We start from the raw sequence: 57,671 nt of genomic DNA on the forward strand, positions 1-57,671 counted from the left end.
GCCACCAGTTCACGCCCCGGCCGATACGGCTTGCGATGATGCCAGGCAGCCTCGACCAGCAGTCGGCGTACGTGAGCATTGCCGGTTTTGCTGACACCGCCCTGCGACCGGGATTCACCGGAAGAATGCTCGGTCGGGATCAACCCGACGAACGCACCGATCGAGCGGCCGGTCAACCGGTCCCACTCACCGATCTCCGTCGCCAAACCGAACGCTGTCAACGTCGCCACCCCACGAAGGCACCCCAGCCGGGTCACCACCGGAGTGAACGACGAATGCGCAGCCATGTCCGCGATGGCGGTATCGAGACGATTCCGGCGTTCGGTGGTGGCGATGACGGTCTCGTAGGCGGTGTCGTAGGTGATCTGCAGTGCACGTGAATCGAACCGCTGGCGACGTAACCACAGATCGTGGGCTGCGGTCCAGGGTTTGCCGCCGCTGTAGATGATCCCTTGACGCAGCAGCACATGTGTCAGGCGATGCTGTGCGGACACCAGATCGCCGCGGCAGTCCTCCCTTGCTCGCACCAGATCACGAGCGGACTCCTGCTCGGTACTCGGAATCAGAACCGGCACAATAGAACTCAAATGAAGCAACCGAGCCAAATGCCGGGCATCACGGGCATCGGTCTTGATGCGGTCACCAGGGGGACGCTGAATTTTCGACGGTGCCGCCACCACACAATCGACACCGGCGGCCAACAGAAAACGGGCCAGACCGAAACCGGTCGGGCCCGCCTCGTAGACGACATGCACCAGTCCTGGCAGCGAACGAATCCACTCCAGGATTTCTTTGTGATCAGGCGACATGCGACGCTCGAACAACTCGCCCGTCTCGCCATCCAAACCGCACGCCACCACCGATCGTGCGTGCACATCCAAACCAACACTCGTACGATGATTCTTCACTGGGGCCTCCCACATCTGTGGCTCTACCGGCCAGGACCCACTCCTGTCGGCAACCCACGCTTACATGCGGAGGGGCCCCAGCCAAGACCTCCATACCGTCTACTCGGGAACAGAGCTGACGGTGAACGGCTCGACCGGTTCTCCCCCACGCTTGTCGAACTGGCTGTTGACCACCAGTAGTCGATCATCCACTGCTGCAACGGTTGTGGGGTAGGCAAACGATGGGTCCGTAATTTCGCCGGTGACGGATCCGCGCCGGCCATCATCGTCGAGGTCGACCTTCGAGATCAGACCGTCGCGATTGCGGACGACATACACCGTGTCGTCGTCCATCTCCATGCCATCGCCGTTCATGAGCGTCGCCCCACCGAGGTCGACCTGGGTGACCTCTTTCGAGGTCTTGTCGATCCGATACAGATTTCCGGTGCTGGACTGCACAACGATCAGCGCCGATTCGTCGTCGTTCTCGACGATGCCGTTGGCATTGAAGCCCTCCCCGTAGACGAACGGGCTGCCGTCGAAGTTCACGAACGTCTCCATCGGAGCGTCCTGCGTCCCAGCCACGATTTGGTCGAACGGAATGCGGTACAGCGCCGGGCTGCGTGAATCCGTCACGAAGGCATCGCCGTTGTCGGCAATCGCAACGTCGTTGAGGAACGTCGCGTCGGTGCCGAGACCGTTGGTGAACGTGGCTACCAAATCACCGGAGTTGGCGTCGTACACCCACACCTTGCCTGTCGCCCCTCCGGCGATCACCAAGTAGTCGGGCCGATCGTCGTCATCGAGCACGTCGAGTCCGGCAGCACCCGTGCGTCCATCCGCGCCTCCGGGCAGAAACACCGACACGTCCGGCGATCCGACGGTTCCGCGGAACACGGCACCGTCGGAAGTGGAGGTGACGTAGAACGTGTCGTCGGCGGCGGTGATGCCTTCGGGGAAGACTCCTGTGCCCGGCAAGTTGTAGACGCCGGCGTTCGATGGGCCGGACGACGACGGAGCTGACGACGCCGGAGCTGACGATTCAGTGGCAGCGGAAGCGGGGGTCGGCTCCGGATCGGAGGACCCGCAGGCACCCAACAGGAGTGTGGCGGCGGCAACAACGGGCAGTACCTGGGGGGCTCGTTTCACCCTCGCAAGTGTTCCATATGTCTCAATTTCTTGGCATTTCTCCTGGTGAGCAGATTTTCGGTCGAGACGTTTCGTACAGTCGTAGTCATGAGTGAGCTCTCCACCCTTGCCGCGACCAGCACTGAACTCGGCGGAATCGCCGGGTGGGCGGTGAGTTTGATGGAGGCGATCGGCGGTCCCGGTGCCGGTATTGCCGTCGCTGCGGAGAACTTTTTCCCGCCGCTTCCCAGCGAGATCATCCTGCCGTTGGCGGGCTTCACCGCATCTCAGGGCGGGATGACGCTCTTCGGTGCGTTGTTCTGGACGACGGCCGGATCGGTGCTCGGCGCTCTGGTTCTCTACTGGCTGGGCATCAAACTCGGACGTGACCGGATGTACGCCATTGTCGAGAAGATGCCGTTCGTCGGAACCGAGGATCTGACGAAGGCCGAGGACTGGTTCACCAGACACGGTCGGTCGGCGGTGTTCTTCGGCCGCATGATCCCGGTGGTTCGCTCGGGCATCTCGATTCCGGCCGGTGTGTCACGGATGCCGGTACTGCAGTTCACGTTGTACACCACGCTCGGCAGCCTGATCTGGAACTCGATCTTCGTGCTGGCCGGATACTTCCTCGGCGAGAACTGGCACTATGTGGAGAACTACGCCTCCGTGTTCCAGTACATCGTCATCGGCATCGTTGTGGCGCTGATCGCGTGGTTCGTGGTGAAGAAAATGAAGTCGAGGCGCGTCGAGGTCGAGTGAACCTCACAGATCATCGATATCGATGAAGCCGTCCTGCAGAGCCCTCGCCAACAATGCCGCTTTGGTGGGTGCCGTGCGCCCCACCGCGGAGTACTTGGCTCGGATCCGGGACAAGTGGGTGTTCACAGTTCCCATCGACAGATAGAGCGCACGCGACGCCTCCGACTTGGAGTCGGACACCAGCCATGTGGTGAGCACTTCGATTTCACGAGCGCTGAGCCGCGGATCGGGACCTTCGTGGATGCGGATGTCGAGAACTGTCATGAAAATCCTTGATATCGGGCACCACCGCTGTCCCGGCGGCGCGAACACAGCACATAACACCGCACTCTTTCCGTTGGGTCACTCCGACTGATGACCGAGGTCGCTCTCACCCGAGAGTGAGTACTGTCACCGGCACCGTCACGGTCGGTCTCACCTCGGTGCAGTCCGTCCCCATGAACGAGCTCGACGCGACTGCCACCCATTTCGTCGAGGCGGCCGTCACATTGTTGGTCGCGGATCCTCGACGAATTCTCGACCGGGGTATGCGCATCGAGGACGTCGTCCACGCATCCGACTCGTCGACAGCGACGTTCTTCCGCAAGTTCAGCACCAAGGCCGACTTTCTCGACAAGGTGGTCGAGCAGCTGGCCCGGACCTCGCTGCCCACCGACGTCCACGAAACAGTTCGCAGCCAGGTGACGAACAGCGGTGCATCGATTCGCGCAACGGTGTCGGCGCTCGTTGCGCAGCACTTCCCGGCAATCGTCGACCGGAAGAGCATCACCGAGTCTCTTCTGGACCACGTTTTCGGCGGACCGTCGTCCCCGGCCCTGATAAGTGAGTACCGCGTCCGAGACGAAGCCGTACTGGGCGCGTTCGAGGCACTGTTCGACCCCGACGGTGGGGCCTTTCGCCGTCCCTTCACAGCCCGAACGTTCGCAGTGACGGTCAACGCAATCATCGATGGATTCCGCCTCCGCAGTCAGGCGGACGCCGCGTCCGTATCGGCCGAGGTGATGTCCGACGCGGTGCTTGCCTTCCTCGGGGCCGTCGTCGACACGTCCGGACGTCATCAGCACCTCGATGATGTGGGAGCAGTCGATTCACCGATCGAGGAACGCCCGCTTCCGCGTGATCCTCGCGCTGCGATCGTCACAGCTGCGCGCGACGAATTCGGAAAGCGTGGCTATTTCATGACGCGGATGGACGACGTCGCCGACATCGCAGGAGTGCCGAGGACGGCCTGCAAGACGCTGTTTCCGACCAAGCCGTCCGTCATCGTTGCAGCCCTGCAGAATCGAGTCGATCATCTTCGCGAGTCGGTAGCCGACGACCAGTTGCTGGGGCTCGACGAGCTCACGATTCTGCGACATCACATGCTGCGGTGCGCGCAGCTCGCCGCCGACGAACTCGAATTCATGGATGCACTCCTCGTCGCCGTCGCACACGACACGTACGGCGAGCCGGAGGGGTTGATCTCGATCAAGGAGAAACTCAACCTTCCGGCAATCATCGGGCCGGTCATCGCGCGGGGTCAGGACAGCGGGGTGTTCCGAAAGAGCTCGAGCCCAGTCGATCTCGCAGCAGGCATCACCAATACGCTGCTGATGCGATGCTTCACACGAAGACAGAACAGCCCGCAGGACAACGCGAACTTCGTCGCTGAACTCCTCCTCGACGGTCTCGGTGTGCACTGAGCATCGACCGAGTGCGTGTTATCGGACCCGCCGGATGCCGTCCGCGAAGTCGTCGAGAGCGGCAAGTATCTCCTCGGCCTGCCACACCCTGTTTCGTCGCCCCTTCGACGTCTGGTGCACAATTCCCACCTCGGTCAGCTTGTCGATTGCCCGCTGAGCCGCAATCTCGCTGACGGCGAATGTGTTTCGTACGTAGGCGTTGTCGACGACCGGTTGCGCTACCAGCGCGTCGAGTAGTTTCCACACAACCGAGTCGCTGCGTGCGACGACGCGATCGGTGTACTCGGTTCTGACGTCGGACAGCTCGTCTACCAATCGCCGCCCACCTTCGACGGCGTGGAACGTGGCAGCGGTGAGGCTTCGCACGATCGCCTCGACATCCCCGGCGCGGTAGGCATCCAGACTTCGGAAGTAGCCTGCGGTGTCCGTGAGGAGCCCAGCAGACAGTGGAACCGTCACTCGCTCCGTCACTTCTGCCCTCCGCAGCATCGCGTGGACTATGGCTCGGCCCGTTCGCCCGTTTCCGTCCGTGAACGGGTGAAGCGTTTCGAATTGCGCATGCGTGACGGCGATATGCGGGATGACGGGCAAGTCCGAACGAGCTGCGAACTCGAACAGGTCGGCAAGTGCACCCGGAAGCCGGTCGTGGTGCGGTGGAACGAAAGCGGCACGGTGCGGGCCTATATCCGATCCCCCGATCCAGACTTGCTGAGTTCGCCATTGCCCCGGGAACGGATCGCCGTTGGACTCCATCAGCGATCGGTGCATCTGAAGCACGCTTGCTTCTCCGATCGATGATCCGACCTCGAGTGCTGCTTCCATCGCACGGACGTTTGCCGACACGATCGAGGCGTTCCGCGTTGTGGGCGCACCCAATTCGGCGAGTGCAAGTGCCCTGGCTCCCACGGTCAGATTCTCGATCTGAGAGGACGCCGAGCTTTCCGTCCGCAACAGAATCGAACTCATGGGTGCAAGTTCCACCGATGAACCGAGCCGCTCAGAGGCATAGTGGTCGAATCGAACGATCTCACGGAGGGCGTCCTCCGACTCCGCGATCAGCTGCGCAGGCAGGTTCAGCTCTACCTCTGCAATACGCGGCGGTACAGCTGCTCGATAGTCACCCTGATGCAGCCGCCTCTGGGCGCGCGACATGCACGAATCGGCGACACGCCACGGCCGGCTCTCGAACTCCACCGCAGGCCAGGATGCACCGGCCTCACCGTCTGCCATTATGTGACCATACCAAACCTTATTTGTATATGGTTTGGTATGGCCTGCTCAACCGTACGATCGGTGCGTTCGGACAATGTCGAGATGCAGGTCGACCTCGCCGATGGCAGCTACCTTTTACAGTCAGGCTCGAAATTGGCCATGTTGCAACCACTCCCCTGACTCAGTCCTTCGGAATACGGTATCGACTGCCGATGAACGCGAAGGCCGCATATCCCAGAATCACCACCACATAAAGCACAGTCGGCACCACGAACACCCACGCGCTCACCGACGCACCTGTAGTCGTGCCCGCAACGACGCAGATCCAGGCGAACAGCAGTGCGGAGGCGACTCCGATCCAGTCGAGGTCCTCGGAAATCTTGCGGTTCAGTTCGGGCCGATTCTCGGGGGCAGTCCAGTACTCGTGCAGTCGTCGACTCGGCAGGTTCACCAGCTGGGCCGGGACCTTCGGCAGCCACCACCCGACGCTGACGAACAACCCGATCATGACGAACCCGGTACCACCCATCGTGAGGAGGAAAGAGAGCTTCGAGTCCATCCGATCCACCTGACCGGATCCGTCGAAATGAGCGGGTATCTCGTCGCCCGCGGTGACGGCGACCCAGACGAGAACACCGATGAAGACGAGACTGGACAGCAGTAGGGCAGCGCGCGAAAGCTTCATCCCAGTCAACATTAGCGCCTGCGGCAGTGGTGTGGTGCTGAGCCTCTGGGTCGCTCCGCAGGCTATGCTCCTGTGCCACAGACGGCACCTATCCGCACCACTGCCGGAGGCATCGATGCCCAACAACGAGTTCGGAGACTTTCAGACTCCGACCGAGTTGGCGCGCGCGTTGGTCAACGCCCTGCCTCGTCGCGAATGGACCCGCGTCCTCGAACCCACCTGCGGTGTCGGGAACTTCCTGTCGGTGATGGCCCGGACTCACCCTGAAACAGAGCGCGTCGGGATCGAGGTGCAGCCCGAGTATGCCTCGTCAGCAGCACAATTCGGCAGGATTATCACAGCGTCGATCTTCGACTTCGATCTGGCCCGAGATATCGAGTGGAGTTCGCGGCCCGGCGCGACCCTCGTGATCGGCAACCCACCGTGGGTCACCAACTCGCAACTGTCGGTGCTCGATTCCGCCAATCGACCCGCCCGCACGAACACGAAGAACGCCCGCGGCATCGACGCCATCACCGGCAGCTCCAACTTCGATATCGCAGAGTTCATTTGGATCAAGTTGCTCACCGAATTCGCAGATCGACCCGCAACCATCGCGATGATCTGCAAGACCCAGGTAGCTCGAAACGTTCTGCTGCACTGTGCTCGGCATCAGCTTCCGGTGACCGGTTCGAGCCTACGAATGATCGATGCGAAAAAGTGGTTCGACGCAGGGGTCGATGCCTGCTGGTTCCTTGTCGAACTCGGGCCGGGCCAGACCGACTACACCGCAGAGACATTTCCGAGCATCGATGCGTCGCAGCCGGACAACAGAATCGGAGTCGTCGACGGCCGACTGGTCGCGAACGTCGATGCATATCAGCGCAGCAAGCACTTCGACGGCACCAGCCCTCTGGTGTGGCGGCAAGGCATCAAGCACGACACCACCGCGGTGATGGAGTTGGCCGAGAATGGCGGCCCACGAACCAAACTGGGAACCGGCGTGGACATCGAAGCCGACTACCTGTTCCCACTCTTCAAGTGCACCGATGTCTACCGCGACAAGCTGGACTCGGTGTCCAGGTGGATGATCGTGCCGCAGTCGCATACCGGTGACGACACCGAGCAGTTGGCGCACACCGCACCGAAGTTGTGGGCATACCTCAACGCCAACGCCGCGGCGCTCGACGGGCGGAAGTCGTCGATCTATCGCAATAGAGCCCGGTTCTGCATCTTCGGTGTAGGCCCGTACACGTTCGCGCCGTACAAGATTGCGATTTCCGGGTTCCACAAGATTCCACAATTCAGGATGGTCGGTCCCTACGACGGCAAACCAGCGGTGTTCGACGATGCCACCTATCTGCTCCCTTTCGAGGACCCCGCAGCCTGCTCCGTCGCCCACGCGTTACTGACCGGGCCCGAAGCTACCGATCTCATTGCTGCTCTGGCCTTCTGGGACAGCAAGCGACCCGTGACGAAGAAGCTCCTACAACGCATCGATCTCGCGGCGATCGCCCGGGCGACCGACCCCGTCGTACTGAGTGAGCGTTCCGCAGCGGCGGCAGCTGCGCACGGTCTAGTGTTCGAGGCAGCATCGCTCACTCACGCGGTGGATCTCGCGAGAGGCAAAAAGCTGTGACGGTTGATCCTCCTCAGCGACAGCCCATTCCAGAGCTGGTCCTCTTTTTCATCGGCGGTGGCATGTTCGTGGTGGCTACCGTGGCGAAGTGGAGCGCGTTGATCTTCGTGTCTATCTTCCTCTGCGTATTCGCCGGTTTCGCAGCCCTCATTTCGACATGGCTGGCCCGTCAGAGTCGGCGCATCATCGCACTGTCCGGCATCATCAACCTGCTGGCAGGCCACATACAGAGGTCGCGCCGACGCAGTGGAGACGTCACAGATCGGTCTTGATCGTTTCGGCCAATCGGTCGAGGTAGTCGGCGTTGCGTTTGTAGTGCACCCAGGGCCCGATTTTGGTGCTGGTCACCAGGTGGGCGCGTTGTAGCACCGCCATGTATTGCGAAGCAGTCGACTGTGAGACGCCCGCTCTGGATTGAATGTGCTTGAGGCACACCCCTACCAGTTCGGCCGGCTCGAGCTGCGGCGGAAAGTCGCTCGGATCCTTGAGCCATTGCATGATCGCCAATCGCGCCGGATTACTGAGAGCACCGAACACTGCCGCAAGCTCCGCAGGACTCAGTTCGTCAGCCACCCTCGAAGCGTACTCCAATATCGCAATACCGCGATGTGTGGTCTACTTACCCATACATCGCAATATCGCGATATTCAGATAAGGAGAAGTTGATGAAGTCAGCAGTAGTCGTGGGGGCCAACGGCGTGATCGGCGGAAATCTGGTCGAACATCTGCAGCGGACCGGGGATTGGAACATCATCGGCCTGTCCCGCCGCGGCGGTATCGACAGCAAAGGCGTCCAGCACACTGCGGTGGACCTGCTCGACGGCGACGAGACTCGACGCCGACTCTCGCACCTGACAGACGTCACGCACATCTTCTACGCCGCGTACCAGGAACGCCCCACGTGGGCCGAGCTGGTGCCTCCCAATCTGGCGATGCTCGTCAACGTGGTCACCGTGATCGAAGACAGTTCTCCCGATCTGGAACACGTCAGCCTGATGCAGGGATACAAGGTGTACGGCGCGCACCTTGGCCCGTTCAAAACCCCTGCGCGCGAATCCGATCCACCACACATGCCGCCCGAGTTCAACGTCGACCAACAACAGTTCCTCGAAAGCCTTCAGGTCGGAAAGAGGTGGTCCTGGTCGGCTATCCGGCCATCCGTGGTGTGCGGTGTAGCGCTGGGAAATCCGATGAATCTGGCCACCGTCATCTCTGTCTACGCCACCATGTGCAAGAAGCTGGGCGTACCCATGCGATTCCCGGGCAAGCCCGGTGCTTTCGGATCTCTGCTGGAAATGACCGACGCATCGTTGCTCGCCGAAGCGACCGTCTGGGCCGCAACTACGCCGGCGTGCGCGAACCAGGCATTCAACATCACCAACGGAGACCTGTTCCGCTGGAACGACATGTAGCCGCGCATCGCGGACATCTTCGGCTTGGACACTGCCACCCCACTGCCCATGTCACTGGCCGACGTCATGGCCGACAAAGAGCCGCTGTGGAATTCGATCGTTGCCGAACACGAGCTGAAGCCCACTCCGTACCGCGATGTGTCGTCCTGGGCGTTCGGCGACTTCGTGTTCTCCTGGGACTACGACGTCATATCCGACGGCTCCAAGGCCCGCCGTATGGGTTTTCATCGTTTCGTGGACACCGAGGCGATGTTCGCCGGCATCGTCACAGATCTCCGGCGGCAACGAATCATTCCCTGAGCGAATCGGGCTCGGTGGTTCCGCACCCGGTAGCTGTGGAGGCATAGGCTTTTCGACGCACGCCCCCGACAAGGAGATCGCCATGTCAGTGAAGTCCGAATCGACGTCCACTCGGCACGTGATGCCCAAGAAGCAACTACTCGCAGTCAGTATCGGCAATGCCGTCGAGTGGTACGACTGGACGGTCTATGCGACATTCTCGATCTACTTCGCGACCCAGATCTTCTCCGGTGACAACCCGGCTGTGGCTCTGTTGAGCACCTTGGCGACGTACTCGGTGGCGTTCTTCTTCAGGCCGCTCGGGGGCTTGCTGATCGGACGTTTTTCCGATCTCAGAGGGCGACGTCAGGCAATGATCCTGACGATCGCGATGATGTCGGGTGGGTCGTTCGCGATCGCGGTCCTCCCCACGTTTTCCGTGGCAGGGTGGATCGCTCCGATTCTGCTGTTGCTGGCCCGGATTGTCCAGGGCATGTCGATGGGCGGTGAAGTCTCCAATGCCTCGGCCTACCTCGCCGAGATCGCCCCGAACGACAGGCGGGGCCGATACTCGTCGTTCTACTACATCTCCACCGGCACGGCCATTCTCCTTGCCTCACTACTCGGCGCGTACCTGACGTTCGTGCTCGACGACGACCAACTGAGCTCGTGGGGCTGGCGCGTACCGTTCGTCATCGGCGGGCTGCTCGGAGTAGTGGGACTCTGGATGCGACGCGGCATGGCCGAAGCCGACAACCAGGAACGCAACGCAGTGAAGGCGAAGGCCGTGCGAAACCCGTTGTGGATGACCATGAAGCACCATCCTCGTGCCGTCCTGCAAGTCGTGGGATTCGTTCTCCTCGCCACTCTCGCCTACTACACGTTCTTCTCCGCGATGACGCCCTACGCCGTCAAGCAACGCGGAGCGGAGGCCAACGACGTGTTCGTGGCCTTGTCGATTGCGACAGCGATGTTCGTCGCGTTGCAGTACCCCATGGGCGCTCTCGCGGACCGCATCGGCCGCAAGCCGCAATTGTTCACCTACGCTGCACTGTTCGCGATTCTGATCATCCCGCTCTCCAAGCTGATCGGGCCGTCGTTCGTCAAACTGCTGATCGTCTTCTGCGTCGGCCTGCTGCTGTTCGCGATGTGCTCGGCCATCATTCCTGCCGTTCTGGCCGAAGCCTTCCCGGCAGAGCTTCGAGGTGTCGGTATCGGGGCCTGGTACAACCTCACGGTTGCGTTGTTCGGTGGCACCGCTCCCCTACTGGTCAATGCCTTGTCCGACGCAGGCCACGCCGACTGGTTCTTCTACTATCTCGCTGCAGCAGCCGTGATCTCGTTCTTGACGATGGTGTGGATGCCGGAGAAGCGTGGCCAGGACCTGGACTGATTATCGGCGACACTACGATCGGATGGCACACCGTCCGAGGCCGTAGGAGAGTCAATGCACCCGTTCGACGCAGCAGTCGCACTCGAGAGTGTCGGCGAGGGCACGTACGCCGGACGTACGTCGCCGTCGTACAACAACATGGTCGGCCCGTTCGGCGGAATCACTGCTGCATCGTTCGTCCGGGCCATCGAGCTCCATCCCGACTGCCAGGGAACACCGGTCTCGTTGACGGTGAACTTCGCCGGTCCTGTCGCCGAGGGCGATTTCGAGATCTCGGCTCGCCCTGTGCGGACCAACCGAAGCAACCAGCACTGGTATCTCGAACTGACTCAGAACGGTGCGGTGGCGACGACCGCGACCGCGGTGTTCGGTTCGCGTCGTGAGACCTGGGACAACATCGAGGCGACGGTCCCTGACGTTCCCTCCCCCGCCGACACGAAGCAGGGCGGTCTTCCCGACGCCATCGCGTGGGCACAGAACTACGAGATGCGTTTCGTGCACGGCGCACTGAGCGATCAGGAGTCCGCTGACTCGACCGAAACTCTGTGGATCCGCGATACACCACCGCGGCCGATGGACTTCGCGGCCCTGACCTCGCTGAGCGATGTGTTCTATCCGCGGATCTTCCAGCGGCTCGGCAAGTATGTTCCGGCTGGGACGATCTCGTTGACTACCCATTACTTCGCTACGCCCGAGGATCTCGAGCAGCATTCCGACGGATACGTCCTCGGCACCGCGCGGGCACGCCGATTTCACCAGGGCTACTTCGACCAGACTGCCGAATTGTGGACCGAGGGCGGGATTTTGCTGGCCACCAGTCACCAGATGGTCTACTACAAGGTGTGACTCACCGACGACTGTTCGACCAGTCGTCGTACCGCGCCCCTCGCACCGTTGTCCTGCAGCGAACGCTTGGCTCGCTGGTACGCACCTCGTAGTCGCGGGCTAACCGAGAGGTCCCCGAACACTGCGCGATTGGTCAGGAATGCTCCGGGATTGTCGTGGTCTTCCCACGACAGTCGCTGCAGACGCTCCGCATCGACGTCGATCATGGGCACGTCTCCACGCTCGTACACCCCACACCATCCGGCGAGTATCAACGCGCAATGATCGACGGTCCGATCGTGCGCCAACCGATCTCGCAGTACCGGCAGCACGAATTTCGGGATTCGCGCGGAGGCGTCGACGATCTGACGTTCGAGGGTGTCTCGAACGGCCAGACTCGAAAATCGTTGCAGCAGTTGCTCTATGTAGGTGTCGAGGTCGATCCCCGGCACCGGCGCGAGCGTCGGGGCAGCCTCCGCACGCATGTACGATGCGACGAATTCACGCATGTCCGGATCCGCCATCACCTCGTGAACGTGGGTGTATCCGGCGAGGATGCCGAGGTAGCTCATGGCCTGGTGGGATCCATTGAGCAGCCGAAGTTTCATGTGCTCGTACGGTGCGACATCGGAGACGAGTTGCACTCCTACTTCGTCGAACGGTGGCCGCCCGAACGAGAAGGTGTCTTCGAGTACCCACTGCGAGAACGATTCCGACTGGACGGGCCACCGATCGTCGATGCCGAAGTCACGTCGAGCATCCTCGATGACGGTCGACGTCGTTGCCGGCGTGATGCGGTCGACCATCGAATTGGGGAACGCGGTCGTGGCATCGATCCAGTCGGCCAAGTCGCTGTCGTGGTGGCGCGCGAAGGACGTCAGCGCGGTGCGGGTGACCGCGCCGTTGTGAACGATGTTGTCGCACGACATCACGGTGAACGGCGGAACTCCGTGGAATCGACGGGTGGCGAGAGCCACGGTCAGAAAACCGAAGACGCTCTTCGGTATGGCGAGATCCTCGAGATCCGCCAGCACCGACGGGTCGGTGGGCTCGAATGCGCCCGTGAGATCGTCGACGCCGTAACCGCCTTCGGTGATGGTCAGGGACACGATCATCGTGGACGGTGAACTCAGCACATCGATGACGGCCTGCGGATCGTCGGGTGCGAAGACGAAATCGGCGACGGAGCCGACGATTCGGGCGTCATGTATGCCGTCGGGGTCGACGGTCACGACTGTGTAGAGGTAGTCCTGGGCGTCTAGGACCTCTCCGATTCTCTTGTCCTGGGGCAGCACTCCTACCCCGCACAGCGCCCAGTCCAGGTGCCCGGCCGCGAGCAATCGGTCGAAGTAGACCGCTTGATGTGCGCGGTGAAACGCACCGACACCGAAATGAACCACACCGCAGTGCAGTTCGTCCGCGTCGTACGCGGGCCTCGCGACGGTCGCCGGTAGGTCTTCCAACGTGGTGCGACGAAGCTCGGTCATGACTTCGGTCCTCGAGTCGGCTGAAGATGAAACGGACGTGGTGAGCGGTGGCGCTCCCGGGCAGGTTCTGCCACCAGGAGCACCACCGCAGTTCAGGGGTGAATCAGCAGGACGACTTGTAGACGTACTGTGCGCCTTCGCCGTCGATGTTGTCGGCGGTGATGACGTGGAAACCGGTGGAGATCTCGGCGGTGACCGGCTTGTCGTCGATGGCCGCCATGGCCTGCTCGACGCCATCGGTGCCGATGGTGCCGGGCTGCTGAGCGATCAGTGCTTGCACCGTTCCCTCACGAAGCTGCTTGACCTGCGCCGGGCCCGCATCGAAGCCGACGATCTTGACCTGATCCTGCTTGCCCGCCTGCCGAACTCCGGTTGCGGTGCCTTCGGCCGCAAAGGTGTTGGCAGCGAAGATGCCGACGATGTCGGGGTCCTTGGCCAGTGCGGCCGAGACCAGACGGGCTGCTTCGGCCGGATCGTTGTGGCTGTACTGCACGCCCAGGTAATCGAAGGCCGAGTTCGCTCCGACGGCTTCCTCGAAGCCTTCCACTCGGGCGTCGGCGGTGGAGACTCCCGGATCGGTCGAGATCACCAGTACCTTGCCGCCTGCCGGGCTGAGCCGCTCGATGGCGCTGAATGCCTCTGCGCCACCGCCCTTGTTGTCGGACGAGATGGAGGAGACCGCGATGGACGGATCTTCGAGAGTGGTGTCGACGAGGACGACCTTGATACCGGCCTTCGAGGCTGCCTCGAGGGGTGCCTGCATGGCGGCGACGTCGGTGGGCGCGATGAGAATGGCCGACGGCCGTGATGCCACAACCGAATCCACGATCGGCTTCTGCAGCGTCGGGTCGAACTTCACCGGCCCCTGGGTGTCGACGGTGACGCCTGCGTCCTTGGCCGCGGCCTCGATTCCGCACTGCATGCTGATGTAGAACTCGTCGCCGCTGACGCCCTGGATGAAGGCGATCTTGCCGCTGCCGCCACCGCTTCCGGAGTCGGACGAACAACCCGCCAGGAACATGGCGGAGACCGAAGCGACACTCAGTGCAACGACGGCGGTGCGTGATGTGATCATGGTCGACTTTCTTGTAAAGGGTTGCGAGTGAGGGAGTTCAGGGCCGGTCCGAAGCTAGGGACTTCGAGACCAGAGTCTCTTGAGGGAGCTGGGCGATTGGCCTCGACTTGCAGCGTCGCGTCGACGTTGGTCGAAGTACACCGCGGCGATGAGAACGGCACCGACAGCTACCTGCTGCCAGAAGGGCTGTACTCCGACGATGACGAAGCCGTTCTGCAGTACGGCCGGAATGAACAAACCGACGACGGTGCCGAACATGGTGCCGATGCCGCCGAACAGGCTGGTTCCACCGATGACCACTGCCGCAATGACATTGAGGTTGGTCTGGGACTGGCCGGCGATCGCGGTGGTGCCGTACTGAGACAGCGACAGTATGCCCGCCAATCCGGCGAGGGTGCCGGAGAGCGCGTAGATCTTGACCAGATGCATGTCCACCTTGATGCCGACGCGGCGAGCGGATTGCTCCTTGGAGCCGACGGCAAAGGTGTAGAGGCCGAACTTGGTGCGGTGCAGAACGATTCCGAAGATAACGACCAGCACCAAGGCGATGCTCGAGATCAACGGGATGGTGGTGGCAGGCAGGTTTCCGTAGCCGATCGTGTCGACGAGAACCGGTGGTACGTCGCGGATGTCGACGCCGCCGGTGATGACCTGCGACAGACCGAGCGCCCCGCCCAGTGTGCCGAGTGTGACGATCAGCGGAGGCACTTTCGCCTTACCGATCAGAAATCCGTTCAGCAGACCCCAGCACAGGCCACATCCCAGCGCCACCACGATGCCGACGGCCGCCACTCCCCAGCCGTCGCCGCCGATCGCGGCCATCGTCTTCGCCGACACGACGCCGGAGAAGACGAGCACCGAGCCGACCGAGAGGTCGATGCCGCTGGTGACGATCACGAACGTCATGCCGATCCCGAGGACGGCCAGGATGGAGACGTTCTGGATGATCTGCCGGATGTTGCCCCATTCGGGGAAGCTGCCGGGGGCCATGATCGAGAACACCAGGCAGATCGCTGCCAGCACCAGCACGATCTGAAAAACCTGGACTCGCGCCAATTTTCCGAGCGACTCGACGAGATCGAACGTGTGCCGTGACGGCCTGTCGCCGGGAGGCAACGGCTCGAGCGATGGGGAGATGGTCTGGTTGCTCATCGTGTTGCTCCGGTGGTTGCGCCGGTCATCGCACCGACGAGTTCTTCCATGGTCGTGTTCTTGGCGTCGAGGGTGGCCACGCGCTTGCCCATCCGCAGCACCTGGACGCGGTCGGCTACTTCCATCACGTGCGGCATGGAGTGGCTGATGAACACCACGGCCACTCCCCTGTCAGCGACCCGACGGATGGTGTCGAGGACGTTGCGCGTCTGCACCACACCGAGGGCGGCGGTCGGTTCGTCGAGAAAGACGACGCCCTTGGCCCAGGCGACGGCACGCGCGATGGCGATTGCCTGTTGCTGGCCGCCGGACATCGATCCCACCGGGACGGTGAGGCTGCGGACGGTGGCACCGAGTTCGTCGAGCGCATCCTGTGATTGCTTGCGCATCGTGGAGACGTCGAGGAAACCGAGGCGGCCGAGCGGCCCCTTGGCCGGCAGTTCGCGTCCGAGAAACATGTTCTGTTGCGCGTTGAGATGCGGAGCGAGCGCGAGATCCTGGAACACCGTCTCGATTCCGAGCTCTGCCGCCACCGTCGGACTGTCGAGATCGACTGCTGTGCAGTCGAACAGGATCTCTCCGGTGTCGACGGCCAGGCTGCCCGAAAGAGCCTTGACCATCGTGGACTTGCCTGCGCCGTTGTCGCCGATGAGGGCGACGACCTCACCCGGGTAGATGTCGAAGTCTGCGTCGTCGAGGGCGCGCACGTTTCCGAAGCTCCTCGACAATCCCCTCGCTTCGAGGATCGGTGTCGCAGCAGGTGCAACGGTGGCCATGGGTACTCCTCGGTCGAATGGAAACGTTCGGGTGTGGGACAGGACGCCCCCGCCGACGCCGGTGCAGCACGGTTCGAGAACTGGGCCTGCGCGGCATGTCGAGCTCCCTGCGGGGCTCGCTGTGTTAACGAGTGTGACCCACACAACTCGCATTGTCACGTGTTTCGCGAAAATTCATGTCACCGGTGACATGGGCTGCCGGCCCGGCAGTCATTCCGCCGCAGTACGAGGCCGATATCCGACCACGGAGTACCGTCTCTGAACTGGACAAATGGACGATCTACACCGTTTTCGCGACGGGAACGACGCGCTACGGTACCGTCCATGACACCGATGACATACGCGTCCACTCCGGGACGGATGACACCGATGACATGACCACTCGGAACAGTGAAGGTAGACCCCCATGAAGTTCGACGGCCGCAAGATCTTGGTGACAGGTGCCAGCGGAGGCATCGGCTCGGCAACAGTTCGGCGCTTGGTGGCCGACGGTGCCGACGTCGTCGCGGCGGGCCAGTCGGTGGACGCGCTCGACAAGCTGGCCGACGAAACCGGGGCAACGCCCCTCGCGTTCGATCTGACGTCCGAGGACAGTGTTCGCGACGCCGTCGCCGGCCTCGAGCTGTACGGCGTCGTCAACTGCGCCGGATTCGGCGGCGAGATCGCCACGCCACAGGACACCGACATCTCGATCTTCGACAAGGTCATCGCCATCAATGCGCGCGGCGCACTGTTGGTCATCAAGTACACCGTCCCCGCCATGATCGCCGCGGGCACCGGAGCCATCGTCAACGTCTCGAGCCAGGCCAGTCTCGTCGCTCTGACCGGACACATCTCCTACGGATCCTCGAAAGCAGCCTTGGACAACATCACTCGGGTCTCGGCACTCGAACTCGGCCGCCACGGCATCCGCGTGAACGGTGTGAACCCGACGGTCGTCATGACGGAGATGTCTGCGTTCTACTGGGGTCGCCCGGAGATCGAGGAGCCGTTCCTGGCGCAGATGCCGCTGGGACGCTGGGCCACCGAAGACGAGATTGCCGCGCCGATTGCCTTCTTGCTGAGCGATGATGCTTCCATGGTGACCGGAGTGTCGTTGCCGGTGGACGGCGGCTACACCAGTCGCTGACGGGACGAGGACGAGCAGACGGGGTAGATCATGACCACCATGCAAGACGTCGCGGCGCTGGCCAAGGTCAGTGCCAAGACCGTCTCACGGGTGTACAACAACGACCCGCACGTCGATCCCGATACTCGTGCCCGCGTTGCCGAAGCGCTCGAGTCGCTCAACTATGTGCCGAACACGATGGCGACCTCCTTTCGCAACGGCCAGACGGCGGCCATCGGTGTCGCCGTCCCGGATATCGACGACCCCTTCTTCTCCTCCATCGCACGCGCAGTGGAGGAACGGGCCCGCCAGGACGACATGGCAGTTCTCGTCACCAGCCTCGGTCACGACGGAGATCAGGAACAGGCGTTGGTGGAGTCGCTGCTGCGTAGACAGTTGAGCGGCTTGATCATCGCGCCGACGGGTGCGGACCACGCATATCTGGAGCGCTGGATCGACAAGACTCCGACGGTGTTCGTCGACCGCGCACCCGACGGCCTCAAAGCCGACAGCTTCGTCGACGACGATCACGGCGGGGCGGTGTTGGCCACCGATCATCTCCTCGATCTGGGTCATACCCGCATCGCCGTGATCGGCGACAGTGCCGGGATTCCGACCAGCCGCAATCGCTTGGCCGGATATCGAGAGTCGTTGCAGGCCCGGGGAATCGAATTCGACGAGGCCCTCGTCGCTCTGGGTGTGCTGGACCGCGAGGACGCCCGTGTGGCACTGACCGACTTGACCGCACTCGACAGTCCCCCTACTGCACTGTTCCTGTCGAACGCGCGAGTGGCAATGGCCTGCGTGCCTGTTCTACAGCAGATGAACTTGCTGCATCTGGCGTTCGTCGGATTCGGCGACTTTCCCCTCGCCGACGCAGTGATGCCACCGGTGACGGTGATCGATCAGAACCCGGCTCGACTCGGCCATCTGGCCATCGAACGACTGTTGGGTCGAATCGAGAATCCCGGGCGCCGTTACAAACGGCGCAACATCCTCGGCGTCGAGTTGATCGAGCGCGAATCCTGCACTCCCGGAACCACTCACACCATCAGCTGAGCCCGAGTTCTCGGGCCACGAGATCGGCTTGCTGCGCGGTCGTCAGTTCGGCGTCGACGCGTAGGTGCGGAATGCGCGGCGTCCGTACGGGCGGATCCACCGGCCGGTGGGCATCGCGATCCGCCCCACGAGCGGCCCGGCGTCGCGCCAGGAGCTCCGGCGATCCGTCGACGTGGATCACCTTCGTTGCAGCTGGGGACAATTCGTTCACGAGTAGCGTCCATTCTGGCGCGCCCGTCAATTCGCGGGTGAAGGGCGCAACGAGGACGGGCCGCTGACCGAGCTGTACGAGATCCCGGGCAGCGGCGCGCACCACGGCGTAGCGCCCGGCGCGAATCCGCTCCGAATGTGGTCCGGCACTGTTCCAGTGCGGGCCTTCGATCAGCGAATCCAGTTCGTCCAGTAGCAGATTGGTGAGGGTGTCCAGGTCGAGCAGAGCAGTACCGAGACGGCGCGCCAGCTCCCTACCCAGCGTCGTTTTGCCACTCCCCGCCGCGCCGGCAATCACCAGGACCGGCAGGGATTCCCGTTCGATTCCGAGGACGTCTTGACAGACATGAGGCATAGCGGGAATCATACAAGACAACGTTGTCTCGCATACGTGCTACAGCGACACACTTCCTCCGATCGAGAGTTCACGTGACCGAGCGCGCCAGCATCAAAGACGTCGCCGCCTTGGCGGGCGTCAGCTTCAAGACCGTCTCACGCGTCGTCAACGGCGTGGATACGGTCCTGCCGGAGCTGCGCGAGCGGGTCGAGGCTGCGGTGCAGACACTGAACTACGTTCCGAACTCCGCCGCCAGGTCGCTGAAATCGGGGTCGGGCAACACCATCGGGATCGTCGTCGACTCCATCGACGACGTCTTCTTCGCATCCTTGGTCAGTGCCGTCGAAGATCGCGCTCTCGAACACGGGCTCGCCGTCATCGTCGGCAGCACCGGCTTCGATGCCCAGCGCGAACGGGATCAGCTGGCCCTCCTGGCCGGACAACACGTGCGGGGCATCATCCTCGCGCCGGTCGGCGACCACAGTGACTTCCTCGTACCTCGGCGTCGCACACTGCCCACGGTCACCATCGACCGCTCGATCACCGGTTTCGATTCTGTCATCGTGGACGATTACGGTGCCGCCAAGCGAGCCGTCGAGAAGTTGGTGGCAAGCGGGCACACGCGAATTGCTCTGCTCGGCTTCGACGATCGCCTGCAGACCGCGCAGTTGCGCAGGCAGGCGTACCTCGACGTTCTCGCCGATCTCGGCCAAGAGCCGGAGTCCGCGCTCGCCCCTCCGGTATCCCACGCCGCAGATTCGGTGCGGCCGGTGGTGAAGACGCTACTGGCGCAGCGCAATCCACCGACTGCATTCTTCGTCGCCAACGCACGACACGCGACCGCTGTGGTGTCGGTTCTGCACGAGATCGGTCGCACCGATGTAGCCATGGTGTCGTTCGGTAATTTCTCGCTCGCCGACGCCGTCAGCCCGTCGGTGACCTGTATCGACCAAGATCCGTATCGCATCGGCACCCTCGCATTCGACCGCCTGGTGCAGAGGTTCGACGATCCCTATCTCGAACCCGAGCAGCAGATTGCGCCGACCACTCTCGTGGAACGACTTTCACATGCACTCCCCCTACCTGTAGAGAAATGAGAACTACTCCGTGAACCCCAGACTTGTTGCGGGACTGGACCTCGGGAGCACCGGCGTCAAAGTACTCGTCACCGACGATGCAGGCACCGAGCTGCTCATCGAGCAGAGTCCCACACCGTGGCGGCACGGACCGGGCGGAACCACCGACCTGGCCGCCGAGGATCTGTTGTCCACCATCGGACACCTACTCGGTGCGGTCGCTCGCCGGCTGCCCGAGGCAACCGGTGACCCAGCCGCCTGCATCGACGCCATCGCGGTGTCCGGGATGGGTGAGACGGGCTTTCTTCTCGATGAAGACAACGTTGTCCGGGCATCGGCCTTCGCGTGGTTCGACCCGCGTGGTCAGCAGCAGGTCGACAACCTGCCGGCCGAATTGCGCGACCAGTTCGCCGGCAAGACCGGACTTCCCGTCGGCGTTCAGGTCTCCGTCGTCAAGATTGCCCACCTACGAGACAACGGACTGAGCCTCGACGGGCTTCGCTGGTTCAATCTGCCGGAGTTCGTCGTCCTGTCCCTCGGCGGTCGTGCCGTGGCCGACTACTCGCTGAGTTCGCGCACCGGACTACTCGATCAGGACAGCGGCGAGCCGTGGTCGGAGATGTTGGCGCACCTGGGTGTCGGAGCCGACTTCATGCCGCCGTTGGTCGACGCCGGAACGGACCTCGGAACTGCCGACGCTTCAACACTTCCCGAGTCCATCGCCGGCGCTCGTCTGACTGTGGCCGGTCACGATCATCTCGTGTCCGCGGTGTCCGGCGGAGCTATCCCGCCCGACCGATACCACGTGTCGATGGGCACTGCCGAGGTTTTGCTGCGGGTGCTCGACACTCCGTTGACCACCGACGCGCGGAGCAGGCTGGCCGAACACCTCATCAACTCGGTGCGCCACGTGGTTCCGGGCCAACATGTGCTCGTCGCGGGAGTGAAGACCGGCTTGCTGATGCGACGGGCGTTGCAGCTGTGCGACATCAGCGATCGTGCCGGTCGCGACCTACTGGACCAGCGAGTGTGCGCACTGCCTGCAGGCGGACCGTTCACCGACGGCGGTATCGACATCGCTGGTGCCCGCAACGACGACGGCGTTCTGTCCATCACGGTTCGGACCGACGGGATCGATTCGGCCGAGCTGTTCCGTTCGATTCTGTTGCACGGCAACAACGAAGTGGCTCGCCTTATCGACGCACTCGATGCCGAGGTGCCGCCCGCCAGGACGACATTGCTCACCGGCGGCTGGGCCGGCATGGCCAGCGTACGAGATGCCCGGGCTCAGGTGCTGCCCGATGTCTCGGTCTCGACCAGATCCCAGGACACTGCCTACGGCGCAGCACTGTTCGCGGCCCGACTACTGACGCTCATAGAAATCTGAGCCCACATTTCTGCAGTGAGACAACGTTGTCTCTGCTGCTCTCGACCCCAACACCCCACCAGGAGAAGAAGATGAACGAACTCACCACCCTCGAACGTCGCGGAATGGCTGCCATCTCCACCGAAGGCGGCAACATGCTCATCGTCGCCGGAGATCAGCGCAACGGTATGAAGGCCGTCATGAAGGACGCCGTCGACGGACCGGGCTCGATCACCGTCGAGCAGCTCGCCGAGGCCAAAGCTGACCTTGTTCGCTACCTCGGCAACCACGCGCCGGCGATCCTGCTGGACCCGGAGGTGGCACTGCCGAAGATCGTCGACGACGGTGTGCTCTCGCGGGGCACCGCTTTGGTGGTCGGCATGGATGCGTCGGGCTTCGAGGAGACCGACGGTCTGCGCTACACCCGCTTCGTCGACGGCGTGACCCCGCGCGTTGTGCGTGATCTCGGCGGCGACGTCGCAAAGATGCTGTTCTACATGCGCCCCGAGCAGCAGGGCGTCGACTCCCGTGTTGCCGAGGAGATCCGCGACCTCGTCAAGGCTTGCTCCGCCGAGGGTCTGCTTCTCATCGTCGAGATCTTGACCTACCAGCTCGAAGGCGAGTCGGACGAGGCCTACAAGGCTGGCTTCGGCAAGATCATTGCCGACTCCACGCGCATTTCGGTCGAGTGCGGCGCCAAGGTACTCAAGCTCCCCTACCCCGGTTCCGCCGAGGCCTGTGCTGCCGTCACCGAAGCAGCACAGGGTGTTCCGTGGGCCGTGCTGTCAGCGGGCGTCGATCACGAGACGTTCATCGAGCAGGTCCGCATCGCCGTCGCCAACGGTGCGCGCGGAGCGATGGCAGGCCGGTCACTGTGGAAGGACAGCATGGCTGTCTCTGCCGAGACCCGCGAGGATCTGCTCACCAACCGCGCACTCCCCCGGCTGCGTGAGCTGAACGCGGCCGTCGACGCCTGATTCGCGTTCTTCGACCGAGCCCGTGGGCGAACACGGGCTCGGTCGACGCCGTCTGGGTAGCGTGAACCCATGACGGAAGACTCGAAGCACATCGATATCGTTGCCGCGCCCGGAGTGTTCGCCGATCTGCAGACCGCGCAGGAGCTGGTCGCACGGGCCCTGTCCGCCCGCGGTCTGTCGGGCGGAATTGTCGACGCTGCAACCGGTTCCGATGAGGTTGTCGTCGTTCCCGGCGATGGAGCGCAGGTCGATACGTCGTTGTACAGCAGCGTCGTTCGCGTCGACTTCGGTCAGTGCGCGCCGGATCGGTCCGAAAATATTCGCGCCCACATCCGGGGCCGCGGTCTCGACGGTCTCCGGTTCGCGATCGACAGTGTGTACTTTCATCGCTTCCACCCCGGCACGATCGTGACGTACGGAGATCACCCCGAGCAACGCGTCGAACTGCGGGTGCCCGAAGGCGATGGCCCGTTCCCCGTCGCCGTACTGATTCACGGCGGATACTGGCGTTCGAGGTGGGAATTCGACCTGATGGATGCGATGGCGGTCGATCTGACCGCACGCGGCTACGCCACCTGGAATGTCGAATACCGCCGACCCGACGAACACGGGTGGGATGCGACTACCGAAGATGTCGCGGCTGCTCTCGCCGCGCTGGAGACGGCACCCGCCTCGCTGGATCTGTCTCGAATCGTCCTGATGGGTCATTCCGCGGGAGGCCAACTGGCCCTGCGACTTGCGGCCGATTCTGTCGGCGAACGAGTGGCCCCTGCCCTGGCGGTGAGTCTGGCCGGGGTGCTCGACCTGAAAGTCGGCGACGAGCGGTGGCTCGGGGAAGGTGCGGTATCGAACGCCATCGGTGCCCGCTATGGCGAGGCCCAGCGCATCTACGAGGAGTCGTCACCGATGTCTCGACTGCCCCTCGGCGTTCCACAGCTGGTGGTGTCCGCAGTGGCCGACGATCCCAATCTCCTCGAAATCAGCCGCGCGTACTACGCTGCCGCATCCGCGAGTTCCGATTCCGTTGCTTCGGTCGAAGGACCGGGCGGGCACTTCGCCGTCGTCGATCCCACGTCAGAGATCTGGGTCGACATCGTTGCGGCGGTGGAGGCTGCCTTGAAGTAGCTCGACCTCAGTCGGTGGTGATCGACAGAATCACCCGCGGCTTGCGGCGTCGAGCAATGATCAGTTCGACGAGCATGACGATGCGGTATTCGATGCCGTATTTCTTCTTCAGTACCGATGTCGGTCTCGAGGCGGCGTCTCCGGTGACGATGGTTGCCGAGCCGGTCACCGCCACGGCGTCATCGGGCACCGATCCGCGCCGACTGCACGGGCGGAGCTCCACGCGATCGGAGTTCCTGATGCGTTTGACCTTGCCGCTGTCCGCGGGAGTGATGACGACAAGGTTGTCGCCGTCTCGGGCGATCCACACCGGCGTCGATACCGGCGCACCGGATCGACGGAAGGTGGTGAGCGAAACGAATGCCTCGTCGCCGAGGGCACGAGCGTCATCCGAAGTAGTGGCCATGAGTACCAAGTTACGCACCCTCCTCGCGTCGAGTCCGTAGTGTGCATGTTGTGACGCGGAGCACAACGACGTGCAGCCGCGCCGGGACATCGAAAGCGAGATCGTCGTGAAGAGCACCATGCAGGACACCCCACTGTCCATCGGCCAGCTGGTTCGATTCGGGACGTCCATCCACTCCTCGGCCGAGATCACCACGTGGACCGACACCGGCCCCACCACGGTGACATTCGGGGAGTTGGGCAGGCGGGCAGCACAATTGGCTCACGGCCTGAGGTCGATAGGGATCGACGATGATCAGCGAGTCGCGACATTGATGTGGAACAACGCCCCGCACATGGAGGCCTACATGGCGATTCCGGCGATGGGCGCAGTGCTGCACACCCTGAACATCCGACTCTTCCCCGAGCAGCTCACTTACATCGTCAATCATGCCGAGGATCAGGTGATCATCGCCGACGCGAGTCTGCTCCCCCTGCTGACGCCGTTGCTGCCGACGTTCGAGACCGTGCGACACCTCGTGGTCGTTGGGGTCGGCCCGGCGCAGGTCACTGCACCCGACGGTATCGAGGTGCTCGGCTACGAGGACCTGCTGGCGGGCAACCCGGAGGAGTTCGATTGGCCCGAACTCGACGAACGGTCAGCTGCCGCAATGTGTTACACCTCGGGCACCACCGGTGATCCCAAGGGGGTCGTGTACTCGCATCGTTCGATCTACCTGCATTCCATGCAGGCGTGCATGACCGACGCAATGGCAATTGCGCAGTCCGACAAGGTGTTGGCCATCGTGCCGATGTTCCACGCGATGTCGTGGGGGCTCCCGTATGCGGCGCTGATGGTCGGTGCGTCCCTGATCATGCCCGACAGGTTTCTGCAGCCGGCTCCGTTGGCAGAGATGATGTCGACGCTTCGTCCGACGGCGGCGGCTGCTGTCCCGACGATCTGGCAGGCCCTGCTCGCTCATCTGGACGAGCATCCGGCGGATCTGTCGAGTCTGCGTGATGTGGTGGTCGGCGGTGCCGCATGCCCACCGAGTCTGATGAAGGCATTCCACGAGAAGTACGGCGTCCACATCTCGCAGGCATGGGGCATGACCGAGACGTCACCGCTCGGCACCTCCGGTAGGCCCGACGCAGGACTGTCGCCGGAGGACGAGTTCGACTTACGTTGCACACAAGGCAGATTCGTTGCCGGAGTTCGGGCACGACTCGTCGACGACGCCGGAACGGTCCTGCCGTGGGACGGGAAGACCGTCGGCGAGCTCGAGGTCCGTGGCCCGTGGATCACCGGCAGCTACTACCGCGCCGACGCGGACGACAAGTTCGACGACGGTTGGCTGCGAACCGGTGACGTGGGCACCATCTCCGAGAACGGCTACCTCCGCCTGACCGATCGCTCCAAGGACATCATCAAGTCCGGCGGTGAATGGATCTCCTCGGTGGAACTAGAGAACCAGGTGATGGGACACCCGGCCGTTCGCGAGGCCGCGGTCATCGGTGTGCCCGATCCGAAGTGGGACGAGCGGCCACTGGTCGCTGTCGTCGTGCGCGAGGGTGCGTCGGTGACGGCCGAAGAATTGAAAGAGTTCCTCGACAGCCGCGTCGCGCATTGGCAGTTGCCGGAACGATGGACCTTCATCGACGAGGTCCCGAAAACGAGCGTCGGCAAGTACGACAAGAAGAGGCTGCGGAGTTCCCACGCCGACGGTGCGTTGGAGGTCATCGAGTTGGTCTAGCTCCAGCCGATACGCCTCTCACGATTGGTGCCGTCAGTGCGTTGTCGGCGGGCCCATTCCCAACGAGGCGAGAGTCATGTCCGCAACTCGTTCGAGTTGATCCCGAGTCGACCCGTCTCGGGCACGTTGCGACATGCCCTGGATGACGACGCCGATGAATTCCGCTGTGTCGAGAGGTGCCGACGACTGCGGCAGGATTCCGTCGGCGGCGTTCTCCGAAATGCGTTGTGCCAACAGTGAGACGTTGGCATTGCGTATGTCGCGCAGCCGATCTGCGATGCTCTGGTTGGCCTCGGTGACCCCGACGGCCGAACTGATGATCAGACAGCCCCCCGGACAGGACTCATCGGTGTAGTGCGATGCTGCCTCGTACAGCAGTCTGGAAATGAGTTCGGCAGCGTTGGGCTCCTCGGCAAATGCCCGGCCCATGAAGTCACCGCGGGTCGCGAGGTAACGGTCGATAGCAGCGTAGAACAGCTCTTCCTTGCCACCGAATGCGCTGTAAAGACTTGGCGGGTTGATGCCCATTGCACTGGTGAGCACGGAGACGGAAGTGCCCTCGTACCCGTGCCGCCAGAAGGCCAACATCGCTTTGTCGAGCGCGGCGTCGACGTCGAACTTCCGGCCCTGCCCGCGAACCCCGGCCATTGTTCCCCCTCCCTCTCGCGCATTGCACTGCTCGGTGTGGCCGAGCTTACTCGTATAGCGATCGATACACGAATAGCCTAGCCTCGGACAGGTCGCGCTACGTGAACGAGAGGAAGTCGAATGAAAGCTGTTGTCATCACCGGCAAGGGTGGACCCGAGGTACTCACAGTCGCGGAGATCGACGAGCCCGACGCCGGCCCGGGCGACGTCACCGTGTCGGTGGCTGCGGCAGCCGTCAATCCGGTCGACATCAAGACCCGCTCGGGATTCCTGCCTATCGAACTGACGTACCCCGCGGTCCTCGGTTGGGATGTGTCCGGCACCGTCGTCGCCGTCGGACCATCGGTCACCCGATTTGCACCAGGCGACAACGTGATCGGAATGATCGCGCAACCAGCGCACCGCTTCGGCACCTATGCCGAGCGAGTCGTCGCCGACGAATCACTGTTCGCGCACGCACCTATCGGCATCAGCCTCCAGCACGCCGCAGCAATCCCACTCGCCGCCCTCACCGCCATGCAACTCATCGACAAGATCACCCTCCCTGCGCATTCGACGGTCTTGGTGACGGGTGCGGCCGGTGCGGTGGGCGGCATAGCGTCGGCGCTTCTGTCGATCCGCGGCCACACCGTCGACGCTGTCGCGCGGAAGTCCGATACCGAAAACCTCCTCGCACACGGTATGCGCAGGGTGTTCACGAGTCCCGTCGACCTGCCTGCGGGCGCTTACGACGCCGTCGTCGATACGGCCGGCATCGTCGACGCCATCGACAGCGTGCGCGACGGCGGAGCGTACGTCTCGATCGAGGACGGAAATCAGCCCGAGCCACAGCGCAACATCACGCCGAGTAAGAGCTACGTGAACGAGGACGGGCTGGGGCTCGAGAAATTCGTCTCGCTCGTCTCCGCGGGGACGATCACTGTTCCGGTCGCTCGCCAATGGGAATTCGACCAAGCCCCACGGGCACATTCGCTGCTGGCCGCCGGTGGAACACGAGGAAAGGTGTTGTTGATCCCATGATCGGTGTTGCTCGACCCGTCCCCGGTGCGCTATGAAATACGGAATCAATCTTCCCAACTTCGGGCCGCAGATCGACCCGGACGGAATTCTCGCGTGGGCGCGCACTGCCGAATCCGCTGGTTTCGACAACGTGCTGCTTTCCGATCACGTCGTACTGACCGAAGACGCTCACGGCCGCTCGCCGTCACCCTTCTACGAATGCCTGGCGACGCTGTCGTGGCTCGCGGGTCAGACCGAGTCCATTCGCCTCGGCAGCGGGGTACTGATCGGAAGCCATCGCCATCCGGCGCATCTGGCTCACGCGACCGCCACAATCGACCGGCTCAGCGGTGGACGACTCATCGTAGGAGTGGGCGTCGGTTGGACGACCCAGGCATTCGATGTGCTGGGTATTCCCTTCGACCGGCGAGGTCGAATGACCGATTCGACGCTCGAAACTCTACGTGCAGCATGGTCTTCCGAAACGTACGGGGCCATGGGAGCAAGCGGCACACCCCACCGAGTTCACACTGGCCCGCTACCGCTGCAGACACCGCATCCGCCACTGTGGATCGGTGGCAACGGTGCAGCCGCACTCGACCGGACGAATGCGTTGGGCACCGGCTGGCATCCCCTACACCCCACCCGGCAACGATGCATCGATGGCTCCCGCGCGCTGAACGATGGTAAGGAGTTCGTCCCGCGGATCTTCTTCCTACCCTCTGACGCTTCGGTGCAATCACCGAACCGCCCGCTCGGCTACGGGTCCATCGAACAAATTCTCGAAGACGTTCAGTTCCTCGCCGAACTAGGCACCGAGACAATCGTTCTCGACACCGACCCTGGAGACCAGAAGCTTCGACGTTCTACTGCCCACGATCTCGAACTGGTTCGATACGCAGGCGACGTGTTGGGGATGTAAGTCACACGCTCGACAGTGCGAACTACCCGCTCCAACCCCAGTTGTAGGGGTTCACCACAATTCGGTACCAGGTATCGGTGTTCTCGACGTTGGTGCACGGCACCACGATGTACGACTGCGATGCCTTCTCGAGTGACTGCGCCTTATTGCAGAAGTACTGTCCACCCTCACCGGACTGCTCGGCGCGATAAACGGGGCCGTAGTGCCATTCGTCGGCACTGGCGGTTGCAACTCCCATCGTGGCTCCGGCGGCGAGCGGAAGCGCCAGAAGTCCGGTCAATACGGCAATACGTCGGCTGATGCGGTTCATTCGAGGGCCTTTCGTGGCGGCACGTCCTGCACAACGTCGCCGGCCGTGGTCCGGCCACCGACTCGATCCGTTCATTGGTGACGTCGCTCGACGGCCGAGTCGCGTTACCGGTCGACGCGACGCAGCGCGGCTACCCATCGACCTCCACGCCGAACCGCACCGTCAATTCCGCCAATCCGTCGTGGTAGCCCTGACCGATCGGTCCGCTTGCCAACGCACGCACAGCGAGCCCTTCTGCGAGACGACGTTTCCACACTTTCTGCCTGCTAGAGCAGGCATAAAGGCCCATTGTCGGCGGGACCTTCGGATAAGTTCCAATATGCATGCCAGGGCAAGCACAAGGAGCGATGATGGCGGAACCGCGACGACGAGCCCGTAAGCACTCGTGAGAACTGGCCGAAACGTTCGTCGCGCGTCGCCATCAGTTGCGCATGACCCAAGCCGAGTTGGCGTTGCTCGCCGGGGTGGGTCGTTCCACCGTTCAAGCACTCGAAGGAGGAAAGAACACAGTGCAGCTCGACAGCGTGGTCGCGGTCGCGGATGCTCTGGGGTGCGATATCGCACTGCTCACGCGCGCCGGATCGTTTGTGCCACTGCTGGATCCGACATGATTCAAGCACTCGAGCTACGAAAGGTCGATGCAGCCGACGCCTACCAGGGAAGACCCCTTCTTCGCGATCAACCGACCCGCTCGGGAAACGACAGGGTGTTTCGATACGACAGTACTTACCTCGACGACTCCTCTGCGTCGAATCGTCACCGAGGCCCGAATTGACGGTCTCCCGCATCCCCCAGTCCGGGCACGATGATGCCCTGATCGTTGAGCTCATCATCGACGGCGGCACAGACCACGCGGACAGGGTGTCCTGACTTCTCCAGCGCTGCAAGGCCTTCGGGTGTGACGACGACGCACACGACGACCACGTCGGTTGCTCCGCGTGCCACGAGCAAGTCGATCGTCGCGGTCATGGACCCGCCTGTGGCCAACATCGGGTCGAGAACGAACACCGGCGTGCCGGCGAGATCTGCGGGGAGAGACTCGAGGTACGGCACCGGCTGCAGTGTCTTCTCGTCTCGTGCCATGCCGATGAATCCCACACCGGATCGCGGAATGAGCGCACTCGCCTGCTCCACCATGCCCAGCCCTGCCCGGAGAACAGGAACCAGCAGAGGTGGGTTCGCCAACCGCACACCCGTGGTGCGGGCAACCGGGGTGTCGACCTCGAAAGTGTCCACCGGGGCATCACGCAAAGCCTCGTACACCAACGTGTGTGTCAGCTGCCGCAGCGCCGAACGGAAGGTCGCGTTGTCACTGTGGACGTCGCGCATCGTCGTCAAAAGCGCTGCGGTCAAGGGATGGTCGACTACGTGGGTATCCATGGTCGCAGATTATGGGCCCCTCGTCGGCCATTCGTCCACACGGCTCGCACTCGCTCGAACTGTCCGAAAGCGACCCCTCAGCGTCGGCAACTTTTGCCCACGACGGGGCCGCGACCGGCACGTTGACTCGGACACATGACGCTTCGCAACGATCGATTCGAGTTCGACACCGACATCGCTCCCCTGTCTCGGAACGCAATCCGATGACGGTCGGACCGCTCTCCGACTGCCTCGTCGTCGATCTCTCGCGTGCACTTGCCGGACCACATGCGGCGATGATGCTCGGCGACCTCGGCGCGCGAGTGATCAAGGTCGAATCGCCCAGCGGCGGTGACGACACCCGAAGTTGGGGCCCACCCTTCGTCGCCGACGACGAGGGCGATCGACACTCGACGTACTTCCTCTCGTGCAATCGCAACAAGGAATCCATCGCACTCGACCTGAAAGCTGTCGACGGCCGAGACACGCTCACCGCCTTGATCCGCCGCGCCGACGTGCTCGTCGAGAACTTTCGTCCCGGCGTTCTCGCTCGCCTCGGCTACAGCATGGAGGCATTGCACGAGCTGAATCCGCGTCTGGTGATCCTGTCCATCACCGGTTTCGGCCACGACGGCCCAGAAGGCACGCGCCCCGGTTACGACCAGATCGCTCAGGGCGAAGCAGGATTGATGTCCCTGACTGGGCCGTCGAAGGACGAACCCACTCGAGTCGGCGTTCCCATCGGTGATCTGCTCGCCGGAATGAACGGCGCATACGGCGTCGTGGCCGCACTGCACGAGCGCAACACCACCGGACGCGGCCGCGTCGTGCGAACCAGCTTGTTGGCCTCCATCGTCGGGGTGCACGCATTTCAAGGCACTCGCTACACCGTGGCCGGCGAGGTGCCCCGCCCCACCGGCGGACATCACCCGTCGATCTGCCCGTACGGTCTGTTCCACTCGTCCGAGGGTCTGGTTCAGATTGCCGTGGGCAGCGAGGGATTGTGGCAACGCTTCGCTCCCGCATTCGGATTGGACCGTCCGGAGTGGGCCACCAACCCCCAACGCGTCGACGACAGAGAGGCCGTCATCGCCGCTGTCGATGCCGTTTTCGCGGACTGGCCGACCGACAAACTTCTCGGACTACTCGGTGAGCTCGGCATACCGGCCGGACGCGTCCGTGATCTGGCCGAGGTCTACACCTGGGAACAGACACGGTCGCAGGGACTGATGATCGACGTCGATCATTCGGCCCTGGGCACCATCACGTTGCCCGGCCCACCGCTGCGCATGGACGAGGATTGCGAGGGTGCCGCGATGCGCACGACACACGCGGCCCCGCCGACCCTCGACCAGCACGGCGACTCGATCCGCGCCTGGCTCGAGACGACACCATGACCCGCACCGGCGCGCCGGCACGGCTCGGCGCACTCGAACTCGTCGAGATGGTCGTCGACGCCGGCAGTTTCGTCCGGTGGGACACCGACCCGCTTCCCCCGATCGGGGTGCACGGACCGGCGGATCAGGGCTATCTCGACGAGCTCGCCGCGGCCCGTGAAACGAGCGGCTGCGACGAGTCGGTGTTGACCGGCGAAGCCACCCTTGCAGGGCGCCGGGTAGCACTCGTCCTGTGCGAGTTCGGGTTTCTCGCCGGCTCCATCGGAACGGCGGCCGCCGAACGATTGGTACAGGCCGTCGAAAAGGCGACAGCAGAACAGCTTCCGCTGCTCGCCTCGCCGACCTCCGGCGGAACACGGATGCAGGAGGGCACGGTCGCCTTCTTGCAGATGGTCAAGATCTCGGCGGCCATCGCTGCGCACAAGTCGGCGGGTCTCGCCTACGCCGTCTACCTTCGCCATCCCACGACCGGTGGAGCACTTGCCTCGTGGGGCTCTCTCGGCCACGTCACTGCGGCCGAACCGGGTGCGCTCCTGGGCTTTCTCGGTCCGCGCGTGTACCAGGCGCTGTACGGCGAAAAGTTTCCCGAGGGAGTGCAGACAGCCGAAAACCTCGCCGCCCGTGGCCTGGTCGACGCGGTGGTCCCTCCCGAGCAACTCCGTGAGGTTGCCATTTCGGCGCTCGCCGTCCTGTGTGCGCCACACGAGCCACCTCCGCCGGTTCCGAACATCCCGTTGGAACACCTCGACGATGTGCCGGCATGGGAATCCATCCGTCGTTCTCGACGGCCGGAACGGCCGGGAGTACGCCACCTCGTGCGATCGGCCGCGAACACGGTGACGACGTTGCAGGGCACCGGAGCCGGTGAGATCGAACCCGGATTGTTTCTGGCCCTTGCCAAGTTCGGGGCCTCGGCGTGTGTACTTCTCGGCCAGGACCGCACTTTCGCCGATCAGCCGTTGGGTCCCGCCGGCCTCCGGGAGGCACGACGCGGAATGCGGCTGGCGGAAGAGCTGCAACTACCCCTCGTCACAGTCATCGACACTGCCGGTGCCGCGTTGAGCAAGGAGGCCGAAGAAGGTGGCCTCGCGGGCGAGATCGCACGCTGTTTGGTCGAACTCACGACACTGAAGGCACCGACGATCTGCCTGCTGCTCGGCCAGGGAGCCGGCGGCGGCGCACTCGCACTGCTCCCCGCCGATCGGGTGCTGTGTGCTCAGCACGGTTGGCTGTCGCCACTGCCGCCGGAGGGCGCATCGGCGATCAAGTTCCACACCACCGACCGCGCAGCCGAGATGGCAGAGGAGCAGGGCGTGCGCAGCCTGGACCTGCTCCGTAACGGCGTCATCGACCGGATCGTGGCTGAACGGCCGGATGCCTCCGACGAACCTGCGGCGTTCCTGTCTCGCCTCGGTACCGTGCTCGAACACGAGTTGGCCGTACTCCTCGCCGCCGACCCGGCCGCCCTGGCGACCTCCAGGCTGCAGCGCTACCGCTACCTGGGGATGTCCGAAAACCAAAAAAGTGCGCTGATTGGGCAAAGCTTGCCAGTGCACCCCCGGTCCAACGGTCGATAACGTTCGTGGGGCGAGCCCCCGCCGCGCGAACGCCGGCCGACTCTGCAGTACCCACAGATCCCGATGAAGGAGATTTCAGTGCCCGACGCAATCGAGGTCCGCAAGGTCCCGCTCCACAACGTGTCCGATGCCAGCGAGCTGGCGAAGCTCATCGACGACGGGGTGCTCGACGCCGACCGGGTCATTGCAGTCATCGGTAAGACCGAAGGCAACGGCGGAGTCAACGACTACACCCGCATCATCGCCGACCGAGCTTTCCGCGAAGTGTTGTCCGCGAAAGGAACTCGCAGCGCACACGATGTCGGCGAGGTTCCGATCGTCTGGTCCGGTGGCACCGACGGAGTCATCAGCCCCCACGCCACCATCTTCGCGACCGTACCGTCGGACAAGGCAGTGCAGACCGAGGAGCCGCGCCTGACGGTCGGCGTCGCGATGAGCGAGCAGTTGATGCCCGAGGACATCGGCCGCACCGCGATGATCACCAAAGTGGCTGCGGCAGTCAAGGATGCGATGGCCAACGCCGGCATCACCGATCCCGCAGACGTGCACTACGTGCAGACCAAGACCCCGCTGCTGACGATCCACACCATCCGTGACGCCAAGAGCCGCGGCAAGACCGTCTGGACCGAACAGACGCACGAGTCGATGGATCTGTCCAACGGCGGCACCGCTCTCGGTATCGCTGTCGCGCTCGGTGAGATCGATATGCCGACCGACGAGGACGTCATGCACAGTCGTGAGCTGTACTCCTCGGTGGCCTCGTGCTCCTCGGGCGTCGAGTTGGACCGTGCGCAGATCGTCGTCGTGGGTAACACTCGCGGAATCGGCGGCCGGTACCGCATCGGACACAGCGTGATGAACGACGCGCTCGATCAGGACGGCATCTGGAACGCGATCAAGGATGCCGGTCTCGAACTTCCCGAGCGGCCGCACACGAAGGATCTGGGCGGCAAGCTCGTCAACGTCTTCCTCAAATGCGAAGCAAGCCAGGACGGTACGGTCCGTGGACGACGCAACGCCATGCTCGACGATTCCGACGTCCACTGGCACCGCCAGATCAAGGCGTGCGTCGGTGGAGTCACCGCGGCAGTGACCGGCGACCCAGCGGTCTTCGTGTCGGTCTCGGCAGCGCACCAGGGCCCCGAAGGTGGCGGCCCCGTCGCCGCGATCGTCGACCTCGGATAGCGCCGGTTCCGATATCGAACAGCGCCGCGCGAACCCGACAGTCTCGGGTTCGCGCGGCGTCCGGCCCTCCCTGCTTCTGCGTCTCTCTCGAACGAAGGAACCACCATGGCAACCACCGTCGGACCCGCTGCCGAACTTCTGATGTCCGACGCGGTCGAGCTCAGCGGCAAGATCAAGCGCCGCGAGGTCTCGTGCGTCGAGACAATGACGGCGTACCTCGACCACATCGAGGCACACAATCCGACGGTCAACGCCATTGTCGCCCTTCGTGATCGCGACGAGCTGATGGACGAGGCACGCGAGCGAGATCAGCAGCTTTCGGACGGACAGTATCTCGGGTGGATGCACGGATTTCCCCATGCGGTGAAGGACCTGTCCGCAGCCCGAGGCCTACCGTTCACATCGGGGTCACCGATCTTCGCGGATCGCATCGCCGACGCGGACGATCTGTTCGTCGCCCGCGTGAAAGCGGCCGGTGCCATCGTGATCGGCAAGACCAACACACCGGAATTCGGGTTCGGATCTCAGACGTACAACCCGGTGTACGGAACCACCGTCTCGCCCTACGACACCTCGCGCACTGCAGGCGGAAGCAGCGGAGGTGCGGCGGCAGCATTGGCCCTGCGCATGCTGCCCGTCGCCGACGGCACCGACTACATGGGATCGCTGCGCAACCCCGCAGCCTTCAACAATGTGGTCGGCTTTCGCCCGTCGTGGGGACGCATTCCCGAGCCCGGCTTCATCGCCCAGGGCGCGGTCGCCGGACCGATGGGCCGATCGGTCACCGACGTCGCACATCTGCTGTCGACGATGGCGGGCCCGGATGCCAACGCGCCCCTCGGCATCGACGAGGACCCGGAGATCTTCACCCGCACTCTCGAACGCAGCTTCCGCGGTGCCCGCATCGCGTGGGTCGGAGACTGGAACGGTCACCTGGCTACCGAACCCGGTGTCCTCGATCTGTGCGAGTCGTCGTTCACCGTCTTCGAGGACCTCGGCTGCGCAGTGGAGAGCACCGTGCCGTCGTACGACCCGGCGAAAATCTGGGACTCGTTCCTGACGTGGCGGTGGTGGGCGCAGCTCGGGATGGCCGATCTGTACGAGGACCCGCGCACGAGGGAGCTGATGAAGCCCGAAATGCTGTGGGAGATGGAGCATGCCGTCGCATTGACCGCACTCGACGTCACCAAGGCAGCGCAGGCTCGCAACGACTGGCAGAGCGCACTGACGACATTGTTCGAGACCTACGACTTCGTTCTCGCGCCCACCGCTCAGGTGTTCCCGTTCGACAAGGACCAACACTGGCCGCAGTCCATCGCGGGTCGACCCATGGACACCTATCACCGGTGGATGGAAACGGTGGTGCCCTGGACGATGACCGGCGTTCCTGCCGCCGCCGTCCCGGTCGGGTTCGACGATCGCGGTCTGCCGATGGGGGTCCAGATCATCGGCAGGCACGGTGCCGACCGGGCGGTTCTGCAGCTCGCCTACGCCTACGAGCAGGCCTCGCGGTGGGTCGAACGCGTACTCCCGCCGGCACTGCACGTCGGCTGATCCCCCGCCGTCGCGACATGCGCAACACAGTATTGTTGAACAATGGATGACATGGTCGGTGCGCTTCGGCCACGAGTACGAGACTTCCCGGCGTCGGCGAGTTACGCGCTCACCGTCGCAGAATTGCTTGCACTCCCCAGCCTCTCCGGGTCCACTCTTGTTGCGGGCGAGCAGGGACTCGAGAATGTGGTTCGACGCGTCAACGTCATCGAAGTACCCGACATCCTGCCGTGGGTGAAACCGAACGAACTGCTGCTGACAACGGGTTTCCCACTGCGGCATGCAGATTCGGGCCGCCCGTTCGATGCCGGTGCCCTGGTGGAGTTGGTCGAGGGACTCGCCGAACGCGGCGCGGCAGCGCTCGGAGTCAAAGAAGGACGCTACTTCGGAGACGTCCCCGCCGCGATGATCGAGGCAGCGGATCGACTCGGCCTGCCGCTCTTCCTCATTCGCCGGGATGTCGGCTTCGACGAGGTCATCTCCGAGGTGTTCACCCACCTCGTCGACCGGCAGGCGTGGGCGTTGGATATCGCCGATCGCATGCATCGAGCACTGACCTCGATCGTGCTCGAAGGCGGCGATCTACCGCAGATCGCCGACGAGGTCGCCACACTGTTCGAGGCGACGGTGCTCATCTGCACTCCGGACGGTCGAGTCCAGGCCACAGCAGGAGCAGACGCAGATCTCGCGGCTTTGGAAGAGATGCCACTGTTCGACCCGTCCGGTCGCCTGCTCACCGAACGACTCCACGAAGGCCTGCAACCGGTCCCGGGCGACAGCGGGCACCGCATTGCCGTCGCACCGATCATCGCGGGCGGCACCGACCATGGACTGATCGTGGCTGTGGCGGCCGCCGAGCGACTCGGTCCCGTCACGATGCAGTCCCTCGAACGCGCGGCCACCGTCGTGGCGTTGGCGGTCATCAAGAAGCTCGCGGTCTCTGCCGTCGAGTCCAAGTTTCGCGGCGACTTCCTTCGGGACGTCCTCAACGGCGCAACCGAATCCCCCGAACAGATCATCGAGTACTGCGCCCAGCTCGACTGGGACGTGGATCGAAGCATGGTGGTCATCGTGGCCCAATTGGACGAGATCGTCGAAGTTGCCGTGAGCAATTCGGTGAAGCCGGCCGTGTCCGGCCGCCTGCCGCAGGAGCGGCTGACCGCGGCATGGCAGCAGGTGGTTCGCCGGCGCGATCGTCGGGCTCCCGTCGTCGGGTTCAGCAACGAGGTCGTCACGCTGATGCCGGCCGAACCCGGCACCGAACGGGACGTCGTCGAGGATCTGATCGCGTCCGTCGCCGGAGACAAGGGCGGCGGACGAAACTCGTTCGGCGCAGGCGTGAGTCGCGTTATCGACTCCGTTGCCGACATTCCGCGCGCCTACGATCAGGCCCGCAAGGCAGTCGTCGTAGGACGCCGCATGCGCGGAAACGGCTCGGTAGCGCATTTCGACGGCCTCGGCGTGCATCGACTGCTGTCATTGGTCACCGACGGAGCCGAGCTGCAGGCCTTCGCTACCGAGGTGTTGGGCTCACTCGCCGGCGACGACGCCGATGCCGTCGACCTGCGCCAGACGTTGCAGGCGCTGCTGGACACCAACTGCAACGTCGCAGAGACCGCCCGCGTCTTGCATTTCCACTACAACACGCTCCGCTACCGCATCGGCAAGCTGGAGTCCATCGTCGGCCCGTTCACCACCGATCCGATTCTGCGCCTGGATGTAGCGCTGGCGCTGCGGGTCGCGGAGATGAAGGGGCTGTGACACCACCCGAGGAGACACTCAGTGCCTGAGGGCAATTCGATCGGAACCGACGCCGTCGCACTCGCGGCAGCAGTGCGCGCCGGCACCGTGTCCGCACGCGAGGTGACCGAGCAGCACCTCGAACACATCGACCGAATCAATACCGAGCTGAATGCGATCGTCACCGTCGCTGCCGAATCGGCACTGCTGACAGCCGACGGAATCGATGCCCGCATCGCCCGCGGCGAGCGGGTCGGCGACCTCGCCGGAGTGCCGTTCACGGTCAAGGACCTGATCGCCACCGCCGGAGTTCGCACCACGGCGGGTTCACATGCGCTCGCGGACAACGTCCCTCGCGTCGACGCTCCCGCCGTTGCTCGGATGCGCGCCGAGGGCGCAATCCTGATCGGTAAGACCAACACACCCGAGTTCGGTGCCAGCGGACTGACGCACAACGACCTGTTCGGCTACACCGTCAACCCGCTCTCTCCCGCCGGCACGAAGCTGTCACCGGGCGGGAGCAGTGGCGGTGAGTCGGCGGCCATCGCGTCGGGCATGAGTGTGGTGGGACTGGGCACCGATTTCGGTGGCTCGGTGCGGTGGCCCGTGCACTGCACCGGTCTGTGCTCGATCAGGCCGACACCGGGTCGAATCGACTCCGAGGGGCAGTATCCCGGTGTCATGAGCGACAACCGAGTGCTGACGAATCCGGCGACCATGCACGGCACCGTGCAGACCATCGGACCCATGGCCCGCACTCTCGACGACGTGATCCTGTTGCTGCGCGTGCTGTCGTCGCCTCAATACGCCTGGACCGACCCTTCGAGCGTGAACCTCCGCGAGCTCGATATTCGTTGGGCCACAGGAGAAGGCACGATTCCGGTCGATGCGGAGATCCGCGCTGCCGTCGAGGCCGCAGCACTGCGCACAGAGCCGTTCGTCGGATCGGTGACGCCGTACGACGGCACCGCATTACACGGCGCTCATGACCTGTTCACTCGGATGCGGGCCTGCGAAACCCAAACGGACATCGAGCAATACGGCCCCGCCGAGTTCAGCGCCAACATCCGGGCCATCATTGCTGCCGTCCGAACCACCACAGCCGCAGACGTCGAGGCACTGTGGGCTCGACGCGCCGAGATGCAGCACCAGCTGGTGTCCACGATGGGCGATGTCCTGATACTTCCCGTTGCATCGATCCTCGCCCCTCCTCTCGGTGAGACGAGCTTCGAGGTCGACGGTGCAGCTCTGTCGTGGTCGCAGGCGTTGGCGAGCAGCCGAGCGATCAGCATCCTCGGGGTGCCCTCGGTGGTGATTCCCGTTGCCACCTCCAGTAGCGGTCTGCCGATCGGAGTGCAGATCATCGCCAAGCCGTGGCACGAGCATCACGCTCTCGCCGTCGCCGCTGCTCTGACGTAGTCCGCTCGGTCCGTCCATCCGTACCGCGACGGCAGGTTCTTACAACGACCCGCTGTCGATTTGGTCGAAATGTGTTTCATGGTCGGCGCGCGCCAGCAACTAGCGTGATGGGCATCACTCATCCGATCGAAAGGCGGCGGCATGCGCGACATTCTCGACGACGTGGCCCCGTGGCTGCGCGAACGTGAGCCGTTCGCCCTGGCCACGGTGGTACGTACGTGGCAGTCCGCACCGCGCCCCCCGGGTGCGGCAATGGCGGTCGCCGCGTCCGGTCAGGTCGTCGGCAGCGTTTCCGGCGGCTGCATCGAAGGTGCCCTGTACGAGCTGGCGAACGACGTCCTCGCCGACGGTATGGCCAGGAGCGAGACCTACCGGGTAGCGGACGACGACGCGATCGGCGTGGGTCTCACGTGCGGCGGCACCATCGAGGTGTTCGTTCGTCTCATCGACAGCGACGCGTGCGCGGCACTCGAAGACGTCGCTCGTCTGGTCTCGAGCGGCGAGCCGGTGGCCGTGCTCACCGACCTCACCACCGGGGCCCCGACGCGGCTGGCGGTTCTGGGAACGGAGGCAACCGTCGATTCCGACGGTCTCACCGACATCGAGTCCGACGGTTCGAGCGTGGGTCTCGCCGTTCTCGACCGACTGCACCGCGGCGAGTCCGGCTTGGACATTCGCATCGCCGACGACGGCGCGCGGTCCGTCATGGTCGAGTTGTTCGGACCACCGCCCCGGATGTACGTGTTCGGTGCCATCGATTTCGCCGCCGCGATGTGCCGCCTGGGCACGTTCGCCGGCTTCGCCGTCACCGTCGTCGATGCCCGCCCGGTGTTCGCCACCCGAGCACGATTCCCCGACGCGCACAACGTCGTCGTAGCCTGGCCGCATACATTCCTCGCTACTGCGCCGGTGGACGAGCGCACCGTCATCACCGTTCTCACCCATGACGAGAAGTTCGACATTCCGCTGCTCGAGGTCGCGCTGCGCAGTGGCGCCGCCTACGTGGGCGCACTGGGCAGTCGGTCCACCCACCGCCGCCGGGTGGAACTGCTCGGCGAGCGCGGGGTGACCGACAGCGAGCTGGCTCGGTTGCACTCCCCCATCGGGCTCGATCTGGGTGCCTCCACTCCACCGGAAACGGCGATATCCATCGTGGCCGAGATCCTCAAGGTCTCACGGCAGACGACCGGGCTCGAATTGCGAAGTCTCAGTGGGCCGATCCACCGCGATGCCGCTGCCGAGATCGACGCGACATCACCCGTTCGATCGGCCGTCAGGTGCTGACACTGCACGACGAGCGACGCTCGCCCACCACGGAGGTACCGCATACCGTCGAGACCGTGCTGGGCTCGAACCTGCTGGCACACGCCACGTTGCTCGCCGGTCGCGCCGGCCTCGGCCGGCCGGTACGCAGAATCAATCATGTCGACGACCCCGCCGGCATTCGGTTCTGGATTCGGCCGGGTGACCTGTTGTCCACGACGAGCGAGGCCCTCACGCACCTGACGGAGCCGACGGCAGCGCTGCTGTCCCGAGCGCATTCCCTCGGCGTTGCCGGGATTCTGGTGCGGGTGAACGACGACATCGCCGTTCCGGAGTGCGTCGGCGTGAGTGCCGAGACACTGGGCCTGCCGCTGGTTCAGGTCTGCGGCGAACTCGACCCCGGGCACGATCTCACCGCGGGCCTACGCGACAACGCAAAGACGCAGGCACGAGCGATGTTTCGGTCCGAGCGTCTGCGCCGGGCACTGACCGATATCACACTCGCCGGCGGCGGGGTGGCACAACTGGCATTCGCAACCTCGGTCGAATGCGATGTGGCAGTGTCGATCACCACGGTGGACGGACGCGAACTTGCCTCGGCAGGCAGTGACGACGAACTGTCCGCCCTCCGCGCCAGCACCGCCCTCGATCCCACCGGAAGACTGCGCACCGACTCCGTCGACGGCGGCCTCGGTCTCCGTTCGCAACAGGGCAGTTCGATCGCGGTATGCGCAATCACTGCCAACGGAATCGACCATGGACGCATCGTCCTGTTCTCCTCACGTCGCCCTCTGACGGAATCGGACCTGCACACTGCCGACGCGGCCGCAGGCGTGTTGGCGATGGTCGTCACTCGCGATCTCGCGCTGTCGGCAGTCGAGGAGAAACACCGATCGAATTTTCTGCGCGATCTTCTCCTGGGCCGAGGCGGCGAGCACGCACACGCGGTGGCGCATGCACGACGCTTCGGCTGGAATCTCGGCAGGCCGGTGGTGATCGTCGCGATCGAACCGATCCCACACCTCGACGACGAACCGACGCCCGGCCGCAGGCCACTCGTCGATCGGCAGATGTCGGCTTTCGCAGGGGCTCTGGCACAACGAGATCCGCAGGCCGCCATCGCCGCCCTCGGCACCGAGACCGTCATCATCATGGGCGAACGTCCCACGACGGTCGCGGACGTGCACGAGATCGTCGAACGAGTGCACGGAGACGGCGGCGGTGGTCGGCAACCGTTCACGGTCGGGATCTCGCGTCCGTGCACCACGGTGGCCGACATCCCCAGCAGGTACGGCCAGGCGCGTACCGCGTTGAAGGTCGGCCGTCAGGTATCCGGGGACTGGGCCGTCACCACGTTCGACGAACTCGGCGTGTTCCGACTACTGAGCCTGGTGGACAACGTCGACGAGCTCGAATCGTTCACCCGGGAAACCCTGCACGACCTCGCCGGGCACGACGACGAAGCACGCGACATGCGCAGAACCCTGGAGACGTTGCTGGCTACCAACATCAACATCGCCGAAACCGCTCGGGCACTGCACTTTCACTACAACACCTTGCGATACCGAATAACGAAACTCGAAAAGATTCTGGGCCCCTTCACCGATCGCGCCGATCTACGCCTGGATCTTTCCCTTGCGCTGAAAATCATGGCCATGCGCGGAACCGACCACCACATGTGACGGACCCGCCATCGAGCGCTTGGCAAATTGCGCTCGTAGCGATTTGGAAATGCGTCAGTAACGTTGCAGGACAATGCTTTACCCATCCCGCGAACCACCCCGGTTCGATACGTTGGAGAAAGGCTCGACATGCCTATCTGGAAGATTCACGGAGACGGAAAGAATGTTCGACCGGGTGACGTCGTCGCGCCGAACGAACGGTTGAACTGGGGCCGCACCATCAGTCTCGGCGGCCAACATGTGGTGTCGATGTTCGGGGCCACGTTCGTCTTCCCCATCATCATGGGGCTCAATCCTCAACTCGCCATTCTGATGTCGGGCTTCTGCACCATCTTCTTCCTGCTCATGGTCAAGGGCCGCATCCCCAGCTACCTCGGCACGTCCGCGGTGTTCGTCGGCGGCGTCGCCGCCATCCGAGCGCAGGGTGGAACGTCGGCGGAGGTCACCGGCGCCATCCTGGTATCGGGTCTCGTCCTGGCATTGGCCGGACTCGCCATCCACTTCATGGGCGGCGGCGTCGTGGTGCGGGTGCTGCCCCCTGTCGTCACCGGTGCGGTGGTCATGTTGATCGGCTTCAATCTCGCGCCTGTCGTCGCCAGCACCTACTGGCCACAGGACCAATGGGTCGCTCTCGCAGTGATGTTCGTGCTCATCGTCATGAGCGTAGCGTTACGCGGGTTCCTCGGACGGATCGCGATTCTGCTGTCGCTGGTGTTCGGGTACGCGCTGTCCTGGATCCTCGACCTCGTATCCGGGCCCATCACGTCCTACGACGCCACGGCCGGCGAGGTCACCGAGCACTTCCGCGTCAATTGGTCGGGTGTCGAGGCGTCGCAGTGGTTCGGGCTCCCGCCGTTCAGCGACGAGGCGAACGGCATCGTCGGCATTCATGCACCGTCGTTCAGTCTCGCCTTCATCGTTCTCGTCCTCCCCGGTGTCATCGCTCTGATCGCCGAAAATGCAGGACACGTCAAGGCTGTCGCGGAGATGACCGGTGACGATCTCGACCCGATGATGGGCCGGGCACTCGCTGCCGACGGCATCGCAACGGTGATGGCCAGCTCGGTCGGTGGCTCGCCGACGACGACGTACGCCGAGAACATCGGCGTCATGGCGGCGACCAAGGTCTATTCGACGGCGGCGTACACGGCGGCCGGCATCATCGCAATGATCCTCGGATTCTCGCCGAAGTTCGGCGCACTGATCTCGGCCACCCCCGGCGGCGTACTCGGCGGTATCACCGTCGTCCTCTACGGCATGATCGGCCTGCTGGGTGCCAAGATCTGGCGCGAGAACGGTGTCGACTTCGGCAACCCGCTCAACATGATGCCGGTTGCCGCGGGTCTGATCATCGCGATCGGCGACACCTCGCTCGTCTTCAGCGATTCGTTCTCGTTGAGTGGTATCTCCCTCGGCACGATCGTCGTCATCGGGCTCTACCACCTGTGCGCTCGCATTGCCCCGGCCCACATGAAGACACCGGTCGACGCGTCGCCTCGGCATCGATCCTCCTCTACCACAGCACGTTCCGACGGCAGCGACGGAGACGGGGTTGCCGGCGAGGTCGACACCCTGAAGCCGTTGCGGTAACGAGCGATTGCAACACTGGGGCGTGACGTTTGTCACCTCTTGACGAAACACTTCCAGGCACAGGCAGGCAGGATCGGGATATGAAACCTTCTCCATTGAAATACCATCGGCCGCGGTCGATCGAGGAGGCGTGCCGAATCCTGGCCGAGGTCGACGGCAAGGTGCTGGCCGGCGGTCAGTCCCTGATTCCGATGCTGTCGATGCGCCTGGCCGCTCCCGGGAACCTGATCGACATCACCGGTATCGACGGTCTCGACGACATCACCGGGTCGACCCAGTCGGGCGTCACGTTCGCGGCCCTGGCCACGCACGCGTCGCTCGCGTCGAACCGGGCTGCCGCCCGGACGCAGCCGTTGCTCGGACGGGCACTGCAGCTGGTGGCCCACGCGACCATCCGGAACCGTGGGACCACCGTCGGATCCATCGTGCATGCCGACCCGTCGGCCGAGATGCCCGCGGTCATACGGTTGCTCGACGGTTCGGTGACGGTGCAGTCCGTCCGCGGCCGCCGAGAGATCGCGGCGAAGGATCTGTTTCTCGGGCCGTTGGAGTCCTCGCTCGAGACGGATGAGATCGCTATCGCTGCAACGGTTCCCGCTGCCCGGGTCGGAGAAGGAACGGCCATCGACGAGGTTGCGCGACGCCACGGCGACTACGCGCTCGTCGGGGTCGCGGCCCGCGTCACCGTTGCCGAGAACGCGGTGCGCACCGCGCACGTCACGTACGTGTCCGCCGGAGAATTCGGCGAGGTCGTCGACTACACCGATGTCATCGGTGGGGCCGCGGTGTCCGACGCACGTGATCCGAAGTGGAACGCGTTGTCGGAGGACGCACGTCGACGCGTCGAGACCGAGTCCGATATCCATGCCACCGCGGCGTACCGATCCCAACTCGTCGCCGCACTGACCGCACGGGTGGTGATGGCCGCCGCAGTCGACGGCGCGTCGTCGAAGTCCGCTCACCCGCAGCACGCCGATTCCGGAGTGAACCACTGATGAAGACAACAGATATCGAACAGCAGTTGGACGATCTGATGGCGGAGACCGGCGAACAACACGTACAAGTGACGTTCACCCTCAACGCAACCAAGCAGACGATCGTCGTCCCGGCCCGCACCCTCGCGTCGGACGCCATCCGCCACGACCTCCGCCAGACCGGCACCCATGTGGGATGCGAGCACGGCGTGTGCGGCGCGTGCACGGTGCTCCTCGACGGCAAGCCGGTCCGCGCCTGCCTGATGCTCGCCGCCAGCCTCGAAGGGCAGACCGTCACCACGGTCGAAGGCCTCGTCGAGCCGGACGGCACCCTGCATCCCGTGCAGCAGGCCTTCAAGGACTGCCACGGCCTGCAGTGCGGCTTCTGCACACCGGGATTCGTCACGACGATCGCCGCATTCCTCGAAGAAAACGATTCACCGACGCAGGAGGAGGCCACCGAGGCCATCGCCGGCAACATCTGCCGGTGTACGGGCTATCAGAACATCAAGGCTTCGGTGCTGCGCGCCGCCGAGATCAAACGCGAACGGGCGGGCGAGTTTCCGCTCGGTCCCGACGACGAGTCGAGTCGTGCCGCACTCGACCGCAAGGTACGCGGATCCACCAGTCCCGTCGGCGGACGGATGGGCCGAGCATGAGCACCACGCGCACCGCACCGCCGCACACTCCCACCAACACCGCTCCCCTGTTCGGCCAGCCGCTGTCACGGTCGGAGGACGAGCGCCTGCTCAGCGGCAAGGGCAAGTATCTCGACGACCTCGGTCACGGCGCGCTGATCGCCGCCTTCGTGCGCTCCCCACACGCACATGCACGCATCACCGCCATCGATATCGACGACGCGCTGGCCATGCCGGGCGTGCACGCGGTGTACACCTACGACGATCTCGAAGCGGACTCCGCCGAGATGGCCGAAGGGCTACCGCTGCTGATTCCCCATCCGGCAATCATCGCTCCGCGCAACGGCTTCCCACTCGCCAAGGACGAGGTCAACCACGTCGGTGAGGCCATCGTCATGGTCATCGCAACGAACCGTTACGTGGCCGAGGATGCCTGCGCGGTCATCGACGTCCGCTACGACATCCTCGACCCCGTCGTGGGCATCGACACCGCGCGCGTCGCGGCTCGCCGAGTACACGACGACGTGCCGGACAACGTGGCCGCGCACCTGCAGCACGGTTTCGGAGACATCGACGCCGAACTTGCCGCTGCACCACACCGCATCACCCTCGACCTGAACATCGAGCGTTCAGCGGCAATGCCGATGGAGGGCAAAGGCGTCTACGCGCGCTGGGACAGTGACGAGGAGACGCTGACCTTCTGGTCGTCCACGCAGACCTCCACGTCGGTGCGCGCGGCCGTCGCGGCGCGACTCGGCATGGCGATGAACAAGATTCACTGCATCGCGCCGGACGTCGGTGGCGGCTTCGGCGTGAAGATCATGCACCCGTGGCCGGAGGAGGTGATGGTGACGTGGGCAGCCCGACAGCTCGGTCGCGCCGGTATCTCCAACGAGGTCAAGTGGGTCGAGGACCGCCGCGAGCACTTCATCTCGAGTGCGCACGAACGTGCACAGGTCCAAGAGGTCACCCTCGGTTTCGACGACGAGGGACGGCTGCTGGCGTTCGACTTCACCGTCTGGCACGACAACGGTGCATACCTGCCGTACGGCATCATCGTGCTGATCAACACCGCGACGCAGGTACTCGGGCCATACAAGCCGATCTCGTTCCGCTGCAACGGTTATTCGCTGTACACCAACACCGTCATCGTCATTCCGTATCGAGGAGCGGGCCGCCCGCAGGGTGTGTTCGCGATGGAACGGTCGATGGACGCCATCGCCCAGTACCTCGGCAAGGACCGGCTCGAGGTCCGCGAGAAGAACCTCATCAGGCCCGAGGAGATGCCCTACGACTTCGGTTTGATGTTCCAGGACGGTCGACCGTTGATCTACGACACCGGCGACTACCAGGCCGGGATCGACAAGCTCAAGGCGCTGATCGACTGGGACGGCTTCCCCGAATACAAGAAGCAGGCAGCCGCGCAGGGCCGCACCGTCGGTATCGGTGTCGGTGCCTACGTCGAGGGCACCGGCCCCGGACCGTACGAGGGCGCGCACGTGCTCATTGAGAACTCGGGAAAGATCAAGGGCGCAACGGGGTTGACGACGCAGGGCCAGGGCCATCAGACGACGTTCGCGCAGATCGTCGCCGATGACCTGGGTGTCTCCATCGCCGACGTCGAGATCACCACCGGCGATACTCGTCGATTCGGTTATGCCGTCGGCACATTCGCCTCGCGTGGTGCGGTGATGTCCGGTTCGGCATTCCACGTGGCCGCGCAGATGGTCGCCGAGAAGGCGAAGGTCATCGCCGGGCGTGCACTCGATCTCGACCCCGTCGAGCTCGAATTGCGCGGGGGCTACGTCTGCAAGATCGGCACCGAACCCGGAGCAGAGGGCACGTCCATCTCCCTCGGTGTCGTTGCCGTACTGTCCAATCCGCTGCGTTATGCCTTCGACAAAGAGTCGAGGCAGGCCACCGGATTCGCCAAGATGGACACCGACATGACCATCCCACCGGTGCCGGAGGGCGAGCAGCCGGGCCTGGAAGCCACTGGTTACTACTCTCCCCCGCGCTCGACGTTCGCGTCGGGCATCCACGCGGCGATCGTCGAGACCGATCCGGTGACGGCCGAGATCCACGTCGAGCGCTACGCGGTGGTGCACGACTGCGGCAACGTCATCAACCCCCGGATCGTCGAGGGCCAGATTCACGGCGGCGTCGCCCAGGGAATCGGCGGCGCGTTGTACGAGAAGATCGCCTACGACGAGCACGGGCAATTACTGAACGCCTCGTTCATGGACTTCCTGATGCCGTTCGTCACCGAAGTTCCCGAGACCATCGAGATGGACCACACCGTTACCCCGTCCGGGCTCAATCCATTGGGCATGAAGGGTGCCGGCGAAGCCGGCGTCATCCCCACCAGCGCCGTCATCGCGGCCGCTGTCGAAGACGCCGAGGGCTTTTCGATCACCTCCATGCCCATTTCACCGTCCGACCTGTACGAGCTGCGGCTGACCCACGCGGTCGCTCAGACAACCGAGGAGATTTCATGAGAATCGCAGGAACCGCAACGCTGGCCGCACCTCCCGCCGAGGTGTACGACAGCATGCAGGACGGCCGGGTACTGGCCGCGACCATCCCCGGAGTGCAGTCGCTCGAGCAGTTGAGCGACGATCACTACAAGCTCTCGATCACCGCAGGCGTCGCCGCCATCAAGGGCACCTACGACGGCGAAGTGGTGCTCTCGCAACAGAATCGGCCCGAATCGTTCGTCATGACCGCCTCCGGTGCCGGCGCACCGGGCACGGTGCGCGCCGACGTCACCATCAAGCTCGAGCCCACCGAAGGCGGCGGCACGATGCTCAGCTACGACGCCGACGCCGTGGTCGGCGGCATGGTCGGCGGGGTCGGTCAGCGCATGATCACCGGTGTCGCCAAGAAGATGGCCGGGGTGTTCTTCAACGGTCTCGACGGCGTCATCGCCAACGGGGTGCCGGAGGCCGCTGCTGCGCCCGCGGAGGTAACAGCCAGCGATTCCGGCAGCACCCCCACTGCTCTGCCTGTCGCGGCCGGACGCGCTGTGAGTGCCGGTGCACCCGTCGCTGCGCAGTCCGTCCGCGGCACACTGCTGGCCGCCGCCGCCGGCGCAGGCTTCGCACTGGCCGGAGTCGTGTTGGGCGGACTGCTCACGCGCTCGTCCTGTCACCGGTAACGCGCCGTCACGGCTCACGACGAGGCCGCTCATCCCCAGCAATCGGGGGTGAGCGGCCTTTGTCGTTGCAAGTACTGCCAATTCGACGCCGGTGCAGGGCGCGCGGAGCTCAAATGCGCGGCCGGAGTTTGGCACCTTGTGCCAAAGATACTGAGACGCAGAACGGGTCGAATGTGAGTACACGTCAGGTACCCGCCGATCCGATCAACGGACGCGTGGCCTACGAACCATATCGAGGAGGAAGCGTGGAACCACGAAAGATTCGGGTCGGTATCGACACCGGTGGCACATTCACCGACGTCGTGGCAGTGGACGAGGAGTCGGGAGCCATGGTCACCACCAAGACACCGTCGACTCCCAGTGATCCGGCCGAGGGATTCCTGACCGGCATCGACAAGGTACTCCGCCAGCTCGGGGTATCCGGCGATTCGCTCAGCGCCGTCAGCCATGGCACCACCGTCGCTACCAACAAGCTGCTCGAAGGCAAGGTGGAGAACCTGGGGTTCATCACCACCGAGGGCTACGAGCACGTACTCGAGATCGCGCGGCAGTCGGTACCCGACGGCTACGGCAACTCCTACTTCTGGGTCAAGCCCGATCGCATCGTGCCCGCACACCGCGTGCGCACCATCCGCGGCCGGCTCTCGTTCGACGGCAACGAGATCCGCCCCCTCAACGACGACGATGTGCGCGCGGCAGCAGCATTCTTCAAGGCGGAGGGCGTCAAGACGCTCGGCGTGTGCCTGGTGCACTCCTACGCCAACCCCGATCACGAGCAGCGCGTCCGCGACATCCTGCTCGAGGAATACCCCGAGGCCACGGTCTCCATCTCCACCGAGGTGCTGCGTGAGTACCGCGAATTCGAGCGCGCCATCACCACTTTGGTCGACGCGGCCGTCAAGCCGAACATTCGCAGCTACGTCAACAACATCGCGAACCGCCTGCGTGAGTTCGCCACCGAATCCGGTGACGCACGCGACGTGCCGTTCTACGTCATGAAGTCCAACGGCGGTGTCCTGTCCGCCAAAGAGGTTGTGCATCAGCCCATCACCACCGTGCTCTCCGGGCCGGCTGCCGGCGCACTCGGTGCGGCCCTGGTGGCCAGCGCTGCAGGCGTCGACCAGGTGTTGACGTGCGACGGCGGCGGCACCTCCACCGACGTGACCGTCGTGGTCCGCGGCGAGCCCGCGCTCACCACCGAGGGACGCGTCGGCAACTACCCGTCGAAGATCCCGATGATCGACGTCGTCACCGTCGGCGCAGGCGGCGGCTCGATCGCCTGGATGACACCCGAGGGCACGCTGCGCGTCGGGCCGCATTCTGCCGGTGCCGATCCCGGCCCCATGTGTTACGGCAACGGCGGGTCCGCTCCCACCATTACCGACGCCCACGTACTGCTCGGCCGCATTCCTCCCCACCTGCTCGGCGGCGAAATCCCCCTCGATACCGACCTGGCGCGTAAGGGCATCGAAGATCTAGCGCAACAGCTCTCGCTCGAGGTCGAAGCCTGCGGCACCGGCATCCTCGAGGTGTCCGCATGGAACCAGGCGAATGCGCTGCGGCAGATCTCGGTCAAGCGCGGGCTCGACGTCCGCGACTTCACGCTCGTCACCTTCGGCGGCTCCGGGTCGCTGCTCGCCTGCCGCCTGGTGGACATCCTGGGTCTGAAAGACGTTCTGGTACCGCTGAACCCGGGCAACGTCTCGGCGTTCGGTTTGCTGACCGTCGATGTGCGCAACGACTACGTGCAGACGCACGTCAGCCGGCACGACCGTCTGCGCGCGGAGGATCTGGAATCGGAGCTGGCAGTGCTGGCTGCCCGTGCCGACGAGGCACTCGCCGGTGAAGGCTTCGCCGCCCAGGATCGTCGCTACGCACGCTCTGCCGACCTGCGCTACTTCGGGCAAGCCTTCGAGGTTCGGGTACCGATCGCCGACGGCGAGATCACCCAGGCGAGCATCGATCAGGCCGCCGAGGCCTTCCACGAAGCGCACCGTGAGCTGTACGGGTACGACTTCCGCGGAGATCAGAGTCAGTTCGTCGAGTGGGTCAACCTGCGGGTCAGCGGTATCGGCCCCATCAAGCGCCCCGTGCTCTCGGAGATCGCCGCCGGCACCGGAGCCGAAAGTGCCCGCACCGGAACGCGTCAGGCGTACTTCGACGGTTGGCACGAGACCGCGATCTACAGCCGTGCGGATCTCGGTGCCGGTGACACGATCACCGGCCCGGCCGTCATCGAAGAATTCAGCTCCACCGTGCCGATCGATCCGGGCTTCTCCGCCCGCATCGACACGTTCGGCAACGTCCGCATCACCCGCACTCTCGACTCGAACGGAGCGAACTGATGACCGTCATCGACATGGTGAACAACAAGCCCTACCGGCTCTCTCCGGTCGACGCGCCTGCGCCTGATCCCGTTCTCGTCGAGATCGTGGCCGGCTACCTCGCAAGCGTCGAAATGGAAGTGGAGACGGCTATTTCGCGGACGTCGCGATCCCCGATGATTCGTGACGCCCACGATTTCCGCGCCGGAATCCACGACCGCAATCTGCGCAAGCTCACCGGTCGCTCGTACTCCGCGTTGGTGCATCCGGTGGCTCGCGACTTCCCGCTCGAGACCATGAAGCCGGGCGACGTCTACTTCCACAACGACGTCTATCTCTCCGAGGGTGGCATCGGCCACCTCCCTGACCTCTGTGTCACCGTGCCGGTGTTCGCCACCAAGCCCGGCGACACCGAGCCGTCCGTCGTTGCTTTCGTGCAGGCCTTCGGCCATCACGACGACATCGGCGGCTGCTGCCCCGGCTCCATGCCATCCGGTGCGACCACCGTGTACGAAGAGGGCCTGATGGTTCCGCCCATCAAGCTGTGGGATCAGGGTGTACCCAACCAGGCTGCGTTGACCATCATGACGCGCAACTCGCGCATGCCCGACGCGTTAGCCGCCGATCTCGACGCCGAATGCTCCGCGTGCCTGATGGGTGCGCGGCGGATGACGGAGCTGTACGAGCGCTACGGCATCGACACCGTCGAGGCGTGCTTCGACTCCATGATGGATGCCACCACCGAGATCTACCGTCGCGAGATCCTGAGCAAGATCCCCAAAGGTGAATACACCTGGGAGGACTACGCCGAGCACGACGGCGTCGACGAGCCCATGTTGCACGTTCAGCGCATCACACTCACCAAGACCGGTCCCGAGGACGAGCGCGGCGAGCGACTCATCCTCGACTTCACCGGCACCGGACCGCAGGCCAAGGGCCCGATCAACCACTGTGGTGATTACGCCGACGGCAACTTCCTGGCCAAATGGCTTGCGCCGGTGCTCCGCAACCTCGCGGACTCCCCCGAGCGCATGGCCGAGCTCGACGTCAACGAGGGCGTCATCCCGCTGATCGAGATGAAGTTCCCCGAGAAGGGCACGCTCATCACCCCGATCTTCCCGGCTCCGACCAACGCTCGTACATTCGTCATCCTGCGTCTGCTCGGTGTGCTCGCCGGCGTCGTGGCAAAAGCTGTGGACGGCAACATGCCTGCCGATCAGGAGACCATCCGCTACACGGGTGTGTACGGCGACGACTTCGACGGCAACTCGTACCTCATGCGTGAGGTGCTCGGCGGCGGCTCCGGTGGACGGCATTACGCGGACGGTGAAGACACCATCCACGTCGTGCCCGATTCGCGGAACCTGCCGACCGAATTCACCGAGAGCCGCTTCCCGTTCATCGTCGAAAAGCTCGGTCTGGCCACGGATTCCGGCGGTGCCGGACGCTACCGCGGCGGCCTCGGTTACGAGAAGCACATCCGGATGCTCAAGGATGCGCACTTCATGTCCATCGCCGACCGTTCGATTCTCGCGTGCTGGGGCGTCAAGGGCGGCAAGGCCGGCGGATCGTTCTCGGTGACGCTCAATCCGGGTCAGCCCAACGAGCGTGAGTTCGACGCGTTGACCGATGCCGAGCCGATCCTGGCGGGCGACACCATCCGTATCCGCACGACGGGTGGCGGCGGCTGGGGCGATCCGCTCGAGCGTCCCATCGAGTCGGTGGAGCAGGACGTGCTGTGGGGCAAAGTCTCTCGCGAGTTCGCGGCCAAGGACTACGGCGTCGTCATTGCCGAGGCCACGGCGACCGCGGATGTGGAGGCTTCGGAGAAGCTGCGTGCAGAGATGCGCAATGCGCGCGGCCTCGATGAGCCGTTCTTCGATCGTGGACCGGGATACGAGCAGCTTTCCGGTGGTGCGAAGTTCGCCGAGTACGACTTCATCGATCGCTGAGATCACCTGATGACTCTCGACGTTTCCCGTGGCACCGACATCGCGATCGTCGGTGCCACGGGTAAGACCGGACGAGCCGTCGCAGCTGCACTCGACGGTGTGGCGGTGGTACGGCGGCTGAGTCGTTCTGCTCCGGACTTTCCGGTGGACCTGGAGACCGGTAATGGATTGGTCGAGGCTTTCACCGGGTGCCGCGGGGCGTACTTCATTGCGCCCAATGTGCATCCGGACGAGCCGGCTCTACTCGTGCGGGCGCTGGACGCGGCGGCGTCGGCAGGGGTCGACCACGTCGTGTATCACTCGGTGGCCTGGCCCTACAGCCCGAGGATGCCGCATCACATGGACAAGGCCCGCTGCGAGGAAGCGCTACGTGCTTTCAGTTCGGAGCGGGGCTTGCACTGGACCATCCTGCAGCCGTGCGCCTATGCGCAGAACTTCGAGGCGGTTCTGACCGGCACCAGTACCGATCTTGCTGTGCCCTACAGCCTGGACACCACGTTCTCGTTCATCAGCCTCGACGATGTGGCCGAGGTGGCAGCCCGGATTCTGGTCGAGGGTGCGGACATTCACCACGGATCGACGTACGAGCTCGGTGGGCCGGAAGCGCTCAGTGTCCGAGACGTGGTTCGTCTGGTCGAGGTGGCCACCGGCCGTGTGGTCGCTTCCAGGTCCTCGAGTGTCGATGAATGGATGAGGCTGCACAGCGACTCGATGTCCGCCGATGAGCAACATCGACTCGGGGCAATGTTCGAGTTCTACGACGACCGAGACTTTCTGGCCGGGAGTGCCGTCACCGCAGCCCTGTTGGGCCGGGAGCCGACGCCGGTGCGTGCGCTGATCAGCTAGTCGTTTCTCGACGAGCAGGCCACTGCAACACCCTCACGGCCAGGTGATGCCCAGGATTGTCACTGTGCTCTCGGCACCGGAGGGGAGCGAGTACGTGCGTATGTCACGCACTCGACTCCCGTCCAAGGCAGCGCCCAAAGGTGAAGCGGTCGAGCAGGTTCGGCCGCTGCTCTCCATCGCGTGTTCGACCAGCACAAAGGTGTCCACGTCCTTCTCGTCACCATCGAACATGACGGTGACAGCAGATCCTGGGCCGGCGATATCGCGGTCGATGGTCTTCGATGCGTCCGATTCTGCGATGCGGCTCTTCACTTCTGCGATCGTGCGATCGATGCGCTGCAGCTCGGCGCGAGCGCGGTGGTACGCGTCGTTGTTGTCCAGGTCACCCGAAGCACGTTGCACCAGAACGTTGTTGAAAGCCATCACTCGGCTCTCCAGTAGCTCCGGCAGTTGTTGCTCACGGGGTGCGGGTGTGTCGAACGGCAGGTGATCGATAGTGGTCACGGTTTCTCCTGTGTGACTGGGGTTGTGAGAGTGCTCGAGCAGCACGTCATTGCGCGATGCACGGACGCAGAACTGCGCCCGCCGATTCGAGATGACTATTCGATGACCGCTGTTTCTCGATGCGCCGACGGAGGGGCTTTACCGAGCGCGATCAGAACGGCCGGTGGTCGAAAGAGGTGGCGCTGCAATCGGGTCCAGGACGGAGTCGAGGGACCGAGGATCGAACGAGGTGACGAAAGCGCGAACGCTACCGCACCTCTGCTCCATCGGGGATCACAGCGACACACCTTCTTTCGGTTCGAGCTCGTGCAGCCGACTGTAGCCGAAAGAAAATAAAAAGCCAGTCGGTGATGAGGCCGGTGCTTCAGACGATGCCGAGAGCGATCATCGCGTCGGCGACTTTGATGAAACCGGCGATATTCGCGCCGTGGACGTAGTCGCCCGGCTTGCCGTACTCCTCGGCGGTCGCGATGGTTCGGTGATGGATTCCGTGCATGATCGCGGCGAGGCGTTCGTCGGTGTACTCGAAACTCCACGAGTCACGAGATGCGTTCTGCTGCATCTCGAGAGCGGAGGTAGCCACTCCTCCGGCATTGGCCGCCTTGCCAGGTGCGAACGCGACTGAGGCGTCGCGGAAGATCTGGACGGCCTCCGGTGTGGTCGGCATGTTGGCCCCTTCGGCCACCACCTTCACGCCGTTGGAGACGAGGACTTTCGCCGCGTCGGCATCGAGTTCGTTCTGCGTGGCCGAGGGCATTGCTACCTGGCACGGCACATCCCAGATCGAGCCGTTCTCGATGAACGATGCTCCGTCGACGGTCTCGCAATACGCGCTGATGCGTTCGCGTCGCACCTCTTTGATGTCTTTGAGCAGTTCGAGGTCGATGCCGTTGGGGTCGACGATGTAGCCCGAGGAATCCGAGCATGCGATCACCGTGCCGCCGAGTTGATGCACCTTCTCGATCGCGTAGATGGCGACGTTTCCGGACCCGGATACGACGACGGTCTTGCCATCCAGTGAGGTGCCGAGCGTCTCGAGCATGTCTGCGACGAAATAGGCGACGCCGTAGCCGGTGGCTTCCCGGCGTACCTGCGAACCACCCCACGAGGTGCCTTTGCCGGTCAGCACGCCGGATTCGTAGGAGTTGGTCAGACGCTTGTATTGCCCGAAGAGATAACCGATTTCGCGGCCACCGACGCCGATGTCGCCGGCGGGCACATCGGTGTACTCGCCGATGTGGCGGTGCAGCTCGGTCATGAAGGACTGGCAGAACCGCATGACCTCGGCTTCGGATCGGCCCTTGGGGTCGAAGTCGGAGCCGCCCTTGCCGCCGCCGATGGGGAGCCCGGTCAGTGCGTTCTTGAAGATCTGCTCGAAACCCAGGAACTTGACGATGCCCAGGTTGACGCTGGAGTGGAACCGCAATCCACCCTTGTACGGCCCCAGGGCGCTGTTGTACTGCACTCGGAAGCCACGGTTGACGTGCACTGCGCCGGCGTCGTCCATCCACGGAACACGGAAGATGATCTGACGCTCCGGCTCACACAAACGCTCGATCAACCCGGCGTCGGCGTAACCCGGACTGCGATCGACCACCACTCGAAGCGAGTCGAACACCTCGGTCACCGCTTGATGGAACTCGGGCTCCCCCGCGTTCCGCGCGCGAACTTGCTGGTAGATCGTCTCGATCTGGTCTCGCGTCGACACTCGTGCGTCTCCTATGTGAGGAATGTGAAATAAGACCGTAACAATGACGGACGCGAGATGGGCACACAGGTTGGGGACTCACAGGACCGGATCCACGACGTTCCCGATCGAGTGGGGTCAGCTTCCGCAGCGCGATGTACGCGCGAATGCGGCCTGCGGGTCAACACCTGTCTGCATACGCCACGCCGTCAGAGCGAGTCCCAGACCGGCCAGGTGCGTCGGATCATCGAGCGAGGTGCCCAGGAGCGTGTCGAGTCGCGACAACCGGGCGTAGAGAGACTGTCGCCTGATGCCCAGTCCGATCGCGGTCTGGGCTTTACTACCGCCGTTCGCCACGAAGGCATCGAGGGTTCGCACGAGATCGGCAGAGTGTTCGGTGTCGAAAGCGATCACGTCACCGAGCTGTTCGGTGACGAACTCCGTGATCATGGCCGGTACGCACGCGCCCAGCAACCGTTGAACACCGACATCGCGAGCGCACAGAACACCGGTGCGAGTTCCGAAGCGCCGCGCGATCTGGACCACCTCACGCGCTCGGCCGATCGCATCGGAGATGTGAGACAACCCGAGGACCGGAGCCGACGCACCGATCGTGCGCAATGCTGAACCATGAGATCCGCCGCGGAGCAGAGCCTCGATCTCGTTGAACGCGAAGCGAACTCGCGCAGGCGACGGCTGCACCCAGCCCTGCGCGAGCACGACGACGTGGTTCGCAGCCACCCCGACCAAACACCGCCCGAGGACGGACTCGACCGCCTCTCGAACCGGAATCAACAGCTCGCGCGCCGGGGTTCGTTGATCGACGTCGACGGCGGCCACCAGAACATGGTGGCCTTCGGTGGGTGCCCAACCGGCTGCGCCGAGGCGCTCGACCAGGTCACCGTGTGAGGTCGACGTGCCTCCCACGAGATCGGTGATCACGGCCTGTGCACGGGACTGCCGGGGACCGAGGCCGGGATGTCGACCGAGTTCCAGAGCTACCGCCACGGCCGCGCAGTGACCGATGGCCGAGCGCCGTGCGGTGGTCCGTCCGGCCAGCACGAGCCGACCGAGCGAGCCCGCGGGTCCGCGCACGTCGAGGACCGTTTTTTCATCGGCCGATCGCGGCGCAGCGGTAGCGTTGTGTTCGACGACGCGGCCCTCCGCGTCGAGCAGATCGACGCCACAGCCGGCCAGGCGTGCGATCGCGTCGAGTAGGGCAATCATGCCCTGCCCCGCCACGACGAGGTCCATGAGCTGATGCCAGACCGGCTCTCCGGTGCGCTGCATTCCGAGCCGGCGCCTCATTACGAGGTCGTGGAAGTCCTCGACCATCCGCTCGAAGGGCACGATCGTGTGCAGCGTCAGGAATGCCACCCCTCGGCGACGCGCGGCCTCGACCAATTCCGGCGGTGCCACGAGAAATGAGCGCCCGACTTCCATTGCGAGAGCCGCACATCCCGCGTCGGCCAGTTGGTCGACGTAGGCGGTCAGCTGCTGGGCCGATCGTCCCTGGAGGCCGAGTCCGGTGGTCAACAACAGTTCTCCGCCCGACAGCAAGCCGCCCATCTCGTAGACCTCGGACGAATGCACCCAGCGGACGACCACGGTGTCGGGTGAGCCCGTGAGTACCTCGACAGCAGCCGCTTCGAAAGACGGCAGCGCCAGAACGTTTCGCAGAGTCGGCAGCATTCGTTCATGCTCCGCCGACGGGACACAGTGCTCCAGATCGACTATTGCTCGAGTGACACGTTGTCCCTTTGGCAATCTGCGCGAGGCCTGGTCGACTGATGGCACGCATCACCCTCACCGTTCGTAGACGCTTCAGGAGGACCCCTTGACCGATCCCGCGCACACCGACGAGTACTTCCTCGGACTTGCAATCGAACAGGCACAGATCGGCTGGGAGGAGGGCGGCGTTCCCATCGGCGCGGCACTCGTGCACGACGGCGAAGTACTGGCGGTGGGACGGAACCGACGCGTGCAGATGGACAGCGCAATTCGTCATGGCGAAACCGACTGCATCGAGCGAGCGGGGCGACTACCGGCTTCGGTGTACCGCAAATCCGTTCTCTACACCACCCTGTCTCCTTGCTTCATGTGCGCGGGAACCGCATTGCTGTACGAAATTCCGCGAATCGTGATCGGCGAGAACCGCTCCTTCGAGATGTCGGA

General features: G+C 64.0%; 51 protein-coding genes and 1 pseudogene (1 of these 52 running past the window's edge). 34 read left to right on the forward strand and 18 right to left on the reverse strand.

All coding sequences use genetic code 11. From position 1 onward, the window contains the following. Nucleotides 1-908, reverse strand: a 908-nt coding sequence (locus VF34_RS02915; RefSeq protein WP_442970608.1) for an IS110 family RNA-guided transposase, incomplete at its 3' end; no start/stop codon positions are given. A 99-nt stretch (nucleotides 909-1,007) separates the two neighbouring features. Further along, nucleotides 1,008-2,036: an SMP-30/gluconolactonase/LRE family protein gene (locus VF34_RS02920; protein ID WP_045840783.1), complete on the reverse strand. Its 1,029-nt coding sequence runs from the start codon at nucleotides 2,034-2,036 to the stop codon at nucleotides 1,008-1,010. Nucleotides 2,037-2,123: 87 nt separating this feature from the next. Between VF34_RS02920 and VF34_RS02925 the strand changes: the two genes are divergently transcribed. Next, on the forward strand, nucleotides 2,124-2,777 hold the full coding sequence (locus VF34_RS02925; RefSeq protein WP_027497716.1) for a DedA family protein: 654 nt from the start codon (nucleotides 2,124-2,126) through the stop codon (nucleotides 2,775-2,777). 3 nt (nucleotides 2,778-2,780) lie between these two features. On the opposite strand, the gene VF34_RS02930 is transcribed toward VF34_RS02925, so the two are convergent. Further along, nucleotides 2,781-3,041 (reverse strand): LuxR C-terminal-related transcriptional regulator, encoded by a 261-nt coding sequence (locus VF34_RS02930; RefSeq protein WP_032399142.1) that lies wholly within the window; start codon nucleotides 3,039-3,041, stop codon nucleotides 2,781-2,783. Between the two features lie 116 nt (nucleotides 3,042-3,157). On the opposite strand from VF34_RS02930, the gene VF34_RS02935 reads away from it, so the two are divergent. After that, nucleotides 3,158-4,459 carry a TetR/AcrR family transcriptional regulator gene (locus VF34_RS02935; RefSeq protein ID WP_231578171.1) on the forward strand — a complete coding sequence of 434 codons (1,302 nt, stop codon included), beginning with the start codon at nucleotides 3,158-3,160 and terminating at the stop codon, nucleotides 4,457-4,459. 18 nt (nucleotides 4,460-4,477) lie between these two features. Here VF34_RS02935 and VF34_RS02940 read toward each other — a convergent pair whose 3' ends face one another. Both VF34_RS02940 and VF34_RS02945 read right to left on the reverse strand, forming a co-directional pair. Beyond that, the gene (locus tag VF34_RS02940) at nucleotides 4,478-5,689 is read right to left on the reverse strand and encodes a Fic family protein (protein WP_045840784.1); all 1,212 of its coding nucleotides are present in this window, start codon (nucleotides 5,687-5,689) and stop codon (nucleotides 4,478-4,480) included. Nucleotides 5,690-5,852: 163 nt separating this feature from the next. Further along, the gene (locus VF34_RS02945; RefSeq protein WP_052718560.1) at nucleotides 5,853-6,356 is read right to left on the reverse strand and encodes an SdpI family protein; all 504 of its coding nucleotides are present in this window, start codon (nucleotides 6,354-6,356) and stop codon (nucleotides 5,853-5,855) included. 115 nt (nucleotides 6,357-6,471) lie between these two features. On the opposite strand from VF34_RS02945, the gene VF34_RS02950 reads away from it, so the two are divergent. Next, nucleotides 6,472-7,974: a DNA methyltransferase family protein gene (locus VF34_RS02950; protein ID WP_045840786.1), complete on the forward strand. Its 1,503-nt coding sequence runs from the start codon at nucleotides 6,472-6,474 to the stop codon at nucleotides 7,972-7,974. Beyond that, nucleotides 7,971-8,246 (forward strand): hypothetical protein, encoded by a 276-nt coding sequence (locus VF34_RS02955; RefSeq protein ID WP_156158476.1) that lies wholly within the window; start codon nucleotides 7,971-7,973, stop codon nucleotides 8,244-8,246. Before VF34_RS02950 ends, VF34_RS02955 begins: the two co-directional genes overlap by 4 nt. Here VF34_RS02955 and VF34_RS02960 read toward each other — a convergent pair. Next, the gene (locus tag VF34_RS02960) at nucleotides 8,230-8,472 is read right to left on the reverse strand and encodes an ArsR/SmtB family transcription factor (protein WP_331386591.1); all 243 of its coding nucleotides are present in this window, start codon (nucleotides 8,470-8,472) and stop codon (nucleotides 8,230-8,232) included. The genes VF34_RS02955 and VF34_RS02960 overlap by 17 nt on opposite strands. Before the next feature lie 167 nt (nucleotides 8,473-8,639). Here VF34_RS02960 and VF34_RS02965 point away from each other — a divergent pair. The 3 genes and pseudogenes from VF34_RS02965 (at nucleotide 8,640) to VF34_RS02975 (ending at nucleotide 11,904) form a co-directional block, all read left to right on the forward strand. Further along, nucleotides 8,640-9,686, forward strand: a pseudogene (locus VF34_RS02965) (SDR family oxidoreductase). A gap of 82 nt (nucleotides 9,687-9,768) precedes the next feature. Then, on the forward strand, nucleotides 9,769-11,058 hold the full coding sequence (locus VF34_RS02970; RefSeq protein WP_045840789.1) for an MFS transporter: 1,290 nt from the start codon (nucleotides 9,769-9,771) through the stop codon (nucleotides 11,056-11,058). Nucleotides 11,059-11,112: 54 nt separating this feature from the next. After that, on the forward strand, nucleotides 11,113-11,904 hold the full coding sequence (locus tag VF34_RS02975) for an acyl-CoA thioesterase (protein WP_032375211.1): 792 nt from the start codon (nucleotides 11,113-11,115) through the stop codon (nucleotides 11,902-11,904). Here the strand turns inward: VF34_RS02975 and VF34_RS02980 are convergent. The 4 genes from VF34_RS02980 to VF34_RS02995 form a co-directional block, all read right to left on the reverse strand. Then, nucleotides 11,892-13,370, reverse strand: coding sequence for a mannitol dehydrogenase family protein (locus tag VF34_RS02980; RefSeq protein WP_045840790.1), 1,479 nt, complete (start codon nucleotides 13,368-13,370; stop codon nucleotides 11,892-11,894). The two genes, VF34_RS02975 and VF34_RS02980, sit on opposite strands and share 13 nt — an antisense overlap. A 103-nt stretch (nucleotides 13,371-13,473) precedes the next feature. After that, nucleotides 13,474-14,445 (reverse strand): ABC transporter substrate-binding protein, encoded by a 972-nt coding sequence (locus tag VF34_RS02985; RefSeq protein ID WP_032368947.1) that lies wholly within the window; start codon nucleotides 14,443-14,445, stop codon nucleotides 13,474-13,476. A gap of 54 nt (nucleotides 14,446-14,499) precedes the next feature. Beyond that, nucleotides 14,500-15,597, reverse strand: coding sequence for an ABC transporter permease (locus tag VF34_RS02990; protein WP_032364378.1), 1,098 nt, complete (start codon nucleotides 15,595-15,597; stop codon nucleotides 14,500-14,502). Then, a complete protein-coding gene (locus VF34_RS02995; protein ID WP_045840791.1) occupies nucleotides 15,594-16,373 on the reverse strand; it encodes an ATP-binding cassette domain-containing protein in 780 nt (259 codons plus the stop codon). Before VF34_RS02995 ends, VF34_RS02990 begins: the two co-directional genes overlap by 4 nt. A gap of 406 nt (nucleotides 16,374-16,779) precedes the next feature. On the opposite strand from VF34_RS02995, the gene VF34_RS03000 reads away from it, so the two are divergent. Then, nucleotides 16,780-17,502 (forward strand): SDR family oxidoreductase, encoded by a 723-nt coding sequence (locus tag VF34_RS03000; RefSeq protein ID WP_045840792.1) that lies wholly within the window; start codon nucleotides 16,780-16,782, stop codon nucleotides 17,500-17,502. Nucleotides 17,503-17,532: 30 nt separating this feature from the next. Next, the gene (locus VF34_RS03005; RefSeq protein WP_032383247.1) at nucleotides 17,533-18,540 is read left to right on the forward strand and encodes a LacI family DNA-binding transcriptional regulator; all 1,008 of its coding nucleotides are present in this window, start codon (nucleotides 17,533-17,535) and stop codon (nucleotides 18,538-18,540) included. Here the strand turns inward: VF34_RS03005 and VF34_RS03010 are convergent. After that, nucleotides 18,533-19,105: an AAA family ATPase gene (locus VF34_RS03010; protein ID WP_082079125.1), complete on the reverse strand. Its 573-nt coding sequence runs from the start codon at nucleotides 19,103-19,105 to the stop codon at nucleotides 18,533-18,535. The genes VF34_RS03005 and VF34_RS03010 overlap by 8 nt on opposite strands. 74 nt (nucleotides 19,106-19,179) lie before the next feature. Here VF34_RS03010 and VF34_RS03015 point away from each other — a divergent pair, with 74 nt between their 5' ends. The 4 genes from VF34_RS03015 (at nucleotide 19,180) to VF34_RS03030 (ending at nucleotide 23,631) form a co-directional block, all read left to right on the forward strand. Beyond that, the gene (locus tag VF34_RS03015) at nucleotides 19,180-20,184 is read left to right on the forward strand and encodes a LacI family DNA-binding transcriptional regulator (protein WP_045840794.1); all 1,005 of its coding nucleotides are present in this window, start codon (nucleotides 19,180-19,182) and stop codon (nucleotides 20,182-20,184) included. Nucleotides 20,185-20,194: 10 nt separating this feature from the next. Then, nucleotides 20,195-21,550, forward strand: a complete 1,356-nt coding sequence (locus tag VF34_RS03020; protein ID WP_045840795.1) for an FGGY-family carbohydrate kinase — start codon at nucleotides 20,195-20,197, stop codon at nucleotides 21,548-21,550. Between the two features lie 71 nt (nucleotides 21,551-21,621). Further along, entirely contained in the window at nucleotides 21,622-22,506 is an 885-nt protein-coding gene (locus tag VF34_RS03025; protein WP_045840796.1) for a tagatose-bisphosphate aldolase, read from the forward strand. A gap of 69 nt (nucleotides 22,507-22,575) precedes the next feature. Then, a complete protein-coding gene (locus tag VF34_RS03030) occupies nucleotides 22,576-23,631 on the forward strand; it encodes an alpha/beta hydrolase (protein WP_052718563.1) in 1,056 nt (351 codons plus the stop codon). Between the two features lie 7 nt (nucleotides 23,632-23,638). On the opposite strand, the gene VF34_RS03035 is transcribed toward VF34_RS03030, so the two are convergent. After that, a complete protein-coding gene (locus VF34_RS03035; protein WP_032375218.1) occupies nucleotides 23,639-24,037 on the reverse strand; it encodes a PPOX class F420-dependent oxidoreductase in 399 nt (132 codons plus the stop codon). A 106-nt stretch (nucleotides 24,038-24,143) separates the two neighbouring features. Between VF34_RS03035 and VF34_RS03040 the strand changes: the two genes are divergently transcribed. After that, nucleotides 24,144-25,769 carry a long-chain fatty acid--CoA ligase gene (locus VF34_RS03040; protein ID WP_045840920.1) on the forward strand — a complete coding sequence of 542 codons (1,626 nt, stop codon included), beginning with the start codon at nucleotides 24,144-24,146 and terminating at the stop codon, nucleotides 25,767-25,769. Nucleotides 25,770-25,802: 33 nt separating this feature from the next. On the opposite strand, the gene VF34_RS03045 is transcribed toward VF34_RS03040, so the two are convergent. Continuing rightward, nucleotides 25,803-26,417 (reverse strand): TetR/AcrR family transcriptional regulator, encoded by a 615-nt coding sequence (locus VF34_RS03045; protein ID WP_032375219.1) that lies wholly within the window; start codon nucleotides 26,415-26,417, stop codon nucleotides 25,803-25,805. Nucleotides 26,418-26,537: 120 nt separating this feature from the next. On the opposite strand from VF34_RS03045, the gene VF34_RS03050 reads away from it, so the two are divergent. Beyond that, nucleotides 26,538-27,437 carry an NADP-dependent oxidoreductase gene (locus VF34_RS03050; RefSeq protein ID WP_032399130.1) on the forward strand — a complete coding sequence of 300 codons (900 nt, stop codon included), beginning with the start codon at nucleotides 26,538-26,540 and terminating at the stop codon, nucleotides 27,435-27,437. A 31-nt stretch (nucleotides 27,438-27,468) separates the two neighbouring features. Beyond that, a complete protein-coding gene (locus tag VF34_RS03055) occupies nucleotides 27,469-28,338 on the forward strand; it encodes a TIGR03619 family F420-dependent LLM class oxidoreductase (protein WP_032375221.1) in 870 nt (289 codons plus the stop codon). Between the two features lie 22 nt (nucleotides 28,339-28,360). On the opposite strand, the gene VF34_RS03060 is transcribed toward VF34_RS03055, so the two are convergent. After that, nucleotides 28,361-28,648 carry a hypothetical protein gene (locus VF34_RS03060; protein WP_032375222.1) on the reverse strand — a complete coding sequence of 96 codons (288 nt, stop codon included), beginning with the start codon at nucleotides 28,646-28,648 and terminating at the stop codon, nucleotides 28,361-28,363. 392 nt (nucleotides 28,649-29,040) lie between these two features. Between VF34_RS03060 and VF34_RS03065 the strand changes: the two genes are divergently transcribed. Then, complete coding sequence (locus VF34_RS03065) at nucleotides 29,041-29,259, forward strand: helix-turn-helix domain-containing protein (protein WP_268987798.1); 219 nt, start codon at nucleotides 29,041-29,043, stop codon at nucleotides 29,257-29,259. Nucleotides 29,260-29,404: 145 nt separating this feature from the next. Here the strand turns inward: VF34_RS03065 and upp are convergent, their stop codons facing one another. After that, complete coding sequence (gene upp / locus VF34_RS03070) at nucleotides 29,405-30,028, reverse strand: uracil phosphoribosyltransferase (RefSeq protein WP_027497743.1); 624 nt, start codon at nucleotides 30,026-30,028, stop codon at nucleotides 29,405-29,407. 203 nt (nucleotides 30,029-30,231) lie between these two features. Between upp and VF34_RS03075 the strand changes: the two genes are divergently transcribed. The 16 genes from VF34_RS03075 (at nucleotide 30,232) to VF34_RS03150 (ending at nucleotide 53,305) form a co-directional block, all read left to right on the forward strand. Next, nucleotides 30,232-31,404: a CaiB/BaiF CoA transferase family protein gene (locus tag VF34_RS03075; protein WP_032375223.1), complete on the forward strand. Its 1,173-nt coding sequence runs from the start codon at nucleotides 30,232-30,234 to the stop codon at nucleotides 31,402-31,404. Then, a complete protein-coding gene (locus VF34_RS03080) occupies nucleotides 31,401-32,981 on the forward strand; it encodes a carboxyl transferase domain-containing protein (protein WP_032375224.1) in 1,581 nt (526 codons plus the stop codon). The genes VF34_RS03075 and VF34_RS03080 overlap by 4 nt, the downstream gene beginning before the upstream one ends. Nucleotides 32,982-33,059: 78 nt before the next feature. Then, the gene (locus tag VF34_RS03085; protein ID WP_032375321.1) at nucleotides 33,060-34,166 is read left to right on the forward strand and encodes a barbiturase; all 1,107 of its coding nucleotides are present in this window, start codon (nucleotides 33,060-33,062) and stop codon (nucleotides 34,164-34,166) included. Between the two features lie 105 nt (nucleotides 34,167-34,271). Beyond that, nucleotides 34,272-35,720: an amidase gene (locus VF34_RS03090; RefSeq protein ID WP_032375225.1), complete on the forward strand. Its 1,449-nt coding sequence runs from the start codon at nucleotides 34,272-34,274 to the stop codon at nucleotides 35,718-35,720. A gap of 42 nt (nucleotides 35,721-35,762) precedes the next feature. Then, the gene (locus VF34_RS03095) at nucleotides 35,763-37,481 is read left to right on the forward strand and encodes a PucR family transcriptional regulator (RefSeq protein WP_032375226.1); all 1,719 of its coding nucleotides are present in this window, start codon (nucleotides 35,763-35,765) and stop codon (nucleotides 37,479-37,481) included. A 21-nt stretch (nucleotides 37,482-37,502) separates the two neighbouring features. After that, on the forward strand, nucleotides 37,503-38,879 hold the full coding sequence (locus VF34_RS03100; protein ID WP_032375227.1) for an amidase: 1,377 nt from the start codon (nucleotides 37,503-37,505) through the stop codon (nucleotides 38,877-38,879). 141 nt (nucleotides 38,880-39,020) lie between these two features. Continuing rightward, complete coding sequence (locus tag VF34_RS03105) at nucleotides 39,021-40,163, forward strand: XdhC family protein (RefSeq protein WP_032375228.1); 1,143 nt, start codon at nucleotides 39,021-39,023, stop codon at nucleotides 40,161-40,163. Then, on the forward strand, nucleotides 40,157-41,824 hold the full coding sequence (locus VF34_RS03110) for a helix-turn-helix domain-containing protein (RefSeq protein ID WP_082079127.1): 1,668 nt from the start codon (nucleotides 40,157-40,159) through the stop codon (nucleotides 41,822-41,824). The genes VF34_RS03105 and VF34_RS03110 overlap by 7 nt, the downstream gene beginning before the upstream one ends. A gap of 129 nt (nucleotides 41,825-41,953) precedes the next feature. After that, on the forward strand, nucleotides 41,954-43,414 hold the full coding sequence (locus VF34_RS03115) for a uracil-xanthine permease family protein (protein WP_045840797.1): 1,461 nt from the start codon (nucleotides 41,954-41,956) through the stop codon (nucleotides 43,412-43,414). A gap of 80 nt (nucleotides 43,415-43,494) precedes the next feature. Next, a complete protein-coding gene (locus VF34_RS03120; RefSeq protein WP_045840798.1) occupies nucleotides 43,495-44,409 on the forward strand; it encodes an FAD binding domain-containing protein in 915 nt (304 codons plus the stop codon). Then, a complete protein-coding gene (locus VF34_RS03125) occupies nucleotides 44,409-45,047 on the forward strand; it encodes a (2Fe-2S)-binding protein (RefSeq protein ID WP_032375230.1) in 639 nt (212 codons plus the stop codon). Before VF34_RS03120 ends, VF34_RS03125 begins: the two co-directional genes overlap by 1 nt. Beyond that, entirely contained in the window at nucleotides 45,044-47,524 is a 2,481-nt protein-coding gene (cutA, locus tag VF34_RS03130) for an aerobic carbon-monoxide dehydrogenase large subunit (RefSeq protein WP_045840799.1), read from the forward strand. Before VF34_RS03125 ends, cutA begins: the two co-directional genes overlap by 4 nt. After that, nucleotides 47,521-48,183 carry an SRPBCC family protein gene (locus tag VF34_RS03135; protein ID WP_045840800.1) on the forward strand — a complete coding sequence of 221 codons (663 nt, stop codon included), beginning with the start codon at nucleotides 47,521-47,523 and terminating at the stop codon, nucleotides 48,181-48,183. Before cutA ends, VF34_RS03135 begins: the two co-directional genes overlap by 4 nt. A gap of 245 nt (nucleotides 48,184-48,428) precedes the next feature. Next, nucleotides 48,429-50,528: a hydantoinase/oxoprolinase family protein gene (locus tag VF34_RS03140; protein WP_045840922.1), complete on the forward strand. Its 2,100-nt coding sequence runs from the start codon at nucleotides 48,429-48,431 to the stop codon at nucleotides 50,526-50,528. Continuing rightward, nucleotides 50,528-52,459: a hydantoinase B/oxoprolinase family protein gene (locus VF34_RS03145; RefSeq protein ID WP_032399122.1), complete on the forward strand. Its 1,932-nt coding sequence runs from the start codon at nucleotides 50,528-50,530 to the stop codon at nucleotides 52,457-52,459. The genes VF34_RS03140 and VF34_RS03145 overlap by 1 nt, the downstream gene beginning before the upstream one ends. Before the next feature lie 9 nt (nucleotides 52,460-52,468). Then, the gene (locus VF34_RS03150; RefSeq protein ID WP_045840801.1) at nucleotides 52,469-53,305 is read left to right on the forward strand and encodes an SDR family oxidoreductase; all 837 of its coding nucleotides are present in this window, start codon (nucleotides 52,469-52,471) and stop codon (nucleotides 53,303-53,305) included. Nucleotides 53,306-53,338: 33 nt separating this feature from the next. Here the strand turns inward: VF34_RS03150 and VF34_RS03155 are convergent, their stop codons facing one another. The 3 genes from VF34_RS03155 to VF34_RS03165 form a co-directional block, all read right to left on the reverse strand. Further along, nucleotides 53,339-53,809: a GreA/GreB family elongation factor gene (locus tag VF34_RS03155; RefSeq protein WP_045840802.1), complete on the reverse strand. Its 471-nt coding sequence runs from the start codon at nucleotides 53,807-53,809 to the stop codon at nucleotides 53,339-53,341. A 364-nt stretch (nucleotides 53,810-54,173) separates the two neighbouring features. Next, nucleotides 54,174-55,517: an NADP-specific glutamate dehydrogenase gene (gene gdhA, locus VF34_RS03160; RefSeq protein WP_032384870.1), complete on the reverse strand. Its 1,344-nt coding sequence runs from the start codon at nucleotides 55,515-55,517 to the stop codon at nucleotides 54,174-54,176. Nucleotides 55,518-55,634: 117 nt separating this feature from the next. Beyond that, a complete protein-coding gene (locus tag VF34_RS03165; protein WP_045840803.1) occupies nucleotides 55,635-57,188 on the reverse strand; it encodes a helix-turn-helix domain-containing protein in 1,554 nt (517 codons plus the stop codon). A 145-nt stretch (nucleotides 57,189-57,333) separates the two neighbouring features. On the opposite strand from VF34_RS03165, the gene VF34_RS03170 reads away from it, so the two are divergent. Further along, on the forward strand, nucleotides 57,334-57,671 hold the 5' portion of the coding sequence (locus VF34_RS03170; protein ID WP_032368971.1) for a nucleoside deaminase. Its footprint extends 127 nt past the window's final position; 338 of the gene's 465 nt are visible here — the first part of the coding sequence; its start codon is at nucleotides 57,334-57,336; its stop codon lies beyond the right edge, outside the window.

This window comes from Rhodococcus sp. PML026 (assembly GCF_000963615.1).
GTDB lineage: Bacteria > Actinomycetota > Actinomycetes > Mycobacteriales > Mycobacteriaceae > Rhodococcoides > Rhodococcoides fascians.

Excerpts from the sequence above, each read along its gene's own strand:
- VF34_RS02995 (WP_045840791.1), bottom strand. The coding sequence starts at position 16,373 with ATGGCCACCGTTGCACCTGCTGCGACACCGATCCTCGAAGCGAGGGGA.
- VF34_RS03060 (WP_032375222.1), bottom strand. The coding sequence starts at position 28,648 with ATGAACCGCATCAGCCGACGTATTGCCGTATTGACCGGACTTCTGGCG.
- VF34_RS03105 (WP_032375228.1), top strand. The coding sequence starts at position 39,021 with ATGCGCGACATTCTCGACGACGTGGCCCCGTGGCTGCGCGAACGTGAG.
- VF34_RS03080 (WP_032375224.1), top strand. The coding sequence starts at position 31,401 with ATGACCCGCACCGGCGCGCCGGCACGGCTCGGCGCACTCGAACTCGTC.
- VF34_RS02990 (WP_032364378.1), bottom strand. The coding sequence starts at position 15,597 with ATGAGCAACCAGACCATCTCCCCATCGCTCGAGCCGTTGCCTCCCGGC.
- VF34_RS02940 (WP_045840784.1), bottom strand. The coding sequence starts at position 5,689 with ATGGCAGACGGTGAGGCCGGTGCATCCTGGCCTGCGGTGGAGTTCGAG.
- VF34_RS03035 (WP_032375218.1), bottom strand. The coding sequence starts at position 24,037 with ATGGCCACTACTTCGGATGACGCTCGTGCCCTCGGCGACGAGGCATTC.
- VF34_RS03050 (WP_032399130.1), top strand. The coding sequence starts at position 26,538 with ATGAAAGCTGTTGTCATCACCGGCAAGGGTGGACCCGAGGTACTCACA.
- VF34_RS02925 (WP_027497716.1), top strand. The coding sequence starts at position 2,124 with ATGAGTGAGCTCTCCACCCTTGCCGCGACCAGCACTGAACTCGGCGGA.
- VF34_RS03120 (WP_045840798.1), top strand. The coding sequence starts at position 43,495 with ATGAAACCTTCTCCATTGAAATACCATCGGCCGCGGTCGATCGAGGAG.
- VF34_RS03000 (WP_045840792.1), top strand. The coding sequence starts at position 16,780 with ATGAAGTTCGACGGCCGCAAGATCTTGGTGACAGGTGCCAGCGGAGGC.
- VF34_RS03010 (WP_082079125.1), bottom strand. The coding sequence starts at position 19,105 with ATGCCTCATGTCTGTCAAGACGTCCTCGGAATCGAACGGGAATCCCTG.
- VF34_RS02985 (WP_032368947.1), bottom strand. The coding sequence starts at position 14,445 with ATGATCACATCACGCACCGCCGTCGTTGCACTGAGTGTCGCTTCGGTC.
- VF34_RS03025 (WP_045840796.1), top strand. The coding sequence starts at position 21,622 with ATGAACGAACTCACCACCCTCGAACGTCGCGGAATGGCTGCCATCTCC.
- VF34_RS02980 (WP_045840790.1), bottom strand. The coding sequence starts at position 13,370 with ATGACCGAGCTTCGTCGCACCACGTTGGAAGACCTACCGGCGACCGTC.
- upp (WP_027497743.1), bottom strand. The coding sequence starts at position 30,028 with ATGGATACCCACGTAGTCGACCATCCCTTGACCGCAGCGCTTTTGACG.
- VF34_RS03135 (WP_045840800.1), top strand. The coding sequence starts at position 47,521 with ATGAGAATCGCAGGAACCGCAACGCTGGCCGCACCTCCCGCCGAGGTG.
- VF34_RS03150 (WP_045840801.1), top strand. The coding sequence starts at position 52,469 with ATGACTCTCGACGTTTCCCGTGGCACCGACATCGCGATCGTCGGTGCC.
- VF34_RS03045 (WP_032375219.1), bottom strand. The coding sequence starts at position 26,417 with ATGGCCGGGGTTCGCGGGCAGGGCCGGAAGTTCGACGTCGACGCCGCG.
- VF34_RS02930 (WP_032399142.1), bottom strand. The coding sequence starts at position 3,041 with ATGACAGTTCTCGACATCCGCATCCACGAAGGTCCCGATCCGCGGCTC.
- VF34_RS02970 (WP_045840789.1), top strand. The coding sequence starts at position 9,769 with ATGTCAGTGAAGTCCGAATCGACGTCCACTCGGCACGTGATGCCCAAG.
- VF34_RS03090 (WP_032375225.1), top strand. The coding sequence starts at position 34,272 with ATGGCAACCACCGTCGGACCCGCTGCCGAACTTCTGATGTCCGACGCG.
- VF34_RS03030 (WP_052718563.1), top strand. The coding sequence starts at position 22,576 with ATGACGGAAGACTCGAAGCACATCGATATCGTTGCCGCGCCCGGAGTG.
- VF34_RS03055 (WP_032375221.1), top strand. The coding sequence starts at position 27,469 with ATGAAATACGGAATCAATCTTCCCAACTTCGGGCCGCAGATCGACCCG.
- VF34_RS03165 (WP_045840803.1), bottom strand. The coding sequence starts at position 57,188 with ATGCTGCCGACTCTGCGAAACGTTCTGGCGCTGCCGTCTTTCGAAGCG.
- VF34_RS03125 (WP_032375230.1), top strand. The coding sequence starts at position 44,409 with ATGAAGACAACAGATATCGAACAGCAGTTGGACGATCTGATGGCGGAG.
- VF34_RS03075 (WP_032375223.1), top strand. The coding sequence starts at position 30,232 with ATGACGGTCGGACCGCTCTCCGACTGCCTCGTCGTCGATCTCTCGCGT.
- VF34_RS02950 (WP_045840786.1), top strand. The coding sequence starts at position 6,472 with ATGCCCAACAACGAGTTCGGAGACTTTCAGACTCCGACCGAGTTGGCG.
- VF34_RS02975 (WP_032375211.1), top strand. The coding sequence starts at position 11,113 with ATGCACCCGTTCGACGCAGCAGTCGCACTCGAGAGTGTCGGCGAGGGC.
- VF34_RS03115 (WP_045840797.1), top strand. The coding sequence starts at position 41,954 with ATGCCTATCTGGAAGATTCACGGAGACGGAAAGAATGTTCGACCGGGT.
- VF34_RS03005 (WP_032383247.1), top strand. The coding sequence starts at position 17,533 with ATGACCACCATGCAAGACGTCGCGGCGCTGGCCAAGGTCAGTGCCAAG.
- cutA (WP_045840799.1), top strand. The coding sequence starts at position 45,044 with ATGAGCACCACGCGCACCGCACCGCCGCACACTCCCACCAACACCGCT.
- VF34_RS02960 (WP_331386591.1), bottom strand. The coding sequence starts at position 8,472 with ATGCAATGGCTCAAGGATCCGAGCGACTTTCCGCCGCAGCTCGAGCCG.
- VF34_RS03145 (WP_032399122.1), top strand. The coding sequence starts at position 50,528 with ATGACCGTCATCGACATGGTGAACAACAAGCCCTACCGGCTCTCTCCG.
- VF34_RS03095 (WP_032375226.1), top strand. The coding sequence starts at position 35,763 with ATGGATGACATGGTCGGTGCGCTTCGGCCACGAGTACGAGACTTCCCG.
- VF34_RS02945 (WP_052718560.1), bottom strand. The coding sequence starts at position 6,356 with ATGAAGCTTTCGCGCGCTGCCCTACTGCTGTCCAGTCTCGTCTTCATC.